The following is a 57,671-nucleotide window of genomic DNA, read 5'->3' on the forward strand; positions in this document are numbered from 1 at the left end:
TGCTCCGTCTTTCCTCCCTCTCCCATGCAGGAAAAGGATGTATCGGGTATTAGCTACCGTTTCCGGTAGTTATCCCTGTCTTGTGGGCAGGTTGCCTACGTGTTACTCACCCGTCCGCCGCTAGGTTATTTAGAAGCAAGCTTCTAAATAACTCCGCTCGACTTGCATGTATTAGGCACGCCGCCAGCGTTCGTCCTGAGCCAGGATCAAACTCTCCATTAAAGACCAACCGAAGTTGGTTTATAGAAAGAGCGATAAGCTCATTTTGAAACTGACGAGATAAAAAATATCTCTTGTTTGATTTTGCGAACAAAATCGTTTTACTCACTCGTTGTTCAGTTTTCAAAGATCAATCATTTCCGGACATATCAACACCCGGAATAATAATATATCACACTTCGACGATTCACGCTACTGGTAAATAATACCTCATAGGTAATCCTTTGAATTTTTGAAGTCCATCTAACTATTACATCACAGCCTATCTTACGGCCGGATACATAATATATCATTTAAGTTTGCTGATTACTACATGTAAATCATACCAATTAATAACCGAGTTATCAAAATCAGTTCTATTACTGTACTGCTTATACTTTCGAATTTGTTTTTCTTCATTAAAAGTACCGTGAATCTTTGACCATATCTACTGCATCCAAAAAATGCTTTTGATGCATCCCCCTTTCAGTTAAAAAAATGGATCATTAATATGAAATGCTCCAATAATTATCAATGCACATTTGGGAATGTGAAATAGACTAATTTAGAACTATTCCTATAAACATACAAAAAAGGATCGTCAGCATTTCTGCAACGATCCCTATTGTCAGCCCGTTAATTGAAAACAGCAGTTAATCACGTTGATCGATGCCTTCTTGGTTTTATTGAGCTATCGTTTCCCGTTAGCTCAAACCATATTCTCCATATATGTTGAATAAGGCTAATGGGTATTCGTTTTGAGAAATCAAATTTTCTGTAATTTGTTTGATTAATTCTTTATCGCGTAGCTCCAGTAAATCTGGAATCAACAGATCCGTAGGTGCTATCCACTTCGAATCAATGATTTCACTTGCATTTAACTGAAGAGAACCACCGATGATTTCACCAGTAAAATGAAATAAAAGAACCTGATGATTTGTACTACTCATGAAATTATAAATACCTGTAGTGGCTGTAATTTTAACGTCGTAGCCAGTTTCTTCTTTTGCTTCTCTACGTGTTGCCTCAAGAATATCTTCACCATATTCGATTCTCCCTGACGGGAAGTTCCATGTATTCTTAACAGATGCTTTGTTTTCTCTGATCATAAGCAGCTTATCTTCATGTAGTATCGAGACACTCACAACCAACACAATCCCGTTTTGCGTCACGCTAAAAACCCTACACAGTTAGAAAATTAACACCACTATCATTAGAACATATTTTCCATTTGTTGTAAATGACTAAAACAGCGCTCGTTAAACTAAACTACCCGTTAGCTTAATGAGCCATCAGTAAGTCTGATACTTTATTTTCAAATATTTTTCCGTTCTCTACCGTCTGTAAAGGTATACCTTTAAAAACATCTTCTAGTGGATCAAACCGCCAGGAGTGTCCACAAGGCGCGAACGCTATCCTGTCTGAGGTGCGGTTCATGACATCGTTCCTAAAAGTATACTTTATAGGAACGATAATGAAGTATAAATTTTCACATTATTTGGGTATCGCCAGCAAAATGCGGATTTACAACGTTAAGGAGCCTTATATTAAATTTCGTGAATCCGCCTCTAATAATGGATACTAACCCACATCATTTAAGGCAGATTTATTGAACTAATATATCTAGTAACGTTTTAGTGCGCATTTTAAAATTATTTAAAGCATTCGAATAAAGGGTTATCCATAGCTTTTTCATCAACCAAACGCTGAATCAATTGGATGTTCGTACATACTCAAAAGGCCTTTTCGCTCTTAAATAATTATTCTAAGGTATCTGCTCCATCATAAACACTTTTTCGTAATACATCCGCGTTGACGACCCGATTGTGTTAGTAAGCCAATAAACCATGATATGTAATGAGTTCATCTTCGCTAAATCTTTGACGGAGGTCACCTCCACAATCACTCCAAGCTGAGTTTTCCAATTGATCCGGCCAGCGGTCTTCTCTTTAAATCAGCAAGGACTTCATCTACTATGTGAATATGAAAACGTTCAGCGGACATTATATTTCTCCTCCTTTTTTGTGTACATCTTAATCAATTCAAATTTTGCCCCCACCAGACTTACCCTGGCTTATCACTAAGGGAGGCCTGTTTTGGGTTAATGAATGGACAATTCGGAAATAATCCACTCATACCGTCTAAAGGAGGGAACAAATTCATGAATTCTAATGATAATCTATCAGAGCAGAACGCATATCTAAAAGAGCTGAATGCCTTATTTATCCCATTGGACGGAATGGAGAATCTGGACAGCATGGTTAAGGCCATCGGAGATGCAGATATTGTGCTGCTTGGCGAGGCGAGCCATGGGACGTCTGATTTTTACCAAGTTCGGGCCGAACTTTCGAAGAAGCTAATTACAAGCAAGGGATTTAACATTATCGGCGTGGAAGGAGACTGGCCCTCTGCTTATCGGTTAAACCGGTATGTTAAAGGGATGGAGGGGTCCGATTCTTCGGCAGCCGATGCACTGGGTGATTTTACCCGCTGGCCGACCTGGATGTGGGCGAATACGGATATTCGTGATTTCGCGGAGTGGCTGAAGGAGTACAATGAGATGAATCAAGGGGGCGGAAGTGATTGTCCCAAGGTTGGATTTTATGGCATCGATATGTACTCGTTATGGGAATCGATGGAGGCAATCATCGCTTATTTGGAGGAGACCAAGTCTCCCCACCTGGAACAGGCCCGCAGGACATATGCTTGTTTTGATCCATATAGCAGGGACCATCAAAATTATGGCATTGCGGCAGGATTGCTCTCGGAGAGCTGTGAGAAAGAAGTGGTTGAGCTACTAAAGCAGATTCAGAGCAGGCGCATGGCGTATCCGGGAAGTGAGGAAGAACTGAATGCGGAGGTGAACATGCTCGTCACTTCCAGTTCGGAGGCCTATTATCGTACGATGGTCCGGGGCGGTCCGCAGTCCTGGAATATACGGGACAGACATATGGTTGAATCGCTGAAGCGAATCATGTCCTATTACGGCGCCTCGGCAAAAGCCATTGTCTGGGAGCATAATACGCATATCGGTGATGCGCGGGCAACGGATATGATGGCTGACGGCATGGTCAATGTGGGTCAGCTACTGCGGGAAGATCCGGAACATCGTGTGTTTGCCGTTGGCTTCGGAACCTATCAGGGCGAGGTACTGGCGGGAAGAGCTTGGGGAGCTCCGGTTGAGAAAATGACCGTGCCGCCCGGACAGCTAGGAAGCTGGGAGTATTGCATGCACCGGGCGGGAGACGGCCGGAATGGCATGGTAATGCTCTCCGATGCATCTTCCATACTGCATACGGTCATTGGCCACCGAGCCATCGGTGTGGTATATGAGCCTGCTCATGAAAGATTCGGCAATTACGTGCCTTCCAGCATGGCGGATCGTTATGATGCGTTTGTTCATCTCGACCGGACCACCGCCCTTCAGCCACTGCCTATCCTTCAACCGGTTGCAACGGATGCTTTATTTTCAGAATAACAGCTCGTAAGAATCGTCTGTGGAATGCAGGGTAGCTGGTATAGTTTACCGTCAGGGCTCCGGATTATAATTATAAAACTGGCTCCAATATAAAGCAGCGGCAGGGTCGGACTTTGTTTTTATCAGTCTATTGAGCCTGCCGCTGTTTTATTGAGCTAACGTATCCCGTTAGTTCAATAAACACTTTCTGATTTTTGGTGGAAAGCGTTAATCTTCTTTTGATGGGCGGTACGTCAATTCAACTGCTCCGAATGTAAGGTCTTGGTATAGACATGCTTAAGAGACATCGTGTTGACGTTATCTGTAAACAAACGCTTTCCACTCACCCATCGCTTCCAAGCACCAAGATGTTTCTTCCGGGTTGCTCTTTAAGTTTCAAAACTTCTTATCACCCATTATAATAATTGAATCAAGAGATACCCAATCTATTCACGTATGGTTCTCACCTGTGACAAAACTGTCGGATGCTATTAGCTAGTTCCTCCGCATGAGTAAGGACAAGCATATGATCGGCCCCTTTGATTTCGGCAAACCTAATTGCAGGTACACGCTTGAAGTGCTCTGCGATATTGTACATATCCGGCCATTCTATGGTTCCTTGTATAAATAACGTACTCGCTGCAATTTTTTCTAAACGTTCAATCGAAGGTGGCTCTGGCCAAAGGACCTCAAAGCTTCTCCACTCGGTGAATACCCTTGTCATGTAGTGATTATGCATTTCAGTCAAAAAACTCCGATGGGGGCTAGCCATCGTAGCCCGATAGATCGGTGCGGCTAAGGACAACTCTACAAGTTTTGAAATATCGGGAGCGGCCGCATTCACCGATGCCATATAATTGGTAAATTCTTGCGAATATGCAAATCCCGTTAATGAAGGGGCAATCACCACTAGTCGCTCAACCATAGAAGGATATGATAACGCAAAATCAGTCGCGACTTGCCCACCGATGGAATGACCAACAAGTGTGACAAGATCCAGTCCGAGATGTTCGAGAAGTTTGCGCAAATCCTCCACAAGTGAAGTCGGCTCTTGCATAGCAGGCGAGCGGCCGGTTCCTCGACCATCGAAGGTAATGATCTTGAATGATTTTGCCAGTTCAGGCACCATATATCTCCATACCCTTGAGTCAACACCTCCCGAGTGAATCATGACTATAGGGGCTCCATTCCCTTCGATTTCGTAAAAAAGTTCCACCTTGTCACCCTCCCCAATGTGGTAATATTTTCTTGATTACCATTTTAGTCATGACTGAATATACAGTCTATATTAAAAAAGATATCTACTATGAAGTCACTTTGAATAACTGCCCGTCAGCTTAATTAATGCCTCATCATCTTGTGTATAGAGAACGAGAGTTGCTGAACGTCCTACCAACTCACCATTTCTACCGGCAAATTGTCGCCAATGAATACCGAGGGATTACTTCCCATGACTTCAACCCACTCTTTTTGAACTACTTCATATTTGTTGATATAAAAGTTCGATAGGGCCACGCTTTTTCCAGAGTTGTTGTACTTGTTGTTCTGAAAAGTCCCACCTTCCACGAATACAAGGTTATCCCTTTTCTCAGGCTTATCTTGCGAACAAGCGCTGATCACAACCATTGGTGCTATTAAAAGGAAAATTAATAGCTTTCTCATTGATATATCCCCTTTAAGCTGATAGGGAAAATGATAGGCCATGACGGCCCGCAATTCGCCTCCAGCAGCGTCGAAGGCCGTTCGTCTAGCAGGTAACGGCCTGCAACGCATCCGCACTGACGGATAGACTGGAGGAGAACGGCCATCGGCCTGTCTACAATGCTTAGAGATCAGTGTTTCCTCCATGGACCAATTCGTGTAAATCCTATCAGACAGCTTTCGGAACCCGTTTATCCCGTGAGACAGCCCCAACCGCGCCTGTTCGTTGAACAGCTTGCAGTTAAGTGGTTACCACACCGTTACGTTAGAGCTCCCGCTACTCTGATACCCCTCTGTCGCCAACACCTGGTAAGACCAGTTACTTCCCAGATTCATTCCTTTGCTCGCCCACGCTTTCACGTGGTTGCTGAAAGTGATCGTGGAGTTGCCCCCGGTCGGTCTCTTCGACTGTCGAACACTCCAGTACTGAATAAACGTCGTTTTTTGGCCTTCAATGGAAGGTGCGTCGTATCGCATTGTTGTGTAGATGTCATATGTGCCCCCATCACTGGTCACCGTACCTTTATACGTTCCGGTAGGTCGATAAGTCCCCCAGCTATCCACGACGTAATATTCGATGAGTGCGTTTCTCGTCCACCCGTAGAGAGCCAAATATCCATTACCGGACGGCGCCCAGACACCAGCATTGTAGTTAATCGTTCTGTTTGGCGATCCGGTAGTCCAGCCTTTGCCGACAACAAAATTCCCGGTATCCTTCCATGTTACGCTGTAATTACCGCCTGATCCATTAACAGCATTGACCGTCCCACCGCCATCAGTCCAATTTTGCCAATAGTCTGTCGCTGCACTTGAGGTTGTTGCAAACAACCCAAAACTCATGGAAGCTGCAAGAACTACCGTCATCATTTTCTTACTAAACTTAAACATACTTTCCCTCCTAAAATTATTTTTGTATTTGCCCCATGCACCTGCTTGTTGGTTGATCCTCTTTGCAGCATCTCTTATCCGTGCCATATCGCGTCTTTTAACTTTTACCTCCTTTCTGAGTAAATTATAAAATGATAGCGTTTACATAAAAACCTATAAATTAAAGCTTTAACTCTATTATGTTTAGCTTTCTTTGAATTTTAATGAAGCCGCCGAGGGAATATAGGATTAGGTAACATTAGAAGAAGGTCTTGGCTGCTTTTAATTAATTCGAGCAATATGCAAATCTATTTTTATGTAGGATTTTTCCAATGTCTATTTTAAGGGGTGCAATTCAGTATAAAAAAACTGGGGTTTGAGATCGAAGGCATATTAAAAAAGGACAAAATTCTATCCGACTGTAAGTACCACAACACAGTTATGATGGGACGACTTAATGAATAATTCCAGCAAAAAAGCTCCTGTGAATCATCACGGGAGCTTTTTTGCTGTGCATGTTATGCCTTTTTACCTGTAACGTTTAGGATTATCTGTCTGATCAAGAATAAAGTCGATACTCACCTTGTGGAAATCCGCCAATTTGATCAAGACAACACTTGGAACGTCCAGATTCCCATTTTCATATCGGGAATAGGTTGTTTGTGAGATACCTAAGAAGTCGGCCATGCTCTGTTGTGTTAAGTCTTTGTCCTCACGTAAATTGCGAATTCTCTTATACACTGCTCATCACCCAAGCAAAGTTTACGACATGCAAAAACAATATATTGATTTTTATGCGTTTTTCGCATAAAGTTTATTTATCTTCGACAATACCTTAAAATCTTGAGTCGCTCATTTATATGCAAAAGCTCTAATAGAGACATACGGATTCTCCTAAATTCGTTTTATTAAAGTGAATATTCCCCAACGAAGCGTACAACAGAATATTGAAATAAAGCTCCTGCGGTCATCATAGAGCTTTATTTTGCATGCTATTCTTTTTACCTGTACAACGTTCAGGATTATCTGTCTGACCAAGAATAAAGTCGATACTTACCTGGTGGAAATCTGCCAATTTGATTAAGACAACACTTGGAACGTCAAAGGTCCCATTTTCATATCGAGAGTAGGTCGTTTGTGAGATATGTAATAATTCAGCCATGGTCTGTTGTGTTAAGTCTTTGTCCTCACGTAAATTGCGAATTCTCTTATACATTACTCATCACCCAAGCAAAGTTTACTCCATGCGAAAACTGCATATTGATTTTTATGCGTTTTTCGCATAAGATTTATTTAAAGAGTACAACAAGTGGAATAAGAACGAAGTGGGCGGAATGGTGCTGTACAAGCGATAGCGTTCGCCTTTGTGGCCGGATTTCAACCTTCTTAGCTTGATTAAGAAAGCCGGGCACAACAGCGATGGGAAGCACCATCCGACCGCGTAGTGGCGCCGTATGTACATCTTTAGCTCAGTATTCATAAGGAGGCATGATGAAAATGATTTTGGAGGATATGTATTATGGGAATTGGCGTCCCAGTGAACAAATAAAGTCAACCGATCCTGAGTCTGAAAAAGTGAATCAAAAAATCAGTGAGTATATGGAAATGCTGAAGAATAAACTACCAGAAGACGATTTTGAGCAAATTGAAGTCTTGTTTGATTTATTAAGTGAGTCAACTTCCCTACACTCCGCAGCAGCGTTCATCCATGGATATCGAACAGGGACTATGACAATGATTGAAGTATTTAGAGAGGTTTATAATTAGCAACCATCCATGTTTAATTTTTTGTAGGCTAATGGTGTCATGTTCATCGCTTTTCTGAATCTTTCTATAAAATAGCTCGTACTGTTAAATCCAACCCTATATGCAACTTCTGTAACGTTAGATTCTACTTGTTGCAATAAGACTAAACTTTTTTGAATTCGATAATCCATCACATAATTCAACGGGGTTATCTTTAAAAAACGCTTGAAATACCGGCAGCATTCAGAACGGCTCAATTGACCCGCTTTTGCAATATCATCTAATGTGACTTTTTCAGCATAATGCAAATAGATCCAGTTTAACATTTGTTTGATCCGTTGACTCTTTACCATTTCCATCTGGTCGTATTCTAATTGAAAGCCATTAATGACTAGGTTTTTCCAAATCAGTGTTAAGTGCATGGTAATATCCATCTCAAAGTATAGTGATTTTTGTTGAATACATTGATTCATTTTCAAAATGGCATCTAAAATGTTTTTCCCCCAAAGCTCGTCAGAATCTATGTATACATAAGGTAAATTAGTCGCTTGAATATATGGGGCTACATAGGGTGTATAAAGCTCTTGTGATAAAACGAAATGAGGAGAAACATTTAAACAGACATAGACGCAACCCGATTCATTCTGATCTTCCGCCATATGTAGGCAGCCACTATTTATAAATAACCCATCACCTTGTCGTACGATTCGTTTATCCTCATTTATTTGAAAGATCGCTTCCCCTTTTACAACCAGAACAAATTGAATTTCATCATGCCAATGAAGTGGTATATATCCATGTATATTTTGGTTAATCGTTGTTTCATAACACGCAACCGGTAGTACGACCGTCCGATGCTCGGTTAGTTCTTTTAAGTTTTGGTCAATCATGAAATTTTTTATTTGCAAATCATCACGACCTCAATATATTTATATTTTATCATCAAATTTAAGTATAATTTTAAATATTTTTCACCTATTATAACACTATTATTATATTTCAAGGTGGAGAATATTCATGGATAAATCAGCTAGAACAACAGGATTATTGCTTGTTATCACAGGAGCTATATTTTGGGGGATCAGTGGGACTGTTGCACAAAAACTCTTTCAACAAATCGATGTAAATTGGCTTGTAACCACACGCTTGCTCATAGCTGGTGTTTTACTCTTGACCCTTCAATTTTTATTAAAAGACCGTACACAAATATGGGGTGTATGGAAAAATAGAAGGACAGGTTACCAACTCATTATCTACGGTTTGGTTGGTATGCTTTCCGTTCAATATACGTATATGGCATCGATCAAAAGTGGTAATGCTGCTGTTGCGACACTATTACAGTATTTAGCACCTATAATGATTATTATCTATTTAATTCTGCGAAAGCACATTGTCTTCACACGAAAGGATTTATCAGCTATTTTCCTTGCTTTAGTGGGTTGTTTTTTCTTATTAACAAACGGCTCCATATCTCAACTATCCGTTCCGAAGATCGCAATCGTTTGGGGTCTTTTATCAGCGATAGCTCTGGCTTTTTATACCTTATACGCAATTCCTCTTTTAAAGCAGTACGATTCCCTTGTTATAGTCGGTTGGGCGATGGTCATCGGCGGTTTTGGACTAAGCTTGATCCATCCACCTTGGCAGATGGACTTTAAAAGCTTGACACTAGAAACCTATTTATATCTAGCATTCGTTATCATATTCGGCACAATGATCGCATTTTGGTTCTATATAGAAAGCTTACAAAGTCTTTCCCCAAAAGAAACAAGCTTTCTAAGTAGTCTGGAACCTCTAGCTGCTGTTCTAACAACTGTATTTTGGTTAAAAGAGCCTTTTGGATTTTTCCAATGGATTGGTGTATTATGTATCATCGGACTGATATTATTATTGGCATTCAATAAAAAGTCTTCTCCAAAAAACATTCAAAAAAAGATAAAAAGCCCCTCAGAGTCAGCTAATTCTGGGGGATTACAGTAAACTACCGATTAATTTAAAACCTTAAAATTCGTTAAACCCCATGCAACTACTGCTGAATATATATCTCTATTTTCTTCAATTAAAAGCTTTACACGTTCGATTTTGCAGTTAAGAAAGTATGGGTAGCGACGAAGGCCGTTCGTCTGGCAGGAAGCCGCCTTGCAACGCACCCGGACTGACGGATAGAACTGGAGAGGGACGGCCATCGGCCTGTCTACAATCCTTAGAGATCGGTGTTTCCTCCATGGATCAATTCGTGTACATCTTCCACTTATCGTTCATTTGAGGATCACGCCCTGTAAACCGCTCAGCAAAATAATAAATTAACGGCCGTCTAAAGAGCAGTGAACCCAGAAGCACAGCGACGACGCCGAGAATCAACCCGAGAAAAATGAAGCCTGAAAATGCATCTGCTTTGCGTGTTCGTATCAGGCTGTAAAGCGACGTAACATACCTTCGGTAGGTATGTAAAGAAGCATAGACAATCGCCTTCATGTTGTTACATAGTTCGCAACCCTACGACTACAAAAAAAGGAGATGGCGCTTGCCATCTCCCTTGCTTTTATCCTTACCCCAAATTACTTGCTTAAAAATAGTTACACACAGGTGGTCGGTTAGCGGAAGAACAATCTACACGCGCAACGCCTCTCCTAAGAACAACTATATTTTTAAGCCTCCACCCGATTCAAAAACACCTTCGTCCGCTCCAACTGCGGATTGCCGAATATCTGCTCTGGTGTACCGGATTCCGCAATTTCTCCATTATCCATAAAAATGACACGATCTGCCACATCTCTCGCAAAGTTCATCTCGTGGGTCACGATGACCATCGTCATATGTTCCTCAGCCAGCTTTTTGATAACTCGCAGCACCTCACCCGTCAGCTCGGGATCAAGGGCCGAGGTCGGCTCATCAAACAGTAAAATATCAGGGTTCATCATCATTGCCCGGGCAATCGCCACGCGCTGCTTCTGTCCTCCCGACAGTCGGGATGGATACGCATCTGCTTTATCTGCCAAACCGACTTTAGCCAGCAACTCAGCGCTTTGGCGACGTAGCTCAGCCTTGCTCACCTTCTTCACCAGCTTCGGAGCCAGCTCCAGATTATCCTGCACCGTCAAGTGAGGGAACAGATTAAAATGCTGGAACACCATGCCCATACCGGTGGTAATGCCCTTAATGTCACCTGCCGGAGCGTACTGACCGTTTTCCACCAGTGCTTTATCATGAATGCGGATCGTCCCGCCCGTCACATCTTCCAGGTGTACCAAACTACGGAGCATGGTACTTTTTCCTGAACCTGAGGGACCGATGACGGCTACAACCTCGCCGGCTTTAACGTTAAAGCTCACTCTTTTCAGAACGTCGAGCTTGCCGAACGATTTTTTCAAATCGGTTACTTCTATTGCGTTAGTATTCATATCCCGACATTCCTTTTACTCGAATTTAAAACGTTTTTCCAGCGCCCTGAAGAATAGCGTCAGCACCAAAGCTAACAACAAATAAATAACCGCCGCTACAACATAAGGTACAATCGAGAAATCACGGTTTACAGCCGTATTGGCAAAATGCAGCAGTTCCGGTACCGCTACTGCATACAGTAGTGCCGTATCTTTTACCAGTGTTGTCGCTTCATTGGTCACCGCAGGCAAAGCAATCCGTACCATTTGCGGCACAATGACTCTAATCAGCGTCTGCGACTTGCTCAAGCCCAGCACTTGCGAAGCCTCGTATTGCCCTTTATCAATCGACAACATCCCGCCTCTAAAAATTTCTGCAAAATAAGCCGCATAATTCAGTACAAACGCCAGTACCGCAGCCGTTGTCCGGTCCAATACCAGATACTCCCCAATGACAGGCAACATCGGCAGACCAAAACAAAAGAACAATAATTGCAGCAATAGCGGCGTACCGCGTATAACATAAATGTACGTATGCATCAGCCAGGCGATTGGCTTAATCCGGCTTTTGACCAGCAACGTAACGATAAAACCCAATGGAATAGACAAGATGAGCGTGATGAAAAATAAAATAACCGTCATCTGTGCCCCTTCAAGCATAGGCTTCATAATTCGTAAAATATATTCCATACTCATGACCTTCGACTCCTAAACCCTTAGTTCAATACACTACGTATTAATTTAATACTTTATCTTCACCAAACCACTTTTTCGAAATTTCAGCAGCTTTTCCGTTCTTGTGCAGCTCATCCAAAGCGGATTGCAGCTGCGTCAACAGCTCTTCATTCCCTTTTTTCACACCGATGCCGTATTCCTCAGGGGCCAATGATTCATCAAGCAGCTTATACGTCCCTTGTTCCTTCGACATATAATACTTGGCAACGACTTCATCAATGACAACCGCATCCAGGCGACCGGTTTTCAGATCTGTCAAAGCAAGAACGTTATCCGGGTACTCAGACACTGACTTCAATTTACTTTTGATCGGATTCGCATCCAATGCATCGGCTGCTGAAGACAGCGTCTGGAGTCCCACCGTTTTGCCCGCCAGATCAGCCAGCTTGGAAAGACTGGAAGTAGCTGGTATGACAATGACCTGACTGTTTTTCAGATATGGCTTCGTGAACAGCACTTTTTCCTTACGTTCATCCGTAATGGTGTATCCATTCCAAATGAGATCAATACGTCCGCTGTTCAGCTCGGATTCTTTGGCAGACCAGTCAATCGGCTGAAATTTCACCTGTTTACCCATTTGTTCCCCGGCCGCTTTCGCATAATCAATATCAAAGCCGGTCAGCTCATTATTTTCATCTCTAAAGCCCATCGGGGCGAATTTATCATCAATGCCAATAATCAATTTACTGTCGTCCTTACCGCCGGAACATCCGGCCAACACGATCATCATCAATCCAATTAACATCGTAAACATGGCTGCTTTTCTCATCTTATTCCCCTCCAACAATGGTGACCCCCGTATCCAAGAACAGGTGGCAAACGCTTTAGTTCGTTAACACGTTATCAGAGTATCATCATAACACACCGCAGGATACTCGTCGAGAGGAATGAGCGGAATCTTAGCCTTATATAAATGGAAAACCTGTGACGAAAATTTGACCTGTGTTCTATAATGTAAAACCTTACCTTGACATGTCACCTAAACCGTCTTATTATTTCCTAGTATTCTTATATACTTTTACTTATATTAAATTTTTAGCAGCAATAGTATGTAAATCAGCTTGATAGACAGGAGAAATTAAGCCCCATGTACATTTTAAAGCGTCTTTTTACGATGTTCATTACACTGTGGATTATCGTCACTTTAACGTTTATCATCATGCACATCATTCCGGGTGACCCATTCTCGAACGATTCCAAAACCATTCCGGAAGCGGTATTGCAAAACATGCGTGCCAGGTACAATCTGGACAAGCCGCTCGCTGTGCAGTATGTGCTGTATCTCAAAAATCTGCTAGTGCTGGATATGGGCCCGTCTATTCAATCGAAAACGACGGACGTCAATATGCTCATCGCCCGAGGTTTTCCACCTTCTGCATTGCTCGGTATTCAATCCATCGTGGTCGCGATTATTGCCGGAATTTCGCTTGGAACACTGGCTGCTCTACACCATAATCGACCACTGGATTATATCTCGATGTTTATCGCCATTGTTGGTATTTCCGTACCCAGCTTCATATTGGCACCGTTGCTAATCAAGTATGTTGCCGTTCAATGGCACCTTCTTCCGGTCGCCTCATGGGGAACCTGGCAGCATACGGTGCTCCCATCGCTGGCTCTCGCTGTTTCACCTCTTGCCGTTATCGCCCGCTTTATGCGGACGAGTATGCTGGAAGTCATGCATGAGGAGTACATACGCACTGCCAAAGCGAAAGGGTTGTCTTCTTGGGCAGTAGTTCTGCGTCACGGATTACGCAACGCGTTGGTTCCGGTGCTTTCTTTTATCGGACCGCTATTCGCTTCCGTCATTACAGGTACCTTTGTCGTTGAAAAAATATTCGCCATTCCCGGCATCGGTAAATACTTCGTAGATAGTATCTTTAACCGGGATTATCCAGTGATTATGGGGACGACCATTTTCTACAGTTCCATTCTAGTCGTTACTTTATTTTTAATTGATATTTCCTATCGCCTTGTCGATCCACGAATCAAATTAGTCAGTAAAGGAGATTAACATGAAAGCAGCACCTACTGTCGAAAAGGACAGTCTGTTCAGTCTTGTAGACCGCAGCCAGATCCCCACCGCCACGTTGACCAGACCCAAAGAATCACTCTGGCGGGATCGGCTACGCAGACTTTTCAACAACAAGCTTGCTCTTTTGGGGCTTTCCCTACTCATCATGATTATTGTGCTGGCGATTGTTGGACCTTCCATGGTTTCTTATGCACCGAGTGATCAATCTCTTTTGAAGACGACTCTCTCTCCTTCCAAAGAGCATTGGTTTGGCACGGATGATCTGGGGAGGGACGTATGGGCACGGACATGGGCCGGGGCTAGAATTTCACTCATGATCGGCTTTGCCGCTGCCGCCATTGATTTGGTACTTGGCATTCTCGTCGGCTGTGTTGCTGGCTATTGTGCTGGGCAGGGTAAAACGGGCGACCGGATCGACAGCATTCTCATGCGTATTATTGAAATTTTGTATAGTATTCCTTATCTGCTAGTCATCATTCTGCTGCTCGTCATTATGAAGCCCGGTCTGCTCACGATGATTATTGCATTATCTATTACTGGCTGGGTCGGTATGGCACGTGTAGTACGTGGGCAAATCTTACAGCTGAAGCAGCAGGAATATGTGTTGGCAGCCCGTAGCTTGGGGACATCTCATTCGCGTATTATCTTCAGACATTTGCTACCAAACGCAGCGGCAATCATTATCGTGAATTTAACGTTCACTATTCCGTCGGCTATTTTTGCCGAATCGTTCCTGAGCTTTCTCGGTTTGGGGATTCAGTCTCCTTCGGCCAGCTGGGGGACGATGGCTAACGATTCACTTGGCGTTATTTTAAGCGGTCAATGGTGGCGCCTATTTTTCCCCGGGCTGATGATATCGCTCACCATGCTAGCGTTCAATACGCTTGGAGATGGGCTTCAGGATGCACTTGACCCGCGTTCACAACATTAACAACAGAGAGATCCCAATTGGACAAGGAGGGGTGTCACCATGATCCGCAGCTTCTCGCCTAACCGCAGGAAGAACGGCAGTTCCTTTATCGAAGTGCGCACACGCGGCATACCTGCAGGAAAGGAGGATGAGTAACTCCCGGTAAGGTGTACCTTATTTTTGGCATAACTAATTACAGTAATGGAGGAAAACCACGATGAAAAAAATGCATTGGATGACGATCATCTTACTTTTGGCCGTAACGGCTTTGGCAGGATGCTCTGGTAATACGGACAAAACAGCAAGCAACGACCCGTCCGCTGCTCCTCAAGCAGATGTCCCGCAAGAAATTACTGCCAATCTGGCAGGTGGAGAACCTTATACGCTAGACCCTGCTTTCGCATCAGATACAACGTCCTATTTTGTAATTGATAACTTGTATGAAGGGCTGTATACATACGATAAGGCTGGTAAAATCGTAGAAGGTGCTGCCAGCAAAGTAGACGTATCTCCTGACGGCAAAACCTACACTTTTACTATCCGTGACGGTGCAAAATGGTCGAATGGTGACCCACTGACAGCTAAGGATTTTGAATACTCCTGGAAACGGGTACTAAATCCAAAAACAGCTGCCTACGATCCTTCTGCCCTCTACTACATCAAAGGTGCCGAAGCGTACAACACAGGCAAAGGTAAAATTGAAAACGTGGGTGTTACAGCCAAAGATGATAAAACTCTTGTTGTTGAGCTGAAATCACCGCTAAGCTTCTTCCCCACGATCGCCGTGGGTCATGCTTATCTGCCAGTAAACCAATCGGTTGTTGAGAAAAATGACAAGTGGGCAGCAGAAGCAGGCACAATTGTCGGCAACGGTGCGTATGTAGCCAAGGAATGGAAACATAACGAACAAATTACGCTGACGAAAAACGATCAATTCTGGAACAAAGATGCCATTACGATGGCAACGATTAATTTTAAAATGGTGCAAGACTCCACAACGTATTATCAAATGTACAAAACGGGCGATCTGGATCTGATTTTGAGCCTTCCCGTGGATACACTGGATCAGGAAAAGAGCAACAAGGAATTCCTGTCGCATCCGTCTTTTAGTGTGTACACCTATTCTTTTAACGTAAAACAAAAGCCGTTTGACAATAAAAAAATCAGACAGGCCATTGCCTACGCGATTAACCGCGAAGCACTGGCTACCAGCGTAACCAAAGGTGGCGAAACTCCGGCTTACGGTTATGTTCCATACGGAACAACAACGCCATCCGGCAAGGACTTCCGTGATGAAGCACCGAAAAAATACTATGAGTTTGACGCTGCAAAAGCGAAACAATTGCTGGCCGAAGGTCTGAAAGAAGAAGGTTTGACCAAGCTGCCACCAGTCACCTTCAAATACAACACTTCGGACAAGCATAAAAAAGTAGCTGAAGCGATTCAGGAAATGCTGAAAACAAACCTGGGTGTTGAAGTGACGCTGGAGAATCAGGAATGGAAAACGTACATTGATACCTTTAAACAGAAGAACTTCCAGATCGCCCGTATGGGCTGGGAAGGAAACTTCCTGGATCCGCTCGGCGTATTGGGGCATTATACTTCCAAAAACTCGAACAACTTTACCAACTGGAGCAACCCGGAGTATGACAAACTGATTGAATCCTCAACCTTTGAGCTTGATCCGGCAAAACGCTTTGAACAGCTCCATCAGGCAGAAGACGTATTGATGGAAGATCTGCCGATTATTCCGATCCAGTTCTCTGCGGACACTGCATTAATCAGCCCTAAGATTCAAGGTATCGTATTTGATGCTCGTTCGAACCCAGACCTGCGCTTTGCGAAACGGGTCGAAAAATAATGATTTTACGTTTTGGGATCATCGCCCTGATTGTCAGTACCTTAGGGTTTCTGTACGCCCCCCCCCCATCTCTTGAATGGTCGTGAACACATGGCTACTGCAAATCTGTTATTCCTGTTGGGGTTGCTGGGCTTGGTGATCGGTGCAATCTTCCACGTTCTGCAAAGCGGTTTTCTAACCCTCTTCCTGCGGGGATTTGCCGACATCGGACAGTTATTCATTCGTCAATCCAAGGCATTACGAGAGGAAAATGAGCGTTTGCGTTCCGATGAATCTTTGTCAGCCTGGAAAACATCCATGTTCCGCCACCTCAAGGTATATACTTCGGGGTGCGGAGCAGGGCTTATCCTTTGCTCGATGATATTAATGGGGATGAGTTAGGTTAAAACGATTAGAAGCCTTTGGTCGGTTGGTGGGCGCTGCGCGTGCAGATTGTTCTTCCGATCGCTGTTATCCCCGGATTTCTATTGAATAGAACCTGTAAGGGTAAAATCCGGGGATAAAGGCGAACGCTTCGCTTCTTCAGAACAATTCTGCCCGCTCCGCTGGCAACCGCCGTAGAGCTTCTATACGTTTTAGAGGTGTGTAAAGAAAGAGAGAGTTTCGCATTGCTAGCGGAACTCTCTCTTTTTGTATTTTTTATATGAAGCTTTGTAGGATCGCATATTACAACACTTAGTATCCTTAATAAATATGCTTTTCCTTCGCTTCTTGCAGCCATGACGGGAACTCGTTAAGCAATAGTTCGTACAATTCATTATCTTCCATAGATTCGATATCTTGTATTTGAAAAAAATTAGCGTTATCTACCACACGGCCTTGTATGTTGTCGAGCTTCTTTAATACACCAAAATCGGACTCACCCACACCTATAAATTGCCAGAAAATCGGCTCTCCTGACGAATCAATGACCGCGTTGTCGATGTTGTCTCCTTTTCCACGCTTCACACCGCCATCATTAATAAAAATAACAAAGGCCGGATCAGAAGAGGGTTCTTCCTTGGTGTATTTGGCGATGACATCGCGCATCACAGGCGGCTCATCATTACGACCGAACTTGGGCAAATAATCATTGGACAGAATATGTCTTTCAACATAGTTGTCAACATCATTTTCGGTAACGGAAGGCAACCGTGAAAAACGGTGATCATACACCCATACGTCCAGTACACCATCATCATCCAAAGCACTCGTTACTGCAACAATTCGTTCCAACACCTTTTGAACGGTACCATTTTTGTACAAACTTCTCATAGATCCTGAAATATCGAGCACCAATCCAACTCTCGCAGTCACATTCGTTAGATTCTTTTTAGTCAGTACCAGTTGCGCATTCTTTTTAAGTAAAGAAATACTGCTCATGTTCCCCACGCTCCTCTATGATGTTTGCGTTTGAACGTCTAGTACGTCTACTCTACCATCTGCGTCGTTCGTCGCCTCTCAGGGGAAAGTCGCTTAATTCTCCGAGTTGGTCATGTGCAGCCTTATAGATTCGAAGAATAGCTTGTACCTTGTTAAAATCATTGTCTTCGGGGCCGAATCCTTCCATATACATCTTTTGAATGATGTTTTGGAAAAAGTCCATACGTTCGCGGACGGAATCCTGCTCGATTTGCAGTACCTCTTCAAAGCTGTGTGTCTCGGCAAAATCAGACAGTTCATCAAATTCCTGTTCCTGATATCGATCTCCCCGAGTTTCGGGATTGAGATCAATAGAGGTACGCAGGGTTGATAATAAAATATTTTCGCGTGCCAGCATGACATGAAAATCTTTGTTCTTAAACAGATCCGTAACGATCAGACGGCACATTTCCTTGTTCTGCAGTAGAATCCCGTCAAAAGGATGCAGCGTCCACACACCGTAGTTAAAAAATAAATTAAAATTGAAGCTGCTGCTTCCATACTGATATACAATGTTAATTTTCGATTCGTCTATGATTTCAAATGAAAATTCCAGCATGCATTCTCCTTTTGGATTCCAATATTTAACTCTATCCTATCAGAAAATGCATGATTTTCAATAAAAAATTTTATTTCACAGAATCATTTAACTCCACAATTGAATCTGCTTTTTCGCTACTGGCAGCCACAAGTAAATAGACAATGACACAGCCCAAAATAAAAGACATCATACGCTCGCTCTCTCCTTTTGTCATTCGCTTTTTAAGAGTTTATGCACGAGAATGCTATGTATGTTCATCATGTCCTTTATTAGCTGCTGGCAAACCAAAAAAAGACGCCCTTCGGAGTCATCCCGGCGTCTTTTTCATAGATTGGTCTATTATTCTACATTGTCATCAGTTCAAAAACGAGCTAAGACCCTCAGAAGAATTACTATCCTTCAGCGGTTTGGAAGGTTCTTTCCCTTCGATCCCCAAACGTTGGCTAAGGTTGGCATTGATTGCTGTCATTTTACTTGTATAATCATGGCAGCTTTCAATAATCCGACGGTTTGATTTTTCAGACAGATCCAAAGCAGATACCAAATCACCAATCGCCTGATTCACAGCCTCCAGTGACATAGAAGGCTTGCTAAGCAGATCTGTCGTTCTCTCGGTCGTCGTTTTGAGAAGCTTCGCATTTTCCTTGAATTGATCTTCAATGGTACGGTTGGTCGCATCGACGGCTGAAATGATTTTGTCCTGATCCGCCAGCGCCATCGCGATCATAGCCGATACAGTGATCAGATTCGATGTTTTATCAATCGCATTATTTACAGAATCAATCAGTTTATCATTGTTATCATTAATAATATCCGTTGCCGCAATCGCCTGATTGTATAATAAAATCATTTCGGTCATAGACTGCGTACGAGTAACCACCTTGCGCAATCCCCGCTCCAGATGAGGCTTGCGGTATTCATTTTCCGGCTTGGCAATCTCGGTCTCAAACAGTTCTTTCAGGCGATTACCAAAGGCGATCTTCGTCTGTAAATTGTAGATTTCTTCAATGGAGGCTTTCTTCAACTGTCTCATGCTGACGATGTTTTCTTCCAGATTATCCTTACCATCTCTCAAGGCAGTAATGATTTTCTCGATGTTCGTCTTCACCGACTGATACTTGTAAATGTAGTTTTTTAACGGGCTTTTACGCAGAAGCTTGCCAAAAAAACTCACATTTTTGCTCTGCTGGAGCGTTTCACATTCATCACGCAGCTTTAAGATCATATTGGATACCTCAGCCCGATCACCGGACATGAGGTCGTTTACCGGACGATCCAGCATTTTAAGGGTCTGCCCCGCACGTTCCTGCGTTTTAACCCCCAACTTACCGATATCATCCATTAAGGTATCCAAGCTCATGACATCGCTTTGTGATACCTTCTGAATCAGCTGTGAAGCCTCCTCAGTCACCTTCTGTTCATCTTCTTTTTTCAACTCAGCCCATGGGGTCGCCATACGCTACCTCCTATTCTAAAAAACAACTGTTCCCAAGTATAATCGTTGTTTTTCAGAGCAGCTAATTTGCTACTTTTTTATTTTCTTACAAATCGCCTACAATTCGGAACTGCTATAACGCTGGTGAATAAGCTCCGCTTTGCTCTGTAATTCCATCAGATCCTTATGCTCCACCGTGGATACAATTACTGATATTTTACTATCCACATCCCGTAATCCGTTTAACAACGTCCTCCGGTTGGTACGCTTCGCATCGCCGCTGAGCCGAAGAAACGGATTAATTAGCCCATTCAAATCCTTCAAAATCAATCTCCGAACCGTATGATTCACTTCGCTGTTGTTCAGTTCATGCAAAAGCGGAATGACCCGCTGCAAACGTGCAAATAGAGCCAGCGCCTTCTCGACAATCTCGTTATCAAGCGCATCCTTCTGTCCCTCGGAGATCACCATATCCTCCAGTACCTCCAAATACTCCATCACCTGAGCAAATTCACTGCTCACCTGATCTGGTTGACGTACTTGTCCTGTCATAGACTGCGGTCGAACGGCAGCTTCCTTTTCATGCTGCTGTGTCTCACCGACCTGCTCCTGCACCACCGGAATCACGGAACCGGTCAGATTGGGGCGAGGATGGCGAACAGCCATGATGGCGCTGTATCCTCCCAAACCAAGGATCGGAATCGCCAAACACACAAACAGTGGCAACCAAAAACTTAGTAAAAGCGCAATCAGGTAGCTAACCACAGCAATCGTGGCACCCCACATTTTTGACGTCATAGCTTGTACCTCCTGACGTAAACCCTTACCATATTGTAGAAAACAATATTTGTGTGTGTCAATGTACGGATTTACGTATGGTGATTGGCTGCTCGATATGACTGGCTAAAATGTCGTATTGCGGATGAAGTGAACCGATCTCATGACCCAAAGCCGATTTCACCGCTAGATAAGGAAAGTTGATACCTGACAAACATGATACATGAAGTCCTCCGGACATCCGCGGATTGATCTCTAGCAGCTTGGCATGCTCGCCGTTATATTTTACCTGAATGTTATAATTGTACGGAATATGATACGCCTCAGCGACCTTCTGTGCCACCTCCAACAGCTCGGGATGCTGCTCCAGCAGCCGTAATCGTCCTCCTGCCTTCCTACGCGGAACTGCCGCTAGCAGCTTTCCGTTCCGGTCAGCCAGGCAGTCAATACTGTATTCGTATCCCTCCAGCAACTCCATCACCATCAGATTGGGAAATGATTCTGTGGATGACAATACACGGTGTGCTTCCTCGAACGAAATATGATTCAGCGCATGTCCGAACAGTTCGTCCAGCGGATTACGTTCATTGTCGATGATACGAAAGCCCATTCCGCCTTCTGCATTACATGGCTTGAAGCATACCTTATGCCCAAGTACTATTAACGACTCATAAGCCTGTTTAAACTGCTCGGCATTGCTGGCAATGGCATAATCGGGAATCGTGACAATGTCCTTTTGACGAATGGATTCATAAAACAGATCCTTTTCCATCAGTTGCTCCAGCAGTTCGGTATCTTGGCATACCATCACTTTTGTCCCAATATCATCGAACAAATAAAGATGCTTGCTAATATCGAGCATATTCCACCGTGGGATAAAGACATCAATTCCGTGCCGCCTGCAAAAATCAGCGCAAAACCGTGCGTACTCCACACCACTGGTGCGAGGCTCTACTTCAGCTACATCACTGGCCTGTAACGCCATATGCTGCGGATCAGAGTGCGTCGCATAGATCTCGAACGGAATACCGTCCTCATTGTTACGAATAGCATTCATATAATGATACGCCACTGAAAACCAGCGGTTAAAATACACTTTAACCTTCTTCACAGAGCCACGTCCCCTATCTATTCTGAAAATGAAGTTTGAGCTGCGAACACACTCCGGTGTATTTCATGAACATACGCCATGATTTCGTTCGCTGCATAAACCCCCGACACTTCTGTAAAACGATAATTGACCTCCAGCTTATCCCGCAGTTGTTCCCGATACAATTCACCATGACGCGGAGCAATCGCATAATCGGCATAGTCCAGCAGACAACGGTCTAGCAAAGAGTCACCGGACGCAACCACGGCCCCTCCATTCGTGAGGTTACGGATATGCTCCACGGCTGCCTGTTTATTCACGGCTGCAGGTACCAAATACACCTTACGACCTTGAATGGATACTTCCCAGCCCATTTCACGCATAATCCGCGCCTTCTCCAGCACCTGTTCCAGCGGCATACGATCCCGTTCAATCATGAAAGCATAGAATAACTCGTCGCAAAAGCGTTCGTTTACCACCCAGTCTTCATGCAGCACCTGCCCGAACACCTGACGTGCTTCTTCCGCGTGAGCACCATCACGGCGCACTTGTTCATGAATACGCCGATTCCACTCTCGATCCACCTCGCCTCCCACAATGATGTTTCCGCCATTACTCGTCACGGCATATGCGGGAACCAACTCCGTCTGAAACACCGTGATTCGTCTATACTGTTCTATCGTCCGAGTCGTCACAGGCATAAACATCACATCTTCAGGCAGTGTCTTTAGCAATTGCAGGGCTTGTTCAGAAATAAAAGCCGACGTCGCCCCGTCTATCTGTTCCGCAGGCAACAGACCAGGGGACTCCAGCGGTACGCCAAGCGAACGTTTGGAGTAAATCAGTGTCTGATCCAAATCACTTGCGTAGATCATTCTTGTCCCCCCTTGAGCGGCTTGATAATTCCGCAGCAGGAATAAGTCAATCCTTCAAACACCTCTACAGGCACTCCACGATCCTTTGCCAGTAGCATAATATGCTGAAGATTCGGATTATCTTCGCGGTCAATCAGAATTTTCCACGGCACTCTACGCAGCAGTACACGAGTCGTCTCCCCCACTCCGGGCTTGACCAGATTGATATCCCGAATACCAAATGCCTGCTGAATCGCCTCAATATCCCGTAAGCCCTGCCATGTCACCGCAGGCGGATTCAATGTCATTTGTTCAGCATATGCAACAGCCGTTTCAGTCACGTCTTGAAAGTACCCGGATACCGTATCCACAAACGTATTGGACTGATCCACTGACCGCCAGGATTCATAAAATTTGGCCCCATGGAAATCGTCAGGGCCTATGAGATCATCGCGCAATACCGTCCGACTCATCAAACCTGATACAGTCGAATTCAGACAAGCACTTGGGATCAAATAATCTTCTCGTGTACCGAAGGTCTCCGAACATCTGCCCGGATCGGCCAAAACCGCCAGATCATCATTTAGACGCAACCCGTAATCCGTGTTCATCTCACGACAGGCCTCAATCAATACCTGACGAATCGCCCCTTTCCCCGTCCAGCCATCGACAAACTGAAGTTCAATCCCCAGCCCATGCTGCTGTAAAATGTATAATATCGCATTTCGGTCAATGCCTTTGCCACGAATAATAGAAATGCTGTAATGCGGCAAGGATACGCTATACTTCCAGTCAATATAACGCTTGATTAGGATACCAATGGGCGTCCCTGCTCTAGCCAGAGAAACAATCGCCGTATTTAAGCCTCTTTTTCTTACAATCATCTCAGCCACAGAAGCTGCCGCTAATGCAACCTTTTGGGCAGATTGGGCAAGCGTTTCGTGAAACAATGCAATATACTCTGCGGTGGGCTCGTATTCCACTGGCAGCATTTCTGAATAATGGACGCCCGACTGAATCGCCTCTTCACGATCCTCCGTCCCTTTTTCCAACGTAACCCTACTCAAATCCTTCAATAAAAATGTGACATCCGAGGCAGGATAACTGCCTAGAGGTTTGGGCGGATGAATGTTCTTCTGTTGTATTTGCTCCATGAGTGCTTGCTTCATATCCGCGCTCCTTTACTCTCCTGTCTAGTTAAACCGTTAAAATAAACGACATGCACTTTATCGCAGCCCAGACGGTTCAAAGCCTCCAGCATGGGGTTCATCCGCTCTAGGTCCGACTCCCTTTCCATCAAAACGAATATTTCGTCATACTGACCAGGGTCTACATTATAAATAAAATTGCGTATCGTACTGTCCTCAGGCGATCGATATGTCACACCACAAGCGACTCCATACCCTTCTTCTCGGTGGGGATATACCGGGCTGCGTGTCGTCGATTGAAAATACACATCCGGGCCTAACTCTGCTGCAATCCGCATTGGAATGTACATGAATTCTCCCGTGCCCATAACCAGCGTGCGTTGCCCAGAACGAAGTTGCTTCAGTCGTTCGGCTGTACGCGTGATTTCTGCATCCAACGCTGAATTGTCAATGGATTGTAGACCAAAACGGCCTGTATATTTTAGATAAGGAGCTGTATTGGTGTACCCGTCCGTTGACATGGAGCTGTGTACTACCCGCTCAAAACCGGAAGCCTCCTGTTCAAAACGGTGGTCAATTATTCCAGAAGCATCTTTATTAACCTCTGCCATGCTAGTGGCTGCATGTTCTGGGTTCCCAGCCTGTCCAGCATATTCTGCGTGATCCAGTATTGGTACTCCCTGTACCTCAATCTTTCCTTTGAGCAAGCTTAAAGGCGTAATCGTAATGCCTAGCTCTACCTCCAGATCAGCGAAAGCCTGCTCGTCGCTGTCTGTCCGCCAATCCAATAACGAAGCAATCACATACTGTTTACGCGGAAAATGCTCCTGAATATCCCGTATGATATTAAGCGTTGTTTTCCCCGTCGTAATTTCATCATCTACCAGCACAATCGGGCCATCACCCGCAAAAGCACCTTCATCCAGTGCATAGCAACGATGATCAACAGCGTGCGAATGCTCTTCTTCAAACCGAATAATAGGCCGAAGGCCCGGGATATCCTCGCGCGTCGTATGAATATACGAGGCCCCGTCGTCAAACAACCGATACATACTGTGTCCCAGTGCTGTAGCCGTCTCGGCAAAACCAACAAACTTGATCGGCTCCGTAAAAGCAAAAGCTAAACGCTCATCCATCAGCTTTCGATAGGCCTCTTTCGCATAGTCTGGGTTAAGTAGTCCTCTCACGGCCTCTCCAATCAGTTCATCCATCTGTTGTCCCGCTTGTGGGACAAGCTCCTTATATAGCAGGATCGCCAGCGCCGCACCACTGAGCAGAGAGGTGTATGGGTTTACCGGAATATGCTTGCCCAGCACCTTGCTGACAAATAAAAACGAACGCTTTTTATTGACCCGTGCCGCCATCGCAAACAGCTTGTCCACAGGAAGACGGAATGGATTATGAGTCTCCGTAATTTTAACGCTGAACTGCTCCAGGATTGGCAGCAGATGTGTTTTCGTGGTTGGGTAAGAGACTGACAAAATGTTGTTGTTCATGTAACACCCCGTATACTTTTGATCTATTGATAATTCGATGAGCCCAATTCAAATGCGGCTTAATTTCATTCATTTTGTTGGCATAGGTACTTTTGAATACACCCAGACTACCGTCGTTACGCTCAACAATTTCAAGTGCATCCATATACTCTTCATGTGTCACCGCATACATGGCCTGTACCGGCTTAATATGGGAGGGATGAATAATCGTTTTGCCGATAATCCCATTCTCTTTGTCCATCATGACTTCTCGGATCAGTCCGTCTACGGCATCTGAGATGAAGTCCATCCGCAAGTGTCGGCCCGGCTTCCCAAGTGCATCTTCGAAAGGAGATACTCTTAATTGAGGTTTAAAGACACGTTCTCGGTGAGAGAAATATTCCCATACAGGACCGGAAATGACGTAATTTGAGCCCACGCGTCCAAACAAGTTAATAATATCTGCGATGCAATCCCGAATGACGGCAATTTCATAAATCGTAATATCCGGGCTGCGTCTCAAGCCATACAGACTGGAAAAATCGGTTGCTCCAATGCGTACATTCAACACATATTCCTGGTACTCGTCTAAGATTTCTTTAATCGACAATAGCTCTTTCCAGCGGGTTTCCCGATAAATGATTTTGGAGCTTTCAAGAATCGGTAGCCCGTACAGCACAGGCATGTTGTTTTCGTTTCCTGCCCCTGTATGCATACTCCGGTTATATTCTGCAATGAGTGCAAAATACGCTCGTCCATTATCAGAAGAGAACTTGGGTAAGACAAAGCCCGTGAGCAGTGACAAAGATTCACCCAAACCGTTCAGTAGTCGTTCCAACTGCTCCACAGAGCGCACACGCACAAATAACAAAGGTAATTGCTGTTCACTCATCATCCCCGTCCGTACATAAGACAATAGTTGAAACAGCTGCTGCGCCAGCGATTGTTCCGCCTGCCCGACCTGCTGATCCCCTATCGCATCCTCCAAATCCAAAATGACCGTTGTTAACCCTTCATGTTTTCCATTTTTGATCTCTTCCGCTACTTCCGAGCGGGTCGCTGGCATGTACAAAGCCGCTCCTATCGCATAAGCCAATATACTTTTGGGAGAACGGTTATGAAACTCCAACGGTGGAGTATAAAAGATCGCTTCTACTTCCTCAGAGGTTAAATCATTAAAATATTTCAGGGCTCTTCCCCTCCTCTTGCTCTTTCTTGCCTGACTGAAGCCCTGTGCTCCGGGTATAAAAGAAATCCCCCCTTAGTTTCAGGAGGGATTTCGCTATACTTTGTACATTAAGCCTCTTTGTCGGCCTTTTTCTTTCTTTTCGCCGAGCTGATAACCATTGTGCCTACAAAGACAGCAATCAAAATGCCGAAAAATAAAATCTGCGACATATGAAAGCCAAAAGCAGCAGCCAGCATTTTACCCCCGATAATGGCGATCATAATAAAGGCTGTCTGTTCCAGTTCCGGAAATTTATCAATGAGCTTGAGGAACACTTGAGCAACGCCACGCATCATCAGAACGCCGAGAATACCACCCAGGAACAGAACCCATACTTTCTCGCTCACACCGAAAGCTGCAATGACGCTGTCAATACTGAAGGCAATATCCATCAGTTCGACCATTAATACCGTTTTCCAAAAAGAAGTAGGTTTGTTTTTCACTTCTCCATCACCTTCGGACTTGAATAAGCCCTTATAAGCGATATAGAGCAGATAAGCTGCACCCAGTACCTTAATCAGGGTGAACTTAATCAGGAATGTACCCAAGCCGATAGCCAGGAACCTGAATATATACGCACCCAAAATCCCGTAAAATAAGGCTCTCTTCTGTTGTTCCTTAGGTAAGTGTTTAACCATAACTGCGAGAACCAAGGCGTTATCCGCCGATAAAAGTCCTTCCAGCAAAATGAGAGTTCCTATAATCCCCCAACTCACTGGATCAGTAAGCGTACCTACAACATCACTCCATGAAAAGAAATGGCCGTAGTTTTCGCTGATATTTTTAAACAAATCATTCAACATGAAAAGAGTGCCTCCGATAATTCAATTTATTTGCTACCCTGCGACCAGCGCATGCCCCAGTTATAGGCCCGATCCAACTCACGATGACCGCCATAGAACTGCACGAGTCTTTCAATGCTAAACGTTTCATCGTTTACATTTTGGATCATGGCAATTGCACACATCCCTTTGCGATTGTCATGTTCATTCATGTGAACGATAATGTCCGGCCCATCCTTCTGGTACAGCGTGACTACCCCGTCCGCTTGTGACCAGTTCGTGACTCCTTCATAGATGAAGGTAAACACCAAAATTCGCTTAATTTCAGAAATTTTAGCACCGTTGATGCGAAGATTTTCCCCTGTTTTCACAGAGCCTGTTCGGTCGTCGCCATCCAGAGCAATGTACGGAAAGCGATTTAGAGAACCGAAAACTTCCCCAAGCGCCTGTACAACGCCTTTATCTCCATTCTTCATCTCATATAAGCAGCCCAGATCCAGATCGACACCCTTAGAGCCGCGATTAAAAAATCCCTTGCTTTGCTGCACCTGATTCCAGTTCAGATTGATCAGGATTTCACCCAATCCGCCTGAGCCCTTTTTCAGATTAATGGTGTCGCCCTTCTTCTTCAGCTCAATTTTCCGCAGATTCAGATTCACCGGTGTTGCAGATGGCTCTGGCTTCGGAGCAGGTGGTACGGGTGGCGGCGTTGGTGCTGGTCGAGGCGCTGGAGACGGAGGTGTAGGCACTGGCGTGGGAGGAGCCGGATTATTTTCCACTTCAATCCCAAAATTAACGCACAACGCATCCAATCCACCGGAAAAACCTGCGCCAATCGCGTTGAATTTCCATTCCCCGTTATGACGATACAGTTCACCAATAACAATCGCAGTTTCCACTGTAAATCCACTGTCCAAATTAAACCGCAAAACCTCTCCGCTAACCGGATGAGCAAAACGAATGAACCCACCTTGAACCTGTCCAAAATTTTGCCGTTTCTGATCCGCATCATAAATCGTCAGCGTAAACGCAATCTTCTCGATGTTTGCAGGAATTCGCGTCAGATCAAGGGCAAATTGCTTTTTGTCACCGGACTGTTGTCCGTCTGAATAGGTGATAAAGGGCGTGGTCGGATTGTTATAAAAAATTAAATCCTCATCGCCCGATACTTTTCCTCCAGGACCTAGCAAAAATACCGAAGTATCCAGCTCCAGAGACGCTGGGGACTCCCAGCCAATCCCTACGTTGACATGGGTCAGGCCCGGATTTGTTTTCGTCAAATCCGCCTTCTGTCCCTTTACTACGATAACAGCCATGATTGTGTCACCTTTCTGTCGGTTTGTCATGTGTCAGCGTACGCTAATGTAGCATTTTGCATCATTCGATTCCCAACGCTCATAAGTACAATATATAGACGAACTAAAGCGTTTCGATCTATATATTGCTGATTTAAAAATGCTCTTGGGATTTATGCAAAATGCTCAATGTAATAGCTTAAAAAGAAAGGGTAGCGCCCTATGGACACCACCCCAAGTGGATATTATTGAGCGTCCAAGCCATAGTTTTTAGCAAGCGCACCCAATCCACCAGCAAAGCCACTACCGATAGCCTGGAATTTCCAGTCTGCATTCTGACGGTAAAATTCACAGAATACGACGGCCGTTTCGGTGGAAAAATCTTCTCCCAAATCGTAGCGCAGCACTTCACGATCCGTTGCTGCATCTACCACACGCACAAAAGCATTGGACACTTGACCAAAGTTTTGCGCGCGTGCCTCGTAATCATAAATGGTAACCGTGATCCCGATACGGTGGATGTTCGCAGGAATCTTCGAGAAATCAACGATGATTTGCTCGTCATCCCCATCGCCCTCACCTGTGCGGTTATCGCCTGTATGGGTAACCGATCCTGCTCCACCTGTCGGGTTGTTGTAAAATACAAAATCATCCGCAGCTTTGGCTTTGCCGTCTTCATAAAGTAGGAAAGCTGAAGCATCCAGGTCAAAGTCCGCGCCACCACTGTATTTATTCGTATCCCATCCAAGACCTACAACGACACGAGTCAAGCCAGGATTCGTTTTGGTCAGATCAATACGTTGTCCTTTGGAAAGGCTAATGGTCATTCCGCATACCTGCTTTCTTTGTATAGATTTTTTATGCCAAACCGTAATCGCGCGTCAATCCTGCAAGACCATCTTGGTAGCCACTACCAATGGCATTGAACTTCCATTCACCGCTATGACGATACAGTTCGCCTACAACAACGCCTGTTTCGATTGAGAAATCTTCTCCCAGATCAAAGCGGACCAATTCTTCATTGTTTGCTTCGTTTACGATACGAGCGTAAGCACGGGACACTTGTCCAAAGTTTTGGCTGCGTTCTTGTGCTTCATAGATTGTAATCGTAAAAGCGATCTTTTCAACGTTAGCTGGCACGCTACCCAGATCAATTTTAATTTGCTCGTCATCTCCGTCGCCATCACCTGTGCGGTTATCCCCTGTATGAACGACAGAGCCGTTCTCATTTTGTGGGTTATTAAAAAAGACAAAGTTCTTATCGGACTCTACTTTACCTTCCGCATTAGCCAAAAATACGGATACGTCCAGGTCAAAATCTTTACCGCCATCGTATTTGTTTGTGTCCCAACCGAGACCCACTGTGATTTTGGACAAACCTGGATTTGTTTTCGTCAAATCAATTTTTTGACCTTTGGATAAGTTAATTGCCATGAGTAAGAACCCCTTTTCACATTAAGTTTTGTATGAGCAACCTAAAATTACATATAACGCTGAGCCAGCACATCAATATGTACGGCATGGGTTCCTTCACCGATTGCAGCAAACTTCCATTCGTTGTTATGACGATAGAGTTCTCCACAGACCAGTGCGGTCAGCCCCTCATAATTATCAGATAAATTAAACGTCACCAGTTCCTTGGAATTAGCACCATCCAGAATGCGGATATACGCTTTCTCGATCATCCCGAAGTCCTGTTTCCGGTTAACGCAATCATATATATTCACAACAACAAGCACTTTGTCGACATTGGCAGGAATACGTGCCAGGTCAATTTCAATTTGTTCATCATCGCCGTCACCTTGTCCGGTCAGGTTATCACCGGAATGCACGACAGAGCCACATGGACTTTTTTTATTGTGGAAACACACTACGTTATCTGACTGAGTCAGTTTTCCGTTGGCATCCAGCAAAATGGCAGAAGCGTCACAATCAATATTGGGTTGCTTCTTGAAGCCAAAAAATCCTTTGGACTGTACAGGGTCCCATCCCAATCCTGCTATAACCTTGGTCAGTCCTGTGTTTCCCTTGGTCAAATCAATTTTCTGGCCCTTGACCAGATTAATTACAGCCACTGATTAACACACCTCCCTTCCGTAAAATTTACAGACTAAATTCAGACGGATTCAAACCAAGCGCGCCGCAAATCTCAGCCACAATTCGCTGCTCATTGGCATCAAAGTCACCATCAGCTGCGCCAATAGCGCTACATACGCCAACGACGAGTCGGCCTACTTCTGGCTTACCTTTCAATTTACCAATCGCCTTCAGTGCTTCCTGTTTACCGATTTCAGGTGAAAACTCAAAGTTCGCTACATAGTGATTGAAACGGTTGATGACCTCACCCATATCAAACACTTTCAATTCTTCACTGATATTTATGTATCCGGCCATTTTTGTTTTCTCTTCCGGACTAATCGTACCGTCAGCAAATGCTACTAATGCACAGCCTGCAACAACAGCTTCCATAAAATCTTTATTCTTAAACTTCTTAACTTGGTCTCCAAGTCCTTTTTTAGTTGTATTCAACCAATTTTTAAATGTACTCATGTTTCCCTCCACAATTACGTATTTGGGTAAAGGTATCCTAGTTAATTTCTTCCTTTACTATAACCTGAATTACGATCTTTTTCTACAATAATATACAAAAATACGGTAAATCCGATCTATTTATTATTAGTATCCTCTCTATCTTTAGCCCTATTTTCTACATAAAAGGCCCTCTTCTATCATCCATCATTTGCTACCCCAATTGCAAGTCTGTGAAATGTCAAAATTGATAGAAAGGCACAGCCTTCCAATTCAACAGAAGCACTGTGCCTTTTACCATAATCCACGGTTCACCACCGCTTTTTTTAAATTGGTATAGAACGCTTCAAGATCCGTGTGCTCAGGCAGTCCCGAAACTTGCCCATCTCCCAATTCTATAATAATCCATTGTCCTGCTTGTGTACGAGCAATATCCATTGTGAAAAATGGACTTTGGATTTGACGTGCAATCTGAATAAATTCATCCAGATCTGTAGGAACGGTCTCATATGCAGCCTCATCCCAGTAATTAACTGTAAAAACAGGCTCTCCGAACATGAAGAATAGACGATATTCTTTAGACAAGGGCATGCCACTTTTGGGGTGAAGGGTAAGAAATTCTAAAGGTACGAACTCCCTTAACACAACTCCTCCATTCAATTCTGTCCCCTGAAGTTCAACAAAACGACGAATCACCCGTTCCACATGCACCTGATCTGACGCATCCGGGATATAACAGGCGTCCAGCCAATCATGTTTCCGTGATTTAACGAAGTCCTTGACCATTATTGCTGTCGTTCCAAAAGGCATGACCGCCTCTCGAATATGCTCCGCATCCAATTGGTCCCGCTCCATCCATACACTCCGAGGCGTAAAATTTTGAATTAACGAGTATGAATCAGGAAAATAGTGACAGTTCCTATAACTTTCAGCACTTGTCAGCATCCTGATTCGCTTTGCCTCCAAGTTCGCAGTCCAAGCACCATATACTTTGGGCCTTAACATCCATCCACGGTATAGCGCGTTCACGTACTCGCTTCCCTGTTTAGCAACATACTCTCGCATATTCTTAGAAACAATATATGGGTTAGACCCTGATCCTTCCCGTTCATCCTCGATCAGATTATCAAAATTGACCAACCCTGTATCAAAACCAAGACTCTGTGCAACCTCGCACTCTTCACGGTAATCCATATCTACACTTTTAGAATTCAGAGGATCGCTACAAAATAGAAGATACATATGAGTTCCTCCTTTTAACATATGTATTACCCTTTAATTTTATTTACTAAAAATACAATTATTCTCTATTTAATTTACTCATTTTGTCTATAAATTTATAATCCCATCTCTCTGATCCGATCTGGGTCTTCAACATTTCTTTGAATTGTCGGCGCTCCAGTCTACTAGAAAAAATCCGCTTAGGGACCAATATAAATTTATGATTAGGCAGCAATATATAAAAGGCAGTCAGCGTATTAATGACCCCCTTTACTTCATCCCAGTTGTAACCCGCAGAGTACGTAAAATGAAGACCCTCCTTTGAAAACTCATAATCTTTTTCAATAGGCCATTGTGGGTGATTTAGGTAGTTAGCTTTCACTTCTTTAATAGTAAAGAAAGGAATAATTACAAAAACTAAGAATGGAAAGAAGAACATCGCTATCGTATTAGGATCTACTTCATTATCTACTATAAGCTTGTATGTAGCCATAATGACCAACAGAAACTGGATTGATGCCATCAACTTAAGCCCAGTAGACTTCTGATACTTCAAACAAAAATTAAATAACATGATATCTTTCAATGTTAGCCTGTACGTGTACAGTAATGTCTCTGATTGTTGCATATCGTAACTCCTCTCCCTACCCTCTCAAAACAACACGACTACTAATGGATGGTTTTTTCATTTACTATTTCTCCCTCTAAAACTAGTACTTTAATCTTTTTCGAATATTCAATTAAATTACCTTGGATATGTATTCTATCTATTTAATATATCGGAATTCAGAAAAAAATGGTAAACAAAAAACCCACAGACCTCTCCAGCTAGTGAGTTTACAGTTTCCACCTGCCGCTCACCTATTCCAGAAAAAAAGACTGTAGATTTTATGGGTACTCCTAAACACGTTATTATCGTTCACTGCTCAAGATCTAGTTATAATCTTCCCAATAGCGATACTCCATTTCATTCTCACCTTTGGTGACGATGATCATGTTCTCAATATGTCCAGTTTCTTTATTCGTTCGGTAGATCATGGTACGGGTTTCGCCCTCATCGGGTACAGAGAAAAGTACTTTGTCACTGAGCATGCCGCCACCAATGCCGACGACGTGTTCCCCCCAGCCGGAGGCTGCGCCAGTACCGATGCCCGAACCTCCCCCACTAACACCAGCCCCGCGCGACAAAATAAGACCTATTCCATATCCGGTGACGGTCTGGGCCGTTTTACCTAGAGCATGCTCTCCGGCTGATTGGGTATGCTTTTGGACCCAGTAATCGTATTTATCCGTATTTTGCTCATAACTCACAACATTCCCTTTTTTATCTATAGATATATCCGTTTTGCTTCCGTCTTTACCTGTCAGTTCAGTGACGGCGACAAGGGAATCGGATGTGATCTTGGAGGTCTCTCCTGTATTGTAATCTGTACGGGTAACGGAGTCCTCATATTGCAGCTGCAGGACATTCATCTGGTCGTGAATTTTCTGCATAACCTGCTTGTCGCCGATGGCCTCGGCGTTTTTCAGTAGTTCCTCATATTGATGATATTTAACCGCGTCTGCCTGCTCCCATTCGTCTATGTTTTTGGGCTGCTTGGCAATTTCACCACCATGATCTCCAGCCTCTCCACTGCCTGCCAGCGCTGCGCTAGCGCTCATTGCCGCAGCTAGGGCTGTCCAGAAGCCACGTGTGCTTTCACCATCCGCATTTCTAAATTTCGAAGCGATGCTTTTCAGCTCAATTTCAATGGATTGAACCTTATTTAATACAGAAGATAGTGTATATTTAGCCGTTCGATAGTCATTATAAAAACGATTCCTCTCCATACCATCCCACTGGTTGTGAAGGTAGTTCATTGTGCTATCCAGGCCATTTAACTGGTTATACAGTGTGCCGTGGGCATTGGCAAATTGGGAGGCCACGCTGTCCAGCTGCTCCGGTGTGACTTGGATTTTTGTCATGGTGATCACATCCCATCTATGAAATAGGAGATAGAAATTATATTTTACAGTAAGCCTTATTTCATATTGTAAGCTATAGAGGTCGGACATTCATGAGGATTTATACGTATTTGTGTATTCAGAAGCAGTTCCTTTGATATAATGAATCCATATGAGTTCATTTCGACAAATACATTATTGAAAGTCAGGTGTAGGGACATGTCAGACAAAAAAATTATCTTTTTCGATATCGACGGTACATTGCTGGACGATGACAAGAAAATGCCGTTAACGGCAGAAAAGGCCGTCTTTGCTTTGAAAGAGCTGGGACATGAGGTGGCCATTGCAACAGGACGTGCGCCTTTTATGTTCAAAGATATCCGCGAGCAGTTGGAAATTGACTCCTACGTCAGCTTTAATGGGCAATATGTCGTGCTCCGCGGGGAAGTGGTCGCTACCAATCCGTTGAACAGAGAAGCCTTGCAAACGATGACCGATCTGGCCCTCACACATAATCATGCCCTTGTATATATGGATCATATGGACATGAAGGCCAATATTCCTAACGATGAGCTTGTAGAGAAATCGGTCCAAACGCTTAAGGCCAAGATTTCAGTTGGATACGATCCGCTCTATTTCCAAGGAAGAGATATTTATCAGACGCTGTTGATGTGTACAGCAGAAGAAGAGCCTTTCTATGAAACGGTATTCAAGGCGTTTGACTTTGTGCGCTGGCATCCGAGTTCTGTGGACGTTGTTCCTCATGCTGGCTCCAAAGCGAAGGGTATTCGCGAAATTACGTCCAGACTGGGCATTGCCGCTGAAAATCAATACGCCTTTGGCGATGGCTTAAATGATGTGGAGATGCTGACAGCTATACATAACAGCGTCGCGATGGGCAACGGCTGTGATGAAGCCAAAGCCGCAGCTAAAATGGTCACAAAACGCGCAGATGAAGACGGTATTTTGTACGGACTGCAAAAGCTTGGTTTGTTAAGCTAACAGAATTGCTGATAGACTGGACATGTTTCGGGAAAAATAAAGTCTGTTTAAAGACTTACATATGAGAAAATAGGAGGTTGTCCTTAAATATGGAGACGGAAGGCTTACGCAATGTCGAACAGCTAGCCATGAAGAAGTACAAAATTTACAAGCAGAGCCTACTCCGGTATTTGGCACGTTCCATGCTGGCGAGTATGTTCATCGGGTTCGGCGTTATTGTAGCCTTCAAGACGGGCAACTTTTTTTACATGGAGCATTCTCCATTCACTTATCCCATGGCGGCGCTCACATTCGGAGCGGCTATCATTCTGATCGCTTACGGCGGCGGGGATTTGTTTACAGGTAACACCTTCTATTACACTTATGCTGCGCTCCGTAAAAAGCTACGCTGGGGACAGGTGCTTCGATTATGGGCTGCCAGCTATGGCGGTAATTTGCTGGGTGCGGGGGTATTTGCACTCCTTATTTACTTGACCGGGCTGTTTGACTCCTCCAGCGTGAACAGCTTTCTACTGAGCGTGGTTGAGCATAAAATGGAAGCGCCTGCAATGCAGCTATTCTTCCGAGCTATTTTGTGTAATTGGCTGGTCTGTCTTGCCTTTTTTGTTCCCATGTTTATGAAGGAAAATGGTGCAAAGATGTTTGCCATGATGCTGTTTGTGTTCTGCTTTTTCATTTCGGGATATGAACATAGTGTGGCTAATATGTGTACTTTCGCCATTGCGCTCGTGCTGGATCATCCGGGTACGGTTTCTGTCGCTGGTGTGATCCATAATCTCGTTCCGGTCACGCTCGGAAATCTGGTTGGCGGCGTGCTGCTTATGGGGGTTATGTACTATTCGGTGAATCTCCCGTTTTTAGACGAGGAAGAACACTAAAAAAAGAAGCCGTGGGACTTAGGTTCCACGGCTTCTTTGCGTTATTTTAGTAATAGATCATCCAGTGTTTACAAGTGCCTGCTTGCCTTTTATCCTTCTTGAGCAGGAAAATGGATAAACTCCTCCAACTCCTTGAACAACTTCTTGGGATTAACATTGTCAGGTACAACCAGAGTTAGCGGCTCATCCAGCTTCAGCACGTACATGCCTAAAATGGATTTGGCATCTGCCATGCCGCTTTTGCCATGAATCCAGATGTCATACGTAAAATTGGATACGATTTGATTGATTTTTTCAATATCCTTAACGTCTTTTACCTTGATGGGTGTCATCATTGCACAGCACTCCCCTGCATTGAATTGGGGCTTACGAAACAAGCCTTAACATCACTTTACCCCATATGAAGCCTGTTGCAAAATCTTAATTTAGAAAATGACATGCGGCGCAGAGCTGATTTTCCAGTAGCTGCCGACCTTTTCAAAATTCACGGTGATTTTCTCATTCGCCTGCTTGGTTTCTGCCGGATAAGGCACGGTCAGCAGGTAGCTGCGCTTCACCGGAGTCATGGTTACCATTTTCGCCGTAGCCCGGTTGAACTCTAACAAATTGCCACCATCTGCGTTCAACTGAGCTAATCTGCCATTAACTTCGACGAAAAATTTACCGACAAATTGCTCACTCGCCTGCTTTGTGTAGGCCTGCGTCAGATAGCTGATCAATTTGGTCTTTGTACCGATGTCCTCGGACAGATAGCGGTAGCTTTTACCGTTCAACTGGAACGACTTACCCACCGGGCTGCCACCACTGATTGCATATTGATAACGAGACTGCGCCTCCAACACAAGCGGAACCGCACTCTCGTGGTTCAGCTTGTCCAGTTGCGTCGGTTTCACGTTGGTAGCCGCTGCTGCTGGCGCTGAAGTGGACGGCTGTTGCGGCTTAGACGGCTTCACAGTCGAAGGTACGATCGGAGCAGCCGCGGGTGCTACCGATGTAGATGGACGCTGTGCTGGTGCAGACGGAGCTACTGGTGTAGCGGCTTTGGCAGAACCTGCGGCTGCAGCCGGGGGCGAGCTTGCTGGAGCCGACGGCGCTTGCGCCGGGGCTGGAGTCGTAGCCGGTGCAGACGCTGCTGGTGCTGGCACCTGACCCGGGGCGGATGCGGCCGGACTGGCAACGCTCGGTTGCGTCGCTTCCGCTGGAGCGGTCACAGCGGGCGCGGCAGCGGCGGCCTGTGCCACGCTCATAAGTGTGGCCGCAATGCATAGTGCGGATAGCTTCGTATTTAATTTCATACTTATATACACCTCCATAATCATATGTCTGCATAAACTGCAGACATTTCTATTATAAGAATTTCGCTTCTCGATTGGGTTGCTAAATTGTTTCTATTTGCCTTTTTTTGTTCATTCTGCACGAAGTTTGTCCGTATTTGCCGGGGACGGTTGCTCTGACTGTTTCACTTGCTTTGCCTCCATCTCTTCCAAAGATAGCGACAGTTGCTTAACAGATCGGTCCAGCTCCTCTAATCTGCGGCTCAAAGTGACGAGGATGTATTTTAACAGAATCAGACTTAATGCAGCAGGGAATCCGACATTAGTTACGAGCTCGATCATACCTTCAGTCGTTAAAGAACTCACAGATTCCGCCTCCTTTTTCATACATATATTCCACCGATAAGAACTAATGTTCCCATTTTTATGGAAAGCATACGTTATCTCTTGGGCTCTCATGACAAAAAGAGCTCCAATTCGCTTGGAGCCCTCTCTGTTTTTGTTCATTCTATTTGTTTTCAAACCACTGTCTAACGACATATCAAGGAGTATATATATTCGGCTGCTGGGGCTTGGACATCCCTTCTCCCAGATAAAACCCGGTGTGCGGCGGCTGATTATAAGCTACGTTTTGCCAGGCAACACTCAAGCGATACACTGGATCATGCATAAGCGTGTAAAATCGATGTTCTGACTCGTATGGTGTTGTGTAGATACGCAGCGCTGAATTATCACTTTTACGCCAAATGACTTCCTCACGCCAGTCACCGAACAGATCGGCCTGCAAGGACGGCGTTCCTTTGGTTCCGTTATTGGAACTCGTTCCTGTTGCCGTAAGCAAGTTGGAAGTAGTCGAGTTCGTGTAGTTCCACTTGTCTATCTTTCCAGCGCTTGATGAGGTATGATCCAGCAGTTCACGGAGGAGATCCCCATCCCACCAGATGCCAAAATTAATGGAAGACGGTAGCGTGTTGGTGATGAGCTGTCCCTTGGCTGAACGCAACCCAATACCCGGTGCCCACTGCTCGTTCCCTTTGGTCCGCGGGTCAATGTCTGCTGACATGCCTCTTCCGGTATCCTTGCCTGTATTTACGCCCCATAAAATATTTCCATTACGCGGATCGTACATGGCAGCTCCGTAGGTGGCATTTTTGTCCTCGTTCACCTTGAACACTTCATAGCCCGAACGGTCGGGGTCTAGATCGCCAACATGAAGTGCATCACCATGTCCCATCCCGGTGTTAACCAGCTTCGCTCCGTTATCGTCTACAACCAGCGAGCCATACACAATCTCATCCTTATCATCTCCATCCACATCCGCTACACTCAAGCTGTGGTTCCCCTGTCCAGCCGTTCCGGCATTGGTGGAGCTGTTGCTGTCAAAGGTCCAGCGTCGGCTCAGGTTACCATTCCGCCAATCATATGCGACCAGAACGGTGCGAGTGTAATACCCACGTGCCATCACTATGCTGGGTCTCACGCCATCCAGATAAGCAACCCCGGCGAGAAAACGATCTACACGGTTACCATAATTATCTCCCCAGCTCGATACCGTTCCGCGTGGTGGCACATAGTCAATCGTACTAAGAGCCTTGCCTGTATCACCTGAGAACACAGTGAGAAACTCGGGACCTTTCAAAATATATCCACTCGTGTTTCGATGATCAGCCGAAGCGTCCCCGATCTTTACACCTGTACCATCTACCGTGCCGTCTGCTGTTTTACATACGATCTCTGCTTTGCCGTCTCCGTCAAAATCATAGACGAGAAATTGCGTATAGTGGGCTCCAGCCCGTATGTTCCGTCCCAGGTCGATCCGCCATTTGCGCGTTCCATCCAGTTCGTAGCCATCCAAAAATACATTTCCCGTATAACCGGATTGCGAATTATCCTTGGCATTGGAAGGGTCCCATTTTAACACAATCTCATACTCGCCATCCCCATCGAGATCCCCTACGCTGGCATCATTGGCATGGTACGTGTAGCTCACATTATCCGGAGTTGTGCCTCCCGCGGGCTGCTGGATCGGAACATCCAGATAGTTGTTGTTCCATACCTTCACCGCAGGAGAAGCGGCCTGCTCTGCTCCATTGACCACGGCACGAACGGTATACGAAGATGAGGTCGAACCTGCCTTGTCCAAAAAGTTGGTTCTCGATGGTATCGGCGCATCATTCACCTTGCTTGTCCCTCTGTACAAATTAAAGCCGACCGAATCCGCTTCCGTGCCCAGCAAGCGCCAGCTCACCAGTACACCCTCAGGCACCTTAACAGCGACGGCTCCCCGGTTCAGCTTTTCCATTTGTCTCGTAGAGGCAGCAGAGACCTGGCTATCCATCGGGGTAACCACTCCACACAACATGACACCGAGACAGAGCAACGCAGTATACCGAAACCTTTTGTTCATCTGAATCATTAGCTCCTTTCATAGTTTGTATTTTCAATAAATTTATTTTATGTGACTGATAAGTTATTGTTGTTTAAATTCTATGACAGCGCTTACATCAATGTAAAGGGACGAATACGTCCTTTTTGTTCAAAAATCCGGGCTAATGCTTTAAAAATCAGAGGTCCATGAATAATCGTTCTTCATCCGCAATGCTCTGGATATCCTCCGAGCTGATGCTAATATACTGATAGCCCTCTGCCTGTTGTTTTTTCAATGCAACTTCCTTCATAAAACGTGGGCTGCCCTCTCCGGCATCCTCATCGTAAACAAGCAATAAACCGTCTGTTTTGCGGAAAAGAAGTTCATCCCGTGCCCTAAGTTGCCATATCCCCTGATAAGGCTGGCGGCTGACTACTCCTACATAGTCAACTTCGGCACAAATCTGCTGAAAATATTCCTTTTTGTCCTCCTTCCATTTTTCGTCCATATTTTGATAAGCCATCATAATAGAGCATTTGAGGTGGGGATATTGCTGTTTTAGTGCAGTAACGACCTCACAGGCCCACAAGTCCACCCCATATTGGCCTGGGGTAATCACCCATTCCAGCCCTTCTTCAATCAGGGGAATAAGCCTGCCTGCAATCGCCTTTTTAATATATGGAATGCCTTCGTGCTTCTGACTGAAAATATTCAGCTCATGGGCACGATAGCCCGAAACGAGCAAGTTTTTCATCTTCTCAACGTCCTTCTCCGATTATCATAAAGGTTATTGTACCACTTCAGAGCAGGCCACTAAACACTTCATTTTTTGGTGGAACGATTGGAATATAACACAAAAAAAACGAACCTCTGCCATATAGGCTAAACAAGGTTCGTCTTTTGGAAACTTGGTGTAAATCAGAATTGCTTTTTTGGTGCTTAATGAATTCCTATTACCTCCGCACATCACTCCTCGGACGAGTTCGCGCGCCGATCTTGAATTCTAACATTGCTACTAAATATACCGGCATCACTACTTAGCTTGAACGACGGGTAACTAGGGTCTGCCTCAAGCCGCATTCTGCTATCGAACTGCTGCTCCTGCTGCTGATCTACCCAAAAAGAATAAGGCTCAGACTGTACTGCTTTATCAGTTGCATTGGGCGCGGTGACAACCAAAATGACGAGTACGCCATTGCATCCACAATCCTCGGTGTCATAAAACAGCTTGAACATTCCCGGTCGTCCTGAAAGGGCCATTTCTAGCCTTTCAACGGATAAGGAATCCAATTCCAAATGTATGCTCATGAGATGAATCCTCTCCTTTGTGAGTAAAGTGTGTGGAACCGTCAGCCCCAAAAAGACTAAATTTAAACTATATGTACATTATAGTCATGTTTTTGTATATGTCTATGTGACTGCACTCACTGCTATAAATGATCTCTTTTATCATTACCTCTTTGTACATAAAAAGGTGTAACCCTCCATAGTTGATGGGTTACACCTTTTTAAGAATTCATGACCTGTCTTCAAAAAACAGGCGATCGCAGACAAACATACCGTTTATGGTGTATGAATGCCGACAAATTGAAAGGTCCCTTTCGGGAACGCATTCCACTCATCTGGCTGATTATAGGCAGACGATCCATAGGATATTCCTGACTTGCGGACGAACGTTCCTCCTTGTGGAGTAAACTGTTCATGTGAATTTGGATTTCCTAATACATCCACCACTTGTCCTTGGTATTTTAAAACGTATGCAACAGTGTTAAATTCGTTCGGGTTGTAGAAATCGCCCTCATCATTGAAATACCAAGCATTCGTAATATCCATGAAATCATAGAAAATAGTGTCGATGATTATATAGGGCATGGCAGGATAAACCGGATTAATCGGTAGAGTGGTAACTTTCATTTGGTTTGTTTTCTTCATCCATTGATGAAACTCCAGTGAGTAACCGTCTGCCCGATGGGAAGGATCTCCATTCCCGTTATAATACAATTGCAAAACAATTCTTCCATCCCCGCCATCCACATATTGCGAGAAATATACAGCAGGCGCTTGCTGTGGTTCCTGTTGGACCTGAAATACGACAGCTCTTCCATCCGCTCCTACCACCCATACCAGTAAAGGTTCGGGGGAAAGGGGAATGGAGGTGCCCATGAGTTCTACAGGACCGATGAATGTCGATGATGGCGTTCCTCTATATACCAGGAATTTAGATTGTCCTGGGAAATAACTGGACAGATCCACGGTTCTGTGCGGCAAGCCGTATTTAACCCCTATCGGAGTGATCCCGCCGGAAACCAGTTCGGCATTGCGTGTATTCAACGTGTATTGCACAGAACCTCCCCGACCATCCGTGGCTGTAATGGTAACAGCGGCAAGACCGCTACCTGTTCCAGAAGCCACCGTTAAGATACTGCCATTAATTGATGCACTCACCAATGTCGGATCACTGGAGCTGACCGTAAACTGAAGCACATCTCCATCCTCATCGCTGAACAGCTGTTGCAAATCATAATCTCTTTGCTGTGTAACTCCGGGAGTCAATACCTGCTCGTTTATAGCCGCTACGACTTGAGGAGCTTGATTTAGCTGAGGCATGCTGACGGTAACCGGGAACGTCGCTCCCTCTGCACGTCCGTACTGATCATACACACTGAGTGTTACACTCGTGGTCCCTACACTTACTGGGTTTAACTGTAGTTTCTGACCATTCATATGGGCCGTAGCAATTCCTGGATCATACGTGTCTGCTGTCACTGACAGGGATGCTAGATCCCAGTTCAATAAGAACGGTGAGAGATCCAGTTCTGATGCAGCATCTCCCAATTGAAGCAACTGCTCAGGGATCGCTGTAATAACCGCATTTTCCAATAGATGAACCTGTAGGTCTGCGCTAATCTCTCCGCCTCTATCGTCTTTAGCCGTGATGGTAATCACGGTATTGCCGCTAGTCAACCCATGAATAACAAGCTGATCATTTTGAACTGTAGCATCTGCCACGGCTGGATCAGACGCACTGATCTCATAACGAATCGGGTCATGGTCCGGGTCAGCAAAGATGGTGGACAGATCCACAGTTCCGTCAGCCTTGCCTAAAATCAGATGTACAGCGTCTGGTGCACGGGTTACTACCGGGCTACTGTTAGGTATGGGCAAAACCGTTACAATCAAGGTAACTGTATCTGTTCCACCCTTGCTGTCATCTGCCGTCAAGGTAATACTTACACTCCCCGCTTGCAGCGACTGCAAAGAAAGCTGAGCTCTCATTATGGTAGTCTGCACGATGGAAGCATCCGAACTGATCGCTGTGAACACCAGTGGGTCGCCATCTGCATCCGTAAATATTGTTGAAAGATCCAGTGTCATATCCGGCTGGCCCAATGTGACGGTTAACGGCTGAGGGGCTTGTCCATGTGGAGCATGGTTAGGAGCGCCCTGAACCGTTAGCTTGAAATCAATCTGCTTTTGGCCTGTGCTGCCATCCTCTCCTTGCTGTCCGTCATTGGCAGTGACATGAACGCTCGTACTGCCCGCTCGAAGCGGACTCAGACGCAATTCATCCTCCGCAAGCACCACCGACGCTACAGCAGGATCATCAACTGTAACCTGATACGTTAAGCTTGCATTTTCCGGGTCCTGAACATAATCATTCAAATGCAGTACCGAGTCCGATTGTCCCACAGTAAGCGCCTGATCTGGTATACCTGCAGATACTGGCTGGCCATTCACGGTGATTTTGAAGGTAGACGACACCCTTTTTCCCCGTCCATCATTAGCCGATACACTGATGGATGCTTTTCCGACACTGACTGGCGTAAGCTTTAATGTATTGCCCGATACGGACGCCCGTACGATGCCGGATTGAAGAGAAGCTGCCGAAAAGGTTAAGGTATCCCCATCAGGATCGGTAAAGAATTGGCGTAAATCGTACAACTGTTCACCAGCGCCTTCTGTGACTACACGCTCTACTGAAGCATTCACGACTTCCGGTGAACGGTTAGCGCTGCTGGATGAACCAGATGAGCTTCCAGAAGATGAGGACGTACCTGTTACACTTGCCGCAGCTAGACCCGTAACAGCGTTGGAAGCTACTCCGGTACCCAGTGTGACCGCAGAAACCTGTACATTTCCACTCACATTTACCTTAGCTGCCGGGTTGCTGACTTGAATATTTTCAATACTGCCTGTCGTTTTCAATTCCAAGGCACCCGTCCCTGTGACAGTCAGCTGTTGGATTGTACTATTACCTGTCATCTCGACGGACTGGCTGCCATTTACCTGAACGGTCTGAACCGTTCCCTGAAGATTGACTTTGTTCGCCCCTTCATTAACATTCAGCTGCGGCAAGGAAGCATTCGCGCTAACCTCAATGCTTGCGCTGGATTGGACGTTCATGATCGTCGCGCTTGCGGTACCACTAAGTACAACGTGAACTTCTGGCTTTGTGACATCCATTTGCGTCAACGTTGAGCTATCAAATACAACTGTATTGTTATCTCCGCCATTAATATGGGTCTGTCCCTGCACCTGTACATCCTGTGCATAAAAATCCTGCTGTACCCGGGCATCCACCGTTAACTGCTGTTCCACATTCAAGTGCAGTACGGATGTAAAATCACCAGCGATCACCAAATCTCCGTTTAGCGTGGAGCCGTGTCCGTTCAGCACAATGTTTCCACTGAACTCTGCTTCGCCGTCACGAGCCGAAGTCCCGCTGCTGCGAAGCTCCAACCAAGTCACCTTGTCCACTGTTCGGTCTGTGGCATGGAAACGAATGCCCGCGTTGCGCAGCGCGGTCTGATTATCCGCGTGAAAAATGCCGCGCAGCGGCTCTGCCACGTCATACGCGATGCCATTGATCCGTATCTGCTTGCCGTCCATTTCCTCGAGCTGCGAAGCACGCTCCTGTGGAAACAAAGCAGATACGAGTAGGCTGGCCGCATCTACGCGGCTTACCGAGTCTTTGGCGTGTAGATTTCCGCCAAATTCACTCATCAGCCCGTTATTCAGCGCCGCCCGAATCATCGGGGCCGCCCACGGGCTGGCGTCCTTCCACGCCGTCGGCAGCGTCTGTGCCGACGGCGAGTCGGTTGTGCTAGCGGGCGTGCCCGCAGACGTCCCCGTCCCAGCGGACCTGACCAACAGCGCGACCAGTTCCTGGGCGCTGATCAGGTCATTCGGACGGAAGCGTCCGTTGGCGTCGCCCTGCATCAGCCCGGCCTTACGGGCTGCCTCTATAGCCGGGCGCCCCCAACTATCGGCGGGCACGTCCGTGAAGGAGGCAGCGCCGTCCAGGTTGCCCGTCGGAAGCTGCAACGCTTTGACCAGCAGTGCGGCTAGCTCCTGACGTGTGAGCTTCTGCCCAGGTCGGAGCGTTCCGGCGGGGTCGCCTTGGATAATCCCGAGTTCACGGGCTTTTTGCAGTTGTTCCAATTGCTGTGTTGTAAGCTGCTGTACGTCCGTCCAGGTGGCAGTATTGTTCCCTGTCGGCCCATTGGCTACGGAAGCCGCATCTATCACGGTAGCTTGCTCTGCTCCGGCAGGAAGCGAGGGGCTCAGCAGCAGCAATGCAGCTGCCAGCTGAGCGGTTAACTTCTTATTTTTCATGGTGTCATTCTCTCCCTACCGATAAAGTCACCTAAATTAACAGGGGAGTTCGTCCCCTCAACATTCCATTCGCCAGCTTGATATGGATCTGTATTACCAATGACCGTACCACTGTTCCGTCCCAAGGCCTGCCCTTGACCAATAACTGCCATATCAATGAGCACGTTGTTGTAGTACAGCTTAAGCGTAACGGGTTCCGAATTGTTATGTTGTAACTGCAGGAAGGTATAATACCAATCTTCCGATCCGAACGAACTCAAATCATTCGCAATTACAAAGGTTTGCCCAGGCATAATGACATCTCCGTCATTGGCATTTATGATAATCGGGTCTGGTTGGTCGGATCGCTCAATCCAGATTTTATTTTTCTCCAACGGTCTGTTGGTCGGATTGTACAATTCAATCGCCTGGTCCAGATAATCCGGTTCGCCTTGCCACACGACTTCGGAAATGAACAAATCTCTTTTCTCCACAATCACTGGAATCGTAAAAGATGTCGTTTCACCACGATTATCATTTGCTGTCATCGTAAGGAACGTCACACCATTACGCAACGGTTGTATGAAAAGTGTATTCCCTTCTACCTGCCCCCCTGCCACCAATGGATCAGAAGACACCACAGTATAGGTCAACGTGTCGCCATCCTCATCAGAGAACATATCATTCAGCTTCAGTATTTGCTGACCATCTCCCGGGTCCAAATATTGAGGTTCAGGCACACGGGTCACTACCGGACGATGATTTACGGGTTGAGGAGCTTCAACTTGGAGCATAAATGAAGTGAAAGAAACGCCCCCACGGCCATCATTCGCCGAAATCTCAATCATCGTAATACCAGCGTTATGCAGTGCTACAAATGAATCTTCTCCATTCTCCACCACACTGCCTACTTGGGGATTGGAGGAAGTGAGGGTATACGTCAAGGTGTCACCATCCTGGTCCATAAATAACGAACCTGGATACAGCATCAGCTTGTCCTGTAACACATTAGTAACTACGATAGGTAAATGAGGCAAAGCCACAGGTATGTGATTCTCAGGCTGCGGATCAGGCAAAGGCGCATTCACCATAGCAGCAAACTGAAGCGAGGCTGTGCCTCCCTTGCCGTCATGGGCTGTTATCGTCATTAGACTAGTGCCGGCTTGAAGCGGCGTAAGTATAAGCTGATCGCCTGTAACTTCTCCTGTGGCCACTTCTGGCGAAGCCGATTCCACCGTGTAGGTCAGTGCATCGCCATCCTCGTCATTAAACAAGTCAGACAGACTAATCTGCTTGCCACCTTCATTTAAGAGCAAAGGAATGTCATTTAGGCTGTTGCTCGCGACAGGACTGTGATTAATGTCCTCCTCATAAGTAGAGCTGGTCACTGTATAGTTGAAAAACACGCTCGCTTTGCCGCCTTTTCCATCCTCTGCCGTAACAAATACCTGTGTGCTTCCTACTGATTTAGGTTTTAAAGTAAGCTGTTTATTTGCCACTTCTGCTTCTGCTACATATACATCCGAAGTGACCGCATGATACGACAACTCATCCTGATCGGCATCGTAAAACACATTTTTCAAATCCACTAGCGTATCTCCGGAACCCATAATGGCATATTGATCGGAAGGAACTATAGCTGAGACAGGTACATGATTAGGTGTTGGTATTGGTGTTGGCGTTGGATTCGTTGTAGAACTGCCACCGCCACCACCGGATGAACTTTTTTTAGTGCTTGTTGAGGATGTATCCGAAGATGCATCCAACGTGGTATCACGTATAATTTGAGTCTCTGTTCCCCGCTCCGCAAGACGGGTCTGTACAGTCTGTATCCCATTGGCGAGACGTACCTGTGTATCGGCAAAATTCAGTTTAAGCTGCTGCCATACACCACTTCCCTGGATCTGAATAGGCTCATGCGTATCTACGATCATTTCGTTTACGTCTGCATGAATCTCTACATTTTTGGCGCCCTGCATCAAGGTTACCTGAGGTAACGTAGCTCCTTGAATTCGCACAAAATCCGCTGCAATAGCTAACTTGCCTTTAAATTCTGACCCTTTGCTATACAAAGTCACCGGATGTTGGGCTGTACCACTTTGCACAATTTGAAGCGCCGACAGATCAGCTACGTTTCGGTTCGATGCCTGATAGGTCAGGGTAGCCCCTTGAAGCGCCGGCACATTGTCCGCTCCGAACAGTTGCTTCAATTGCTGGCCGATCAAATAGGGCTTTCCATCCATATAAGCGATATCCCCGTCGATACGAGAAAGGATTCCCGTCCGTTCACCCGATTGGAACACATTCACCAGAAAGGCTGCGATATCTTGACGTTTTACCTGTACTTTAGAGTCAAACCGATTATCCGGCGTATCCATTAACCCCAGTTTGAGAGCTGCTTCTACGTTGTTTTTGGCCCATGAACTCACCTGATCCCCATCAGAAAAGTCTTGAACATCTCCGCCTTGAACATGGGTTCCTCCAATCGCTCTCACCAGAATTGCTGCCAATTCCTCACGGCTCACCGCAGCATTCGGGCGGAAAGCACCTGATTCATCTCCGGTCATTAGACCTGCCGCACGTACAGCTTCTATATAAGAAGCGGCCCAACTCCCCTGCGTATCCTTAAAAGTTACTGCTTGCTCCGTAGCGTCAAGCTTAAGTGCATTAGCCAGCAAAGCTGCCATTTCCTTGCGCGTTAACGGTTGATCTGGACGGAAGGAACCATCTGGATAACCCGTGATTAGTCCTTGCTTCACAGCCTCCTGCACCGCCTGTAATGCCTGGGATGACATAGTGGATTGATCTGTAAAAGAGACTGTACTGGCTTTAGTCACAATCGCAGACGTCTCCCCTTTCGTTTCCGCATGAACAAGCTGGGGCCCCCATGCCATACCTGCCAGCAACGTCACCATCAGCACTTTTTGCCATTCTTTATTTGTTTCTTGATTCATCAGACTCTCCCCCGTAAACGGTTCATTCTTGTTATTAGTGAAAAGATCTTATCATCCGCCTCTGAACCAATTCTGAACAATATTAAAATTTTATTTTTTTCGCAGTCTGGATTTTGTAGCAAATGAAAAAAGAGCGCTCAGCCAGATGGGCTAAGCGCTCTAAAACTTCTATAAAACGTTGATGTACAGGCCGTGTCAGAAAGCCGTAGGATTCCATTGAAAGGTAGCCGCGGACTTGGATGGAAGGGTAGATTTGAAAACCTTATTTCCCTGCCGAACCTTAAATGTCTTTGTGCTCTCTCCTGTATTGGCGGCAATCAGGACAAGCGTACCGTCCGGATTGCAGTAGGCGACCGTTTCGATACTTCCACTATAATGTGTAGAATCAATACGTACCGCACCTGGACGGACAAATTTGCTGGCGTGCCCAATCGCATAGTACTCCACATTTTTCGTAACTGCACCGCTTAACGGGTCGATGGTCACTACACCTCTACAGTTGGTGCACCCCCCATTGGTCGGCCCCCCGGACGGGTCAAGTGCGATATTCCAAAAGAGGACATTTTGCGACCAGTTTCGGGGTGCACCAATGATCAGCTTGGACATATCCCAGCTCAAATCATCTCCAAAGCCCGGACTCCACGCTCCCCCACTACATTCTGTCATATATACAGGCTTATCTGGAAAAGCATGATGCACATCTTTCATCGCCGTAGGTTCTCCTTTGTAGCAATGAAAGGCTGTTCCATGCGTATAGTTTCGAGCTTGTTCATCTCCTAACACGGTCTTGGCATATTCACTCCCTGTATCCCAGTTATGGTCAAAGGCAATAATCTGAGTAGATAAATGGTTTCGATTTAGGGTTGGGCCCAGATATTGTTTAATAAAATTCGCCTGTTCTGCTGCCCCCATACTCATGCTGGGATACTTGGACGTCGTGAATTCTGGCTCATTTTGAATGGAAATCGCCTGAATCGGAATCCCTTCGTTCGCATAAGCCTGTAGGTAACGAACAAAATAGTTAGCATAAGCCTGGTAGACGCGCGGATCGGTATAGTCCAAATACCAGCCGTTATAAATCTGCTCCCCATATTTCATCCAGGGTGGAGCTGTCCACGGGGTCCCCATAATCTTTAAATCCTGGTTTCTTCTCAAGATTTGCTTCAGCACGTCGATTACATCCCGATCCTTAGCGATGGAGAAATGATTCAGCTCATAGTCCTTGCCTGTTTCCACATCGTCATAGGTATAGCTGCCAGGCTGTCCCTGTTCATCTACGGAATAATCTGAGGCTCCAATGGTATGGCGAATATAACTGAGTTGAATGCCACCGGCTGTAAACAAATCATTTAGCAGCTGATCGCGCTGATTGGCAGACATGCCATGATTCATCAGGTAAGCGGACGAACCGGACACCGCTGCGCCAAACCCTTCCATCGTCTGGTAACGAATATCTGGCTTAATCTCAATCGTCAGTGTATCCGCATTCGCAGCCTTTTCTTTACTGCTATCCTTATCATTCTTATCCCAACGGATCGGGGCTTGTTGGGTTAGACGATTCGCCGGATCGGGTGTTGTTAGCCACATGTTGACGTTATTTTCTGCTTTCGGCCCCGGAACATTCCGTATAGCCATACTGGCCAGGACTGCACAGATCAAAATGGCTACTACAGCTATAAGCAACCAGATGTCAGTACGTCGTTGCTTTTGGAGTTTCTTCATCTAATATCCTCCTCTCCCCATCACTAGCCTGTCCCCACTCTCTCTACTATTTCAGCTTTCACTTGGGTTTCCCTTTGCATACCTGTTGGACGTTTACATACCGATAGCAAAAAGAGAGCCGGTGCTTGTGCCCGCGCTCTCTTGAATATAACCATTTTAAAACAAATGTAACGGGATTTACTTTTTTGCCTTTGCTGTAGAGGTAGCCGGAATCGTAACACTTCCTGTCAGTCGTAAATCCTGTGAGGAGCTGCCCACATAAATGGGCACTTCACCCGCCGGCATAACCCATGCTTTGGACTTTTCATCCCAATAAGAGAAAGCTTTCGGGTCGAGCTCAATGCGAACCTTCTTCTCTTGACCCGGCTTTAATTCTACCTTGGACCAGCCTGCCAGTTGACGGGATGGAGTCTCTACGTTTGTCGGAAGCTTACCGCTGTACACTTGTACAACCTCAGCTCCGGCTGTTTTGCCAGTGTTCTTCAATTTGAACGAAACTTCGACGGAACTCATACGATCGGATTTTTTTCCACTCGCATGCTGTTTGGTTTTCAGATCGCTATATCCGAATGTTGTATAGGATAAACCGTGTCCAAAGGAGAACGCCGGTTGAATACCCGATTTCTCATACCCACGATAGCCTACAAAAATACCATCTGAATAGTCACCTATACCGTTCACACCCGGAAACTTCTCTGGTGAGGATACAGGTGTAGACTGCTCGTTAACTGGGAAGGTTACCGGCAACTTACCCGAAGGATTTACATCTCCAAATAAGACGCGCGCTATAGCATTCCCTTGCTCTTGTCCAGCAAACCATGCTTGTACGATGGAAGGGACTTTGTCCTGCCATGTATCCATTTGCACGGCTCTGCCGCTCATTTGTACGACAATGGTTTTCGGATTTACAGCCGCAACCGCACGGATCAGCCGATCCTGATTATTCGGGAGCTCCATATCGGAACGCTCAACATATCCCTCACTCTCATACGTGCGCGTAACAACAATCGCAACATCCGATTTTTTCGCCAATTTCACAGCGTTGTCAATCAGCTTATCTGACGTATCTGCCGGAGGTTCCCAGCCCAGACGAACCATACCACCGGAATCCCGACCATTGGTCGGATAATCAGCGCGGTATTCAATACGTATCTTGTGCTTTTCACCCGCTTTAAGGGAGATATTTTTCTTCGTAGTGCCCAGCTTTTCACCTTGATTATCCACGAAAAGCTTATCGTCGAGATACAGCTTGCTTGATCCCAAACTGGTTAATGACAATGCATAGTCACCATCCTTGGGAGCTGCAATTGCCCCTGTCCAGCGTGCAGATATCAAGCCGTTCAGTGTCGTTGGTGTATTTGGAACTTTAGGGGACTTCGCATTGAAGCCCTGATAATTATAAAATCCAAGGTTCATATTGACTTGGTCATCATTGCGTACAAGAATCGGATTGCCTTCCATCTTGTTATTCTTCCAGTATTCGCCTCGAAGTCCCTGTTCGCCATCTCCATAAGTCGCATATCCAACACTGATATCCTCTTTCTCATCAGATGTAGTCAACAGTGAAGACGGAACAGCAGATGGCCCTGGCATAATGTCTCCTGCAGAGATCGGGTCTGTGCCCGGTGCATATTGGACGGTAACTCCTTTGCCGACACGATTGCGGATGCCCTCTAACGGACTCACGGTATACGTCGGATTCACCAGCGAACTGCCTCCGCCTGCCACAGTGCCGTTATCTGCATCGGGGCCAATCACAGCAATAGACTTGAGTTTATCTTTAGACAATGGCAATGCATTGTTTTTATTTTGAAGCAGTACCATACTTTCCTCAGCCAATTGACGGGCTGTCTTGCCATGGTCATGGACATCAATTTGGTTATTTTGAGCCGGGTGATCAAATAAACCTTTGCTGAACATTTGCACCAGAATGCGCCCAGCCTTATCATCAATCGTTTTTTCACTTACCTTACCATTCTTGACAGCAGCCAGCAGCTGATCTCCCCATTTTCCATAAGGAGTCCCCGGTGTTTCCAGATCCAAGCCACTATTTGCCGATTCGACTGTACTCAGGTTCGCGCCGTAATCACTCATCACGAAGCCCTTGAATTGCATTTCCTTTTTCAAGAGATCTGTCATGATGGTCTTGTTCTCACATGCCGATTCGCCATTGACCTTGTTAAAGGAGCACATAGCTCCGCCCAAGTCTGCCTTGGCAATAGCCTCCTGAAACGGACGTATGTAAATTTCATGCAGCGCACGGTCACTGACTTTGACATTTGTTGTGAAACGCTCTGTCTCCTGATTATTCATAAGGTAATGTTTGGCAGTCGCCAGAACAGGATGACTTTGTATACCTTTGACATAAGCGGTCGCCATTTGAGATTGCAGCAGCGGGTCCTCGCCCATAGATTCAAAGTTTCGCGATCCCCATGGAATTCGGGCAATATCCATCCCGGGTCCAAGCACCACATTATGAGTTGTATTAAAAGCCTCGTCTCCGAGCAAATCCCCATACTGTTTGGCAGCTTGGATATCCCACGTTGCAGCCAGCGCAATTGGAGCAGGCAACGCAGTCGATTGCTTGTCCTGCACATCCGGATTAGCGATACGTACACCTGCAGGTCCATCTGCCATCGTCAGCGCCGGAATGCCCAACCGCTCCATCGAATTATTATAGAATCCATAGTAATTGTTGACCTTGCCAGTCACCAAATCTATTTTTTCTTCCAGCGTCATTTCCTGTAACAGCAACGCTGTCCGTTTCTCAGCCGACAGGGCAGTGTTCATCCAAGGTCGATCTGTCCGACTTCCTGCTGCTCCTGCAATATTCATAGGTCCGATCACGACAGCCGCGATCACTGTCATCATCACCATACGGAACAACCATGTTGATTTCACTTTCACGTTTGTAATTCCTCCTTGATGTTAGGTCATGAGGTGAATGCCTATTCAACGCTCACAGGCTTGCAAAGGCTCTCGATCCTGCGAGCTCCGACAAGAATCCAGAGCCACGGGATAAGCAAGCAAGTCAGCAAAAGCCGCAATGGCTCAAGTGACACGTTAACCACCCTACCGCACATTTTCGGAAATTTCATTGAAAGTTTTTGGAAATTCAATACTAGGACCTTCATTCTTTTTCATAAAAAGAGAGCGTTCACAATTCAGTTAACCGATGAATAAATTACACTTTTGTAACTTTTTAATGACGGTTTTTTAACTAATTTAAATCACAAAAAATGATTCATATGTCCCACTCTTGACTTACTCATATGGCGTTACCTAGCATGCGACCAAAGTCGCTATTTGGGAATTGGAAAGACTTATGTATACAAAAATAACGCTCACAAACAAAAAAATTCCAGAGAACCTGAAAGGTCCCTGGAATGAATATGATTATTCAAACGGATACCGAAGTCCCCACTGTGAACGAATCTGATCCATCAGTTTCATAATTCCTAATGATTCATCTAAAGAAATAGTAGAACTTTCGAGCAAACCTTCGTTCAAGCAACGCCCGACTTCTTCTGCTTCAAAGGCATAGCCTGTAGAGGATCGGTCATCCTGAAAGTGTTGTGCCTCTTCACCGTCCACAACTAAAGTAGCCGATGTGCTGTTTAGGAATGACGGAATGTGAATATAGCCCTTGGTTCCATGGATGTATGCCTCATTCGTCAATCCGAGACGGACTGCCCCGTTAAGCATAGCCGTGCGTCCTTGCCCATAATCCAGCAAGATCGAAAATGTCTCGTCAACGCCTGTCTCCCCGATATGAGCAGTGCTCCATACATGCTCAGGTTCAGGACCGAAGACCATTGAAGCAAAAGAAACCGGATAAATTCCTGCATCTAACAGAGCACCTCCGCCCAGCTCAAGGTTCAAAAGCCGGCCCTCCGGGTTCCAATCTACCCGAAAACCAAATTCTGCCTTAACCAGCTTTACCTCGCCAATGTGTCCCGCATGTATCCACTCCTGCACTTGGCGAATCGGAGGCAAAAAACGTGTCCACATTGCTTCCATCAGGAATAGCTTACGCTCACGTGCAAAGCCGATTAGTTCCTCCAATTCTTTACTATTGACGGTGAAGGGTTTCTCACACAAGACCGCTTTGCCCGCCCGAAGAGCCGTCAGAACATTTTCTTTATGAAAAGGATGAGGAGTCCCTACGTAAATAGCATCTACCTCGGGATCTTGTGCTAATTCCTCATAGCTCCCGTAAGCTCGTGATATTTGATGCTTAGCTGCAAATTCGGTAGCGCTTTCAATAGTACGTGATCCAACGGCATACCCTTCTCCATTCGTAACATGCGCCAAATCCGCCACAAATTGATCTGAGATCCAGCCTGTGCCGACAATTCCCCATTTAATCTTTTTGCTCATACTTGTGTCCCTCCCAGCAATTTGGTTAACGTTGACTTACAACATACCCTTTTATTCTAGCAAACGCCTGTCCTAAACAAAAGAAATTCCTGCTCAGCGATAGTTTATATTGCGGCTTGGCAGCAAGACGACACGGCGGCCACTAAGTCACACATTTTGAACTGGAATTTCCCTCAGCATTGTTTTGGTTCAGGATCATTTTATTGAATAATGTATCTGTAAAACTTTTTATCCACTTTCATGACTGGAAAACTAATCGGCAATTCTCCTGGATCTACACTAACAAATCCATTCTTCTCATAAAATCGATGAGCTGTTACGAATTGTGGTGTTGTTCCAAGATAGATTTCTTCAATAGACCTTTCCTTAGCCCATCCTATGGCATGATGCAATAATTGATTCGAAACATTGAATGTTTTACCTCTATAATTTTGTTTTACAAACATCTTTCTGAGTGCTGCCTTACGGTCCCCAATATCTAACAAAGCTACAGTCCCCACTACGGTTCCTTCACGAAGAGCCACCCAGAAGTTGCCGTTACCACGCTGATAAAAGTTTTCAATATCAAGCAAATCTGGCTGATCCTCTTTGGTTATGGCGATATTATATTCATCTTTTTGAATATGTAAAATTAAATCGACAACTTGTGATTGATACTCGGTTGAGTACTCTTTTAGAAAGATACTTTTAAACATCGTTATGTTCTCCTATGATCGTCAATTGTTATACTGTTAGATTTCCATCAAACCACAGAACCTAAAATATTACCCATATCTCCTTATTCGTGCTTGATAAACGCTCAATATTAAATAACTCAACCTCCGCAACTAAACTAAGTTTCCACCTACACAGTCGAGGATTTGAAACCATTGTCTAGATGCGAACGTTGAGTTCATTATAAATCTATATACATCAGAATTCTATTCTACGCTTGAAGCTGTGTAAGAATTTGCGGGTCCTTGATCTTCTGATCCTCGGCCAACAACACTATTTTAGATAAAATCTCGGCTGTTCTTGGGTCTTCGTCCAGAAACGGCAGGAAGATGCGTCCACGATGCTGCGAATGCACCGGAATAATATGCAGCGCTCCCTTCGCTTGCTTATAGACACCCCCGCTTCCCAAATGCACAGCATATTCGCCAAGAGTCCCATCTACACGTGCATAATCCCCATCCACGCGTACATTGCTAATTTTCAGCAGGCGAAGTGATTCCTGCACAATGACCCTACGCATTTCAATCGTCGTCAGACTGGCCTCTGGATCAACGCCGCCTACATGGGCAACACTGACGACCAGATCCACGTCCCGCATAACTTCGGAGAACAGAACAGGAGGAACTTCGTCCAACGGTACGCTCTTATACGTTGTCCGATCAAAGAACTGCACGGTCTCCAGCGTAGGAGCCTCGGTATCTGCTGGTGAGAACCAGTCCGCCATGGCATACAGGTTGGCAATCAGATTCTCAGCATAGTACACCTTCTGGAGTCCATCCTCATAGCTGACCGTCCATTGGCGACCTTTCAATAGGGATACCGTCTTATTCGGCTGTACCTGGTGTCCCGCATATCGACGGGAAACGGTCGCGTTGGCACGTTCATCAGCATTCAGCAGGTACAGCTCACGGAACACCTGCTTAAATGGCTGGCGTATCTGACGGTCGAATAAGTCCTTCTGGAAGTCGCTCCAACGACCACTTTCGAACAAGTGAAGGGGGTGAGCGATAATCAGCTTATCCTCTTCTCCTATAGAATGCTGTTCAGCAGAAGGATCAGTCAACACCAACGTATCCCCATTAAAATATCCGAGGTGCTCGCCAGCCTTGAAAACCAGTGTCCGCACCAACGGAGCAAGCACAGGATTACCCAGCAATCCTCTCAATTCCTTCACCATAAAGGTCGTGCCAGACTCCATAGAGCGCTCCAATTCCTTCCGAGCTCTGCGATACTGATCCACCAGATCTCCTTTAAGCTCCTTCAATGCCGTAATATACTCATCCTTCTTGAAACGAGCCGGAATGGATTTCAGCGTCTTGCCTTTGCTTACAATTTCAATATCTGCAGCTCCTTCATCATCAATGACGAGCTGCACCGTTGTAGCCTCGTCCAAAGCATGTGGCTCAAAATAAGACCGGAGATCATCCAGCTTGCGAGCCTCCATGTCCCAGACGAGACGGGTTACGTCATCATAACCTGCGTTACGCGCCAAATTCCCGAGCGCAATCCGCGAAACCAGTGCCTCACTGGCCTTACGCTGTGCCCCAAATTTTTTGCTTTGTTCCAGAAACCTTTGGATAAAATCATAACGTTCGCGTACATCTGGTTCAGGTGGCTGAGCAAGTGGAATCAAACTGTAGGTCAGCAAATGGTCTTTGTTTCGCTTGTCTTCCACTGATTTTTCCATTTCACTCCGTTTGAGCTTACCCAGCGTCGCATCCGCAAACAACTGGGATCGACGATGATTGGCTCCAGCCGAAATATACTTGGCACAATCGTACAGCAGATCAAAACGTTCCTCGCCCAACGTCTCATAAGCCTCATGAAACCAGTGAATATCGAAGGCACCATCATTAAAATCTTGCGGAGCAATCGGCGAGTAATGAGCTACAATCGTTTCCTTCTCGGCCGAAAAACCTTCATTGATATGCGCATGGAAATACCATGCCGCACTGCGAAGTCCTTCCCATCCGAGATAACCCGCTACAATCTCAATCCACTGCGGGGCATACATTGCCGCCTCCAGCAGACGTTTATCTGTAATTTTAGTGTCCTTTAACTTTTCCTTGAGCAACGTGGCATCCTCGCCATCATTCGGATAACATGCCTTGAGCAAGTGACTGAACGATTCCTTTTTGGTAATACGATCACCGTAACCGTACACATAACCACGC

Annotated in this window: 52 protein-coding genes, 1 rRNA gene and 2 pseudogenes (1 of these 55 running past the window's edge); 10 read left to right on the forward strand and 45 right to left on the reverse strand. The window is 45.5% G+C overall.

Features of this window, described 5'->3' with window-relative positions; genetic code table 11:
- Both ACWA2B_RS19620 and ACWA2B_RS19625 read right to left on the reverse strand, forming a co-directional pair.
- Positions 1 to 222 (reverse strand): 16S ribosomal RNA (locus ACWA2B_RS19620); the annotation flags it as partial.
- Positions 223 to 902: 680 nt separating this feature from the next.
- Positions 903 to 1,370 carry an NUDIX hydrolase gene (locus ACWA2B_RS19625; RefSeq protein WP_029517535.1) on the reverse strand — a complete coding sequence of 156 codons (468 nt, stop codon included), beginning with the start codon at positions 1,368 to 1,370 and terminating at the stop codon, positions 903 to 905.
- 989 nt (positions 1,371 to 2,359) lie between these two features.
- On the opposite strand from ACWA2B_RS19625, the gene ACWA2B_RS19630 reads away from it, so the two are divergent.
- Entirely contained in the window at positions 2,360 to 3,676 is a 1,317-nt protein-coding gene (locus ACWA2B_RS19630) for an erythromycin esterase family protein (protein ID WP_449292536.1), read from the forward strand.
- Between the two features lie 442 nt (positions 3,677 to 4,118).
- Here the strand turns inward: ACWA2B_RS19630 and ACWA2B_RS19635 are convergent, their stop codons facing one another.
- The 3 genes and pseudogenes from ACWA2B_RS19635 to ACWA2B_RS19645 form a co-directional block, all read right to left on the reverse strand.
- The gene (locus ACWA2B_RS19635) at positions 4,119 to 4,871 is read right to left on the reverse strand and encodes an alpha/beta fold hydrolase (RefSeq protein WP_449292537.1); all 753 of its coding nucleotides are present in this window, start codon (positions 4,869 to 4,871) and stop codon (positions 4,119 to 4,121) included.
- Positions 4,872 to 5,047: 176 nt separating this feature from the next.
- A pseudogene (locus ACWA2B_RS19640) lies at positions 5,048 to 5,317 on the reverse strand (formylglycine-generating enzyme family protein); the annotation flags it as partial.
- Positions 5,318 to 5,605: 288 nt separating this feature from the next.
- Positions 5,606 to 6,244: a glycoside hydrolase family 11 protein gene (locus ACWA2B_RS19645; protein ID WP_449292538.1), complete on the reverse strand. Its 639-nt coding sequence runs from the start codon at positions 6,242 to 6,244 to the stop codon at positions 5,606 to 5,608.
- A gap of 342 nt (positions 6,245 to 6,586) precedes the next feature.
- Between ACWA2B_RS19645 and ACWA2B_RS19650 the strand changes: the two are divergent.
- Positions 6,587 to 6,688: pseudogene (locus ACWA2B_RS19650) on the forward strand (GNAT family N-acetyltransferase); the annotation flags it as partial.
- A gap of 63 nt (positions 6,689 to 6,751) precedes the next feature.
- Here ACWA2B_RS19650 and ACWA2B_RS19655 read toward each other — a convergent pair.
- Together ACWA2B_RS19655 and ACWA2B_RS19660 are read right to left on the reverse strand one after the other, a co-directional pair.
- Positions 6,752 to 6,964: a helix-turn-helix domain-containing protein gene (locus ACWA2B_RS19655; protein WP_023987218.1), complete on the reverse strand. Its 213-nt coding sequence runs from the start codon at positions 6,962 to 6,964 to the stop codon at positions 6,752 to 6,754.
- A 229-nt stretch (positions 6,965 to 7,193) separates the two neighbouring features.
- Entirely contained in the window at positions 7,194 to 7,439 is a 246-nt protein-coding gene (locus ACWA2B_RS19660; RefSeq protein WP_274484265.1) for a helix-turn-helix domain-containing protein, read from the reverse strand.
- A 281-nt stretch (positions 7,440 to 7,720) separates the two neighbouring features.
- On the opposite strand from ACWA2B_RS19660, the gene ACWA2B_RS19665 reads away from it, so the two are divergent.
- Positions 7,721 to 7,990, forward strand: coding sequence for a DUF6809 family protein (locus ACWA2B_RS19665; protein ID WP_274485551.1), 270 nt, complete (start codon positions 7,721 to 7,723; stop codon positions 7,988 to 7,990).
- Here ACWA2B_RS19665 and ACWA2B_RS19670 read toward each other — a convergent pair.
- The gene (locus tag ACWA2B_RS19670; protein WP_318628275.1) at positions 7,987 to 8,871 is read right to left on the reverse strand and encodes an AraC family transcriptional regulator; all 885 of its coding nucleotides are present in this window, start codon (positions 8,869 to 8,871) and stop codon (positions 7,987 to 7,989) included. The genes ACWA2B_RS19665 and ACWA2B_RS19670 overlap by 4 nt on opposite strands.
- Positions 8,872 to 8,986: 115 nt before the next feature.
- On the opposite strand from ACWA2B_RS19670, the gene ACWA2B_RS19675 reads away from it, so the two are divergent.
- Positions 8,987 to 9,949: a DMT family transporter gene (locus ACWA2B_RS19675; protein WP_318628272.1), complete on the forward strand. Its 963-nt coding sequence runs from the start codon at positions 8,987 to 8,989 to the stop codon at positions 9,947 to 9,949.
- A gap of 108 nt (positions 9,950 to 10,057) precedes the next feature.
- On the opposite strand, the gene ACWA2B_RS19680 is transcribed toward ACWA2B_RS19675, so the two are convergent.
- From ACWA2B_RS19680 to ACWA2B_RS19700, 5 genes are all read right to left on the reverse strand, one after another.
- Positions 10,058 to 10,195 (reverse strand): hypothetical protein, encoded by a 138-nt coding sequence (locus ACWA2B_RS19680; RefSeq protein ID WP_449292539.1) that lies wholly within the window; start codon positions 10,193 to 10,195, stop codon positions 10,058 to 10,060.
- A gap of 3 nt (positions 10,196 to 10,198) precedes the next feature.
- On the reverse strand, positions 10,199 to 10,444 hold the full coding sequence (locus ACWA2B_RS19685; protein WP_449292540.1) for a hypothetical protein: 246 nt from the start codon (positions 10,442 to 10,444) through the stop codon (positions 10,199 to 10,201).
- Between the two features lie 173 nt (positions 10,445 to 10,617).
- Positions 10,618 to 11,370: an amino acid ABC transporter ATP-binding protein gene (locus ACWA2B_RS19690; RefSeq protein ID WP_025683111.1), complete on the reverse strand. Its 753-nt coding sequence runs from the start codon at positions 11,368 to 11,370 to the stop codon at positions 10,618 to 10,620.
- Between the two features lie 15 nt (positions 11,371 to 11,385).
- Positions 11,386 to 12,045, reverse strand: coding sequence for an amino acid ABC transporter permease (locus ACWA2B_RS19695; protein WP_449292541.1), 660 nt, complete (start codon positions 12,043 to 12,045; stop codon positions 11,386 to 11,388).
- Between the two features lie 40 nt (positions 12,046 to 12,085).
- A complete protein-coding gene (locus ACWA2B_RS19700) occupies positions 12,086 to 12,853 on the reverse strand; it encodes an amino acid ABC transporter substrate-binding protein (RefSeq protein ID WP_029517551.1) in 768 nt (255 codons plus the stop codon).
- A gap of 318 nt (positions 12,854 to 13,171) precedes the next feature.
- On the opposite strand from ACWA2B_RS19700, the gene ACWA2B_RS19705 reads away from it, so the two are divergent.
- The 4 genes from ACWA2B_RS19705 to ACWA2B_RS19720 all read left to right on the forward strand — a co-directional run bounded on the left by ACWA2B_RS19705 (position 13,172) and on the right by ACWA2B_RS19720 (position 17,271).
- Entirely contained in the window at positions 13,172 to 14,098 is a 927-nt protein-coding gene (locus ACWA2B_RS19705; protein WP_029517552.1) for an ABC transporter permease, read from the forward strand.
- Position 14,099: 1 nt separating this feature from the next.
- Entirely contained in the window at positions 14,100 to 15,050 is a 951-nt protein-coding gene (locus ACWA2B_RS19710; protein ID WP_449292542.1) for an ABC transporter permease, read from the forward strand.
- Positions 15,051 to 15,246: 196 nt separating this feature from the next.
- Positions 15,247 to 16,890 carry a peptide ABC transporter substrate-binding protein gene (locus ACWA2B_RS19715; protein ID WP_340954419.1) on the forward strand — a complete coding sequence of 548 codons (1,644 nt, stop codon included), beginning with the start codon at positions 15,247 to 15,249 and terminating at the stop codon, positions 16,888 to 16,890.
- Between the two features lie 90 nt (positions 16,891 to 16,980).
- A complete protein-coding gene (locus tag ACWA2B_RS19720) occupies positions 16,981 to 17,271 on the forward strand; it encodes a DUF3899 domain-containing protein (protein WP_449292543.1) in 291 nt (96 codons plus the stop codon).
- Positions 17,272 to 17,574: 303 nt separating this feature from the next.
- Here the strand turns inward: ACWA2B_RS19720 and ACWA2B_RS19725 are convergent, their stop codons facing one another.
- The 19 genes from ACWA2B_RS19725 to ACWA2B_RS19815 all read right to left on the reverse strand — a co-directional run bounded on the left by ACWA2B_RS19725 (position 17,575) and on the right by ACWA2B_RS19815 (position 34,631).
- A complete protein-coding gene (locus ACWA2B_RS19725; RefSeq protein ID WP_449292544.1) occupies positions 17,575 to 18,252 on the reverse strand; it encodes a vWA domain-containing protein in 678 nt (225 codons plus the stop codon).
- A gap of 52 nt (positions 18,253 to 18,304) precedes the next feature.
- On the reverse strand, positions 18,305 to 18,850 hold the full coding sequence (locus ACWA2B_RS19730) for a hypothetical protein (RefSeq protein ID WP_029517557.1): 546 nt from the start codon (positions 18,848 to 18,850) through the stop codon (positions 18,305 to 18,307).
- A 70-nt stretch (positions 18,851 to 18,920) separates the two neighbouring features.
- The gene (locus tag ACWA2B_RS19735; RefSeq protein ID WP_277884418.1) at positions 18,921 to 19,046 is read right to left on the reverse strand and encodes a hypothetical protein; all 126 of its coding nucleotides are present in this window, start codon (positions 19,044 to 19,046) and stop codon (positions 18,921 to 18,923) included.
- A gap of 141 nt (positions 19,047 to 19,187) precedes the next feature.
- Positions 19,188 to 20,288 (reverse strand): toxic anion resistance protein, encoded by a 1,101-nt coding sequence (locus ACWA2B_RS19740; protein ID WP_449292545.1) that lies wholly within the window; start codon positions 20,286 to 20,288, stop codon positions 19,188 to 19,190.
- 96 nt (positions 20,289 to 20,384) lie between these two features.
- The gene (locus ACWA2B_RS19745) at positions 20,385 to 21,065 is read right to left on the reverse strand and encodes a hypothetical protein (protein WP_039272509.1); all 681 of its coding nucleotides are present in this window, start codon (positions 21,063 to 21,065) and stop codon (positions 20,385 to 20,387) included.
- A 58-nt stretch (positions 21,066 to 21,123) separates the two neighbouring features.
- Complete coding sequence (locus ACWA2B_RS19750; RefSeq protein WP_449292546.1) at positions 21,124 to 22,155, reverse strand: ATP-grasp domain-containing protein; 1,032 nt, start codon at positions 22,153 to 22,155, stop codon at positions 21,124 to 21,126.
- A gap of 17 nt (positions 22,156 to 22,172) precedes the next feature.
- Complete coding sequence (locus ACWA2B_RS19755) at positions 22,173 to 23,009, reverse strand: HAD family hydrolase (protein WP_449292547.1); 837 nt, start codon at positions 23,007 to 23,009, stop codon at positions 22,173 to 22,175.
- Complete coding sequence (locus ACWA2B_RS19760) at positions 23,006 to 24,157, reverse strand: cysteine protease StiP family protein (RefSeq protein WP_449292548.1); 1,152 nt, start codon at positions 24,155 to 24,157, stop codon at positions 23,006 to 23,008. Before ACWA2B_RS19760 ends, ACWA2B_RS19755 begins: the two co-directional genes overlap by 4 nt.
- Positions 24,154 to 25,632, reverse strand: coding sequence for a phosphoribosyltransferase family protein (locus tag ACWA2B_RS19765; protein WP_449292549.1), 1,479 nt, complete (start codon positions 25,630 to 25,632; stop codon positions 24,154 to 24,156). The genes ACWA2B_RS19760 and ACWA2B_RS19765 overlap by 4 nt, the downstream gene beginning before the upstream one ends.
- The gene (locus ACWA2B_RS19770; protein ID WP_029517564.1) at positions 25,553 to 26,740 is read right to left on the reverse strand and encodes an HpcH/HpaI aldolase/citrate lyase family protein; all 1,188 of its coding nucleotides are present in this window, start codon (positions 26,738 to 26,740) and stop codon (positions 25,553 to 25,555) included. The genes ACWA2B_RS19765 and ACWA2B_RS19770 overlap by 80 nt, the downstream gene beginning before the upstream one ends.
- 167 nt (positions 26,741 to 26,907) lie before the next feature.
- Positions 26,908 to 27,642 (reverse strand): TerC family protein, encoded by a 735-nt coding sequence (locus ACWA2B_RS19775; protein WP_029517565.1) that lies wholly within the window; start codon positions 27,640 to 27,642, stop codon positions 26,908 to 26,910.
- A gap of 26 nt (positions 27,643 to 27,668) precedes the next feature.
- Positions 27,669 to 28,937, reverse strand: a complete 1,269-nt coding sequence (locus tag ACWA2B_RS19780; RefSeq protein ID WP_341071703.1) for a TerD family protein — start codon at positions 28,935 to 28,937, stop codon at positions 27,669 to 27,671.
- A gap of 224 nt (positions 28,938 to 29,161) precedes the next feature.
- Entirely contained in the window at positions 29,162 to 29,743 is a 582-nt protein-coding gene (locus ACWA2B_RS19785) for a TerD family protein (protein ID WP_023987194.1), read from the reverse strand.
- 31 nt (positions 29,744 to 29,774) lie between these two features.
- Positions 29,775 to 30,350, reverse strand: coding sequence for a TerD family protein (locus ACWA2B_RS19790; RefSeq protein ID WP_013308970.1), 576 nt, complete (start codon positions 30,348 to 30,350; stop codon positions 29,775 to 29,777).
- Between the two features lie 47 nt (positions 30,351 to 30,397).
- Entirely contained in the window at positions 30,398 to 30,991 is a 594-nt protein-coding gene (locus ACWA2B_RS19795) for a TerD family protein (protein WP_069012933.1), read from the reverse strand.
- Between the two features lie 28 nt (positions 30,992 to 31,019).
- Positions 31,020 to 31,466, reverse strand: a complete 447-nt coding sequence (locus ACWA2B_RS19800; protein ID WP_013369616.1) for a tellurite resistance TerB family protein — start codon at positions 31,464 to 31,466, stop codon at positions 31,020 to 31,022.
- A 273-nt stretch (positions 31,467 to 31,739) separates the two neighbouring features.
- Complete coding sequence (locus ACWA2B_RS19805; RefSeq protein WP_341071702.1) at positions 31,740 to 32,687, reverse strand: ATP-grasp domain-containing protein; 948 nt, start codon at positions 32,685 to 32,687, stop codon at positions 31,740 to 31,742.
- A 58-nt stretch (positions 32,688 to 32,745) separates the two neighbouring features.
- On the reverse strand, positions 32,746 to 33,294 hold the full coding sequence (locus ACWA2B_RS19810; protein WP_341071700.1) for a YcxB family protein: 549 nt from the start codon (positions 33,292 to 33,294) through the stop codon (positions 32,746 to 32,748).
- Between the two features lie 305 nt (positions 33,295 to 33,599).
- Entirely contained in the window at positions 33,600 to 34,631 is a 1,032-nt protein-coding gene (locus ACWA2B_RS19815) for a WXG100 family type VII secretion target (protein WP_209950004.1), read from the reverse strand.
- A gap of 198 nt (positions 34,632 to 34,829) precedes the next feature.
- Between ACWA2B_RS19815 and ACWA2B_RS19820 the strand changes: the two genes are divergently transcribed.
- Both ACWA2B_RS19820 and ACWA2B_RS19825 read left to right on the forward strand, forming a co-directional pair.
- A complete protein-coding gene (locus tag ACWA2B_RS19820; protein ID WP_029517570.1) occupies positions 34,830 to 35,612 on the forward strand; it encodes a Cof-type HAD-IIB family hydrolase in 783 nt (260 codons plus the stop codon).
- A gap of 89 nt (positions 35,613 to 35,701) precedes the next feature.
- On the forward strand, positions 35,702 to 36,490 hold the full coding sequence (locus ACWA2B_RS19825) for a formate/nitrite transporter family protein (RefSeq protein WP_039272492.1): 789 nt from the start codon (positions 35,702 to 35,704) through the stop codon (positions 36,488 to 36,490).
- An 89-nt stretch (positions 36,491 to 36,579) separates the two neighbouring features.
- Here ACWA2B_RS19825 and ACWA2B_RS19830 read toward each other — a convergent pair whose 3' ends face one another.
- The 13 genes from ACWA2B_RS19830 to ACWA2B_RS19890 all read right to left on the reverse strand — a co-directional run.
- Positions 36,580 to 36,825 (reverse strand): HPr family phosphocarrier protein, encoded by a 246-nt coding sequence (locus ACWA2B_RS19830; protein WP_209950003.1) that lies wholly within the window; start codon positions 36,823 to 36,825, stop codon positions 36,580 to 36,582.
- A 90-nt stretch (positions 36,826 to 36,915) separates the two neighbouring features.
- Positions 36,916 to 37,785 carry a DL-endopeptidase inhibitor IseA family protein gene (locus ACWA2B_RS19835; protein ID WP_209950002.1) on the reverse strand — a complete coding sequence of 290 codons (870 nt, stop codon included), beginning with the start codon at positions 37,783 to 37,785 and terminating at the stop codon, positions 36,916 to 36,918.
- 111 nt (positions 37,786 to 37,896) lie between these two features.
- Entirely contained in the window at positions 37,897 to 38,130 is a 234-nt protein-coding gene (locus ACWA2B_RS19840; protein ID WP_039272563.1) for a hypothetical protein, read from the reverse strand.
- Between the two features lie 175 nt (positions 38,131 to 38,305).
- The gene (locus ACWA2B_RS19845; RefSeq protein ID WP_397376031.1) at positions 38,306 to 40,171 is read right to left on the reverse strand and encodes a rhamnogalacturonan lyase; all 1,866 of its coding nucleotides are present in this window, start codon (positions 40,169 to 40,171) and stop codon (positions 38,306 to 38,308) included.
- Between the two features lie 157 nt (positions 40,172 to 40,328).
- Positions 40,329 to 40,886: a DUF1273 domain-containing protein gene (locus tag ACWA2B_RS19850; protein ID WP_449292550.1), complete on the reverse strand. Its 558-nt coding sequence runs from the start codon at positions 40,884 to 40,886 to the stop codon at positions 40,329 to 40,331.
- A gap of 212 nt (positions 40,887 to 41,098) precedes the next feature.
- Positions 41,099 to 41,440 carry an iron-sulfur cluster biosynthesis family protein gene (locus ACWA2B_RS19855; RefSeq protein ID WP_029517576.1) on the reverse strand — a complete coding sequence of 114 codons (342 nt, stop codon included), beginning with the start codon at positions 41,438 to 41,440 and terminating at the stop codon, positions 41,099 to 41,101.
- Positions 41,441 to 41,695: 255 nt separating this feature from the next.
- The gene (locus ACWA2B_RS19860) at positions 41,696 to 45,748 is read right to left on the reverse strand and encodes an S-layer homology domain-containing protein (RefSeq protein ID WP_449292551.1); all 4,053 of its coding nucleotides are present in this window, start codon (positions 45,746 to 45,748) and stop codon (positions 41,696 to 41,698) included.
- Entirely contained in the window at positions 45,745 to 48,681 is a 2,937-nt protein-coding gene (locus tag ACWA2B_RS19865) for an S-layer homology domain-containing protein (RefSeq protein ID WP_341071699.1), read from the reverse strand. Before ACWA2B_RS19865 ends, ACWA2B_RS19860 begins: the two co-directional genes overlap by 4 nt.
- A 195-nt stretch (positions 48,682 to 48,876) precedes the next feature.
- Positions 48,877 to 50,403, reverse strand: coding sequence for a glycoside hydrolase family 30 protein (locus ACWA2B_RS19870; protein ID WP_341071698.1), 1,527 nt, complete (start codon positions 50,401 to 50,403; stop codon positions 48,877 to 48,879).
- Positions 50,404 to 50,580: 177 nt separating this feature from the next.
- Positions 50,581 to 53,310, reverse strand: a complete 2,730-nt coding sequence (locus ACWA2B_RS19875) for a glycoside hydrolase family 3 C-terminal domain-containing protein (protein WP_449292552.1) — start codon at positions 53,308 to 53,310, stop codon at positions 50,581 to 50,583.
- Positions 53,311 to 53,799: 489 nt separating this feature from the next.
- Complete coding sequence (locus ACWA2B_RS19880; protein WP_029517581.1) at positions 53,800 to 54,783, reverse strand: Gfo/Idh/MocA family protein; 984 nt, start codon at positions 54,781 to 54,783, stop codon at positions 53,800 to 53,802.
- A 200-nt stretch (positions 54,784 to 54,983) separates the two neighbouring features.
- On the reverse strand, positions 54,984 to 55,478 hold the full coding sequence (locus ACWA2B_RS19885) for a GNAT family N-acetyltransferase (protein ID WP_449292553.1): 495 nt from the start codon (positions 55,476 to 55,478) through the stop codon (positions 54,984 to 54,986).
- A gap of 230 nt (positions 55,479 to 55,708) precedes the next feature.
- On the reverse strand, positions 55,709 to 57,671 hold the 3' portion of the coding sequence (locus tag ACWA2B_RS19890; RefSeq protein ID WP_449292554.1) for a DUF5724 domain-containing protein. Its footprint extends 3,005 nt past the window's final position; only the last 1,963 of its 4,968 coding nucleotides appear in the window; its start codon lies off the right edge, out of view — the gene reads right to left on this strand; its stop codon occupies positions 55,709 to 55,711.

The sequence above is a fragment of the Paenibacillus sp. CMM36 genome (genome assembly GCF_053570945.1).

Excerpts from the sequence above, each read along its gene's own strand:
- ACWA2B_RS19870 (WP_341071698.1), bottom strand. The coding sequence starts at position 50,403 with ATGAAGAAACTCCAAAAGCAACGACGTACTGACATCTGGTTGCTTATA.
- ACWA2B_RS19790 (WP_013308970.1), bottom strand. The coding sequence starts at position 30,350 with ATGGCAATTAACTTATCCAAAGGTCAAAAAATTGATTTGACGAAAACA.
- ACWA2B_RS19880 (WP_029517581.1), bottom strand. The coding sequence starts at position 54,783 with ATGAGCAAAAAGATTAAATGGGGAATTGTCGGCACAGGCTGGATCTCA.
- ACWA2B_RS19645 (WP_449292538.1), bottom strand. The coding sequence starts at position 6,244 with ATGTTTAAGTTTAGTAAGAAAATGATGACGGTAGTTCTTGCAGCTTCC.
- ACWA2B_RS19800 (WP_013369616.1), bottom strand. The coding sequence starts at position 31,466 with ATGAGTACATTTAAAAATTGGTTGAATACAACTAAAAAAGGACTTGGA.
- ACWA2B_RS19690 (WP_025683111.1), bottom strand. The coding sequence starts at position 11,370 with ATGAATACTAACGCAATAGAAGTAACCGATTTGAAAAAATCGTTCGGC.
- ACWA2B_RS19700 (WP_029517551.1), bottom strand. The coding sequence starts at position 12,853 with ATGAGAAAAGCAGCCATGTTTACGATGTTAATTGGATTGATGATGATC.
- ACWA2B_RS19820 (WP_029517570.1), top strand. The coding sequence starts at position 34,830 with ATGTCAGACAAAAAAATTATCTTTTTCGATATCGACGGTACATTGCTG.
- ACWA2B_RS19705 (WP_029517552.1), top strand. The coding sequence starts at position 13,172 with ATGTACATTTTAAAGCGTCTTTTTACGATGTTCATTACACTGTGGATT.
- ACWA2B_RS19660 (WP_274484265.1), bottom strand. The coding sequence starts at position 7,439 with ATGTATAAGAGAATTCGCAATTTACGTGAGGACAAAGACTTAACACAA.
- ACWA2B_RS19760 (WP_449292548.1), bottom strand. The coding sequence starts at position 24,157 with ATGAAGCAAGCACTCATGGAGCAAATACAACAGAAGAACATTCATCCG.
- ACWA2B_RS19725 (WP_449292544.1), bottom strand. The coding sequence starts at position 18,252 with ATGAGCAGTATTTCTTTACTTAAAAAGAATGCGCAACTGGTACTGACT.
- ACWA2B_RS19815 (WP_209950004.1), bottom strand. The coding sequence starts at position 34,631 with ATGACAAAAATCCAAGTCACACCGGAGCAGCTGGACAGCGTGGCCTCC.
- ACWA2B_RS19675 (WP_318628272.1), top strand. The coding sequence starts at position 8,987 with ATGGATAAATCAGCTAGAACAACAGGATTATTGCTTGTTATCACAGGA.
- ACWA2B_RS19765 (WP_449292549.1), bottom strand. The coding sequence starts at position 25,632 with ATGAACAACAACATTTTGTCAGTCTCTTACCCAACCACGAAAACACAT.
- ACWA2B_RS19630 (WP_449292536.1), top strand. The coding sequence starts at position 2,360 with ATGAATTCTAATGATAATCTATCAGAGCAGAACGCATATCTAAAAGAG.
- ACWA2B_RS19810 (WP_341071700.1), bottom strand. The coding sequence starts at position 33,294 with ATGCAACAATCAGAGACATTACTGTACACGTACAGGCTAACATTGAAA.
- ACWA2B_RS19885 (WP_449292553.1), bottom strand. The coding sequence starts at position 55,478 with ATGTTTAAAAGTATCTTTCTAAAAGAGTACTCAACCGAGTATCAATCA.
- ACWA2B_RS19825 (WP_039272492.1), top strand. The coding sequence starts at position 35,702 with ATGGAGACGGAAGGCTTACGCAATGTCGAACAGCTAGCCATGAAGAAG.
- ACWA2B_RS19830 (WP_209950003.1), bottom strand. The coding sequence starts at position 36,825 with ATGATGACACCCATCAAGGTAAAAGACGTTAAGGATATTGAAAAAATC.
- ACWA2B_RS19685 (WP_449292540.1), bottom strand. The coding sequence starts at position 10,444 with ATGAAGGCGATTGTCTATGCTTCTTTACATACCTACCGAAGGTATGTT.
- ACWA2B_RS19680 (WP_449292539.1), bottom strand. The coding sequence starts at position 10,195 with ATGGAGGAAACACCGATCTCTAAGGATTGTAGACAGGCCGATGGCCGT.
- ACWA2B_RS19845 (WP_397376031.1), bottom strand. The coding sequence starts at position 40,171 with ATGAACAAAAGGTTTCGGTATACTGCGTTGCTCTGTCTCGGTGTCATG.
- ACWA2B_RS19865 (WP_341071699.1), bottom strand. The coding sequence starts at position 48,681 with ATGAATCAAGAAACAAATAAAGAATGGCAAAAAGTGCTGATGGTGACG.
- ACWA2B_RS19850 (WP_449292550.1), bottom strand. The coding sequence starts at position 40,886 with ATGAAAAACTTGCTCGTTTCGGGCTATCGTGCCCATGAGCTGAATATT.
- ACWA2B_RS19730 (WP_029517557.1), bottom strand. The coding sequence starts at position 18,850 with ATGCTGGAATTTTCATTTGAAATCATAGACGAATCGAAAATTAACATT.
- ACWA2B_RS19665 (WP_274485551.1), top strand. The coding sequence starts at position 7,721 with ATGATTTTGGAGGATATGTATTATGGGAATTGGCGTCCCAGTGAACAA.
- ACWA2B_RS19805 (WP_341071702.1), bottom strand. The coding sequence starts at position 32,687 with ATGTATCTTCTATTTTGTAGCGATCCTCTGAATTCTAAAAGTGTAGAT.
- ACWA2B_RS19835 (WP_209950002.1), bottom strand. The coding sequence starts at position 37,785 with ATGAAATTAAATACGAAGCTATCCGCACTATGCATTGCGGCCACACTT.
- ACWA2B_RS19855 (WP_029517576.1), bottom strand. The coding sequence starts at position 41,440 with ATGAGCATACATTTGGAATTGGATTCCTTATCCGTTGAAAGGCTAGAA.
- ACWA2B_RS19715 (WP_340954419.1), top strand. The coding sequence starts at position 15,247 with ATGAAAAAAATGCATTGGATGACGATCATCTTACTTTTGGCCGTAACG.
- ACWA2B_RS19720 (WP_449292543.1), top strand. The coding sequence starts at position 16,981 with ATGGCTACTGCAAATCTGTTATTCCTGTTGGGGTTGCTGGGCTTGGTG.
- ACWA2B_RS19745 (WP_039272509.1), bottom strand. The coding sequence starts at position 21,065 with ATGACGTCAAAAATGTGGGGTGCCACGATTGCTGTGGTTAGCTACCTG.
- ACWA2B_RS19755 (WP_449292547.1), bottom strand. The coding sequence starts at position 23,009 with ATGATCTACGCAAGTGATTTGGATCAGACACTGATTTACTCCAAACGT.
- ACWA2B_RS19860 (WP_449292551.1), bottom strand. The coding sequence starts at position 45,748 with ATGAAAAATAAGAAGTTAACCGCTCAGCTGGCAGCTGCATTGCTGCTG.
- ACWA2B_RS19735 (WP_277884418.1), bottom strand. The coding sequence starts at position 19,046 with ATGACAAAAGGAGAGAGCGAGCGTATGATGTCTTTTATTTTGGGCTGT.
- ACWA2B_RS19710 (WP_449292542.1), top strand. The coding sequence starts at position 14,100 with ATGAAAGCAGCACCTACTGTCGAAAAGGACAGTCTGTTCAGTCTTGTA.
- ACWA2B_RS19775 (WP_029517565.1), bottom strand. The coding sequence starts at position 27,642 with ATGTTGAATGATTTGTTTAAAAATATCAGCGAAAACTACGGCCATTTC.
- ACWA2B_RS19780 (WP_341071703.1), bottom strand. The coding sequence starts at position 28,937 with ATGGCTGTTATCGTAGTAAAGGGACAGAAGGCGGATTTGACGAAAACA.
- ACWA2B_RS19740 (WP_449292545.1), bottom strand. The coding sequence starts at position 20,288 with ATGGCGACCCCATGGGCTGAGTTGAAAAAAGAAGATGAACAGAAGGTG.
- ACWA2B_RS19695 (WP_449292541.1), bottom strand. The coding sequence starts at position 12,045 with ATGAGTATGGAATATATTTTACGAATTATGAAGCCTATGCTTGAAGGG.
- ACWA2B_RS19785 (WP_023987194.1), bottom strand. The coding sequence starts at position 29,743 with ATGACCATTAGCCTTTCCAAAGGACAACGTATTGATCTGACCAAAACG.